General features: G+C 34.3%; 59 protein-coding genes and 1 riboswitch (2 of these 60 cut by a window edge). Of the genes, 14 read left to right on the top strand and 45 right to left on the bottom strand.

All coding sequences use genetic code 11. The features are described from left to right. Positions 1-280, bottom strand: the 5' end (the start) of a protein-coding gene (locus HM986_RS14140; protein WP_179335741.1) for a 1-aminocyclopropane-1-carboxylate deaminase/D-cysteine desulfhydrase. It extends 626 nt beyond the left edge of the window; only the first 280 of its 906 coding nucleotides appear in the window; the start codon lies at positions 278-280; the stop codon falls past the left edge of the window. A 57-nt stretch (positions 281-337) separates the two neighbouring features. Further along, complete coding sequence (locus HM986_RS14135; protein ID WP_179335740.1) at positions 338-667, bottom strand: hypothetical protein; 330 nt, start codon at positions 665-667, stop codon at positions 338-340. Between the two features lie 171 nt (positions 668-838). Between HM986_RS14135 and HM986_RS14130 the strand changes: the two genes are divergently transcribed. The 5 genes from HM986_RS14130 (at position 839) to HM986_RS14110 (ending at position 5902) form a co-directional block, all read left to right on the top strand. Then, a complete protein-coding gene (locus HM986_RS14130) occupies positions 839-1000 on the top strand; it encodes a DUF5522 domain-containing protein (RefSeq protein WP_161624671.1) in 162 nt (53 codons plus the stop codon). Next, on the top strand, positions 1000-2994 hold the full coding sequence (locus HM986_RS14125) for a urocanate hydratase (RefSeq protein ID WP_179335739.1): 1995 nt from the start codon (positions 1000-1002) through the stop codon (positions 2992-2994). Before HM986_RS14130 ends, HM986_RS14125 begins: the two co-directional genes overlap by 1 nt. 23 nt (positions 2995-3017) lie before the next feature. Further along, positions 3018-3569 (top strand): DUF4136 domain-containing protein, encoded by a 552-nt coding sequence (locus tag HM986_RS14120; protein WP_179335738.1) that lies wholly within the window; start codon positions 3018-3020, stop codon positions 3567-3569. A gap of 118 nt (positions 3570-3687) precedes the next feature. Next, entirely contained in the window at positions 3688-5589 is a 1902-nt protein-coding gene (locus HM986_RS14115; protein WP_179335737.1) for a SulP family inorganic anion transporter, read from the top strand. 121 nt (positions 5590-5710) lie between these two features. Beyond that, on the top strand, positions 5711-5902 hold the full coding sequence (locus tag HM986_RS14110) for a cold-shock protein (protein WP_020895249.1): 192 nt from the start codon (positions 5711-5713) through the stop codon (positions 5900-5902). Between the two features lie 202 nt (positions 5903-6104). Here the strand turns inward: HM986_RS14110 and moeB are convergent, their stop codons facing one another. The 11 genes from moeB to HM986_RS14055 form a co-directional block, all read right to left on the bottom strand. After that, on the bottom strand, positions 6105-7154 hold the full coding sequence (gene moeB, locus HM986_RS14105) for a molybdopterin-synthase adenylyltransferase MoeB (RefSeq protein ID WP_179335736.1): 1050 nt from the start codon (positions 7152-7154) through the stop codon (positions 6105-6107). Beyond that, entirely contained in the window at positions 7154-8275 is a 1122-nt protein-coding gene (gene thiH / locus HM986_RS14100; RefSeq protein WP_179335735.1) for a 2-iminoacetate synthase ThiH, read from the bottom strand. Before thiH ends, moeB begins: the two co-directional genes overlap by 1 nt. A 3-nt stretch (positions 8276-8278) precedes the next feature. Next, the gene (locus HM986_RS14095; RefSeq protein WP_179335734.1) at positions 8279-9049 is read right to left on the bottom strand and encodes a thiazole synthase; all 771 of its coding nucleotides are present in this window, start codon (positions 9047-9049) and stop codon (positions 8279-8281) included. Positions 9050-9086: 37 nt separating this feature from the next. After that, positions 9087-9710, bottom strand: a complete 624-nt coding sequence (gene thiE / locus HM986_RS14090) for a thiamine phosphate synthase (RefSeq protein ID WP_179335733.1) — start codon at positions 9708-9710, stop codon at positions 9087-9089. Further along, on the bottom strand, positions 9700-10467 hold the full coding sequence (locus HM986_RS14085) for a hydroxymethylpyrimidine/phosphomethylpyrimidine kinase (protein ID WP_179335732.1): 768 nt from the start codon (positions 10465-10467) through the stop codon (positions 9700-9702). The genes thiE and HM986_RS14085 overlap by 11 nt, the downstream gene beginning before the upstream one ends. Before the next feature lie 40 nt (positions 10468-10507). Then, positions 10508-11110: a thiamine phosphate synthase gene (locus HM986_RS14080; RefSeq protein WP_179335731.1), complete on the bottom strand. Its 603-nt coding sequence runs from the start codon at positions 11108-11110 to the stop codon at positions 10508-10510. A 273-nt stretch (positions 11111-11383) separates the two neighbouring features. Beyond that, a complete protein-coding gene (gene thiC, locus HM986_RS14075; protein WP_179335730.1) occupies positions 11384-13243 on the bottom strand; it encodes a phosphomethylpyrimidine synthase ThiC in 1860 nt (619 codons plus the stop codon). 30 nt (positions 13244-13273) lie between these two features. Further along, positions 13274-13477 carry a sulfur carrier protein ThiS gene (gene thiS / locus HM986_RS14070; protein ID WP_179316208.1) on the bottom strand — a complete coding sequence of 68 codons (204 nt, stop codon included), beginning with the start codon at positions 13475-13477 and terminating at the stop codon, positions 13274-13276. Between the two features lie 46 nt (positions 13478-13523). Then, positions 13524-13618: riboswitch (TPP riboswitch) on the bottom strand. A 209-nt stretch (positions 13619-13827) separates the two neighbouring features. Further along, positions 13828-15915 carry an alpha-ketoacid dehydrogenase subunit alpha/beta gene (locus tag HM986_RS14065; protein WP_179335729.1) on the bottom strand — a complete coding sequence of 696 codons (2088 nt, stop codon included), beginning with the start codon at positions 15913-15915 and terminating at the stop codon, positions 13828-13830. 252 nt (positions 15916-16167) lie between these two features. After that, positions 16168-17235, bottom strand: coding sequence for a branched-chain amino acid aminotransferase (locus tag HM986_RS14060; protein WP_179335728.1), 1068 nt, complete (start codon positions 17233-17235; stop codon positions 16168-16170). Between the two features lie 87 nt (positions 17236-17322). Next, entirely contained in the window at positions 17323-18600 is a 1278-nt protein-coding gene (locus HM986_RS14055; RefSeq protein WP_246288516.1) for a dihydrolipoamide acetyltransferase family protein, read from the bottom strand. Between the two features lie 201 nt (positions 18601-18801). On the opposite strand from HM986_RS14055, the gene HM986_RS14050 reads away from it, so the two are divergent. Beyond that, the gene (locus HM986_RS14050; RefSeq protein WP_092470430.1) at positions 18802-19278 is read left to right on the top strand and encodes an Lrp/AsnC family transcriptional regulator; all 477 of its coding nucleotides are present in this window, start codon (positions 18802-18804) and stop codon (positions 19276-19278) included. 110 nt (positions 19279-19388) lie between these two features. Here HM986_RS14050 and HM986_RS14045 read toward each other — a convergent pair whose 3' ends face one another. After that, on the bottom strand, positions 19389-19985 hold the full coding sequence (locus tag HM986_RS14045; RefSeq protein WP_179335727.1) for an acyltransferase: 597 nt from the start codon (positions 19983-19985) through the stop codon (positions 19389-19391). Positions 19986-20090: 105 nt separating this feature from the next. On the opposite strand from HM986_RS14045, the gene HM986_RS14040 reads away from it, so the two are divergent. Then, entirely contained in the window at positions 20091-20381 is a 291-nt protein-coding gene (locus HM986_RS14040) for a hypothetical protein (RefSeq protein WP_179335726.1), read from the top strand. An 8-nt stretch (positions 20382-20389) separates the two neighbouring features. Here HM986_RS14040 and HM986_RS14035 read toward each other — a convergent pair whose 3' ends face one another. The 15 genes from HM986_RS14035 to HM986_RS13965 form a co-directional block, all read right to left on the bottom strand. Beyond that, entirely contained in the window at positions 20390-21142 is a 753-nt protein-coding gene (locus HM986_RS14035) for an enoyl-CoA hydratase/isomerase family protein (protein WP_179335725.1), read from the bottom strand. A 44-nt stretch (positions 21143-21186) separates the two neighbouring features. Beyond that, positions 21187-21498 (bottom strand): GIY-YIG nuclease family protein, encoded by a 312-nt coding sequence (locus HM986_RS14030; protein WP_179335724.1) that lies wholly within the window; start codon positions 21496-21498, stop codon positions 21187-21189. 87 nt (positions 21499-21585) lie between these two features. Then, positions 21586-24087: a phenylacetic acid degradation bifunctional protein PaaZ gene (gene paaZ / locus HM986_RS14025; protein ID WP_179335723.1), complete on the bottom strand. Its 2502-nt coding sequence runs from the start codon at positions 24085-24087 to the stop codon at positions 21586-21588. Between the two features lie 242 nt (positions 24088-24329). After that, the gene (pcaF, locus tag HM986_RS14020) at positions 24330-25538 is read right to left on the bottom strand and encodes a 3-oxoadipyl-CoA thiolase (RefSeq protein ID WP_179335722.1); all 1209 of its coding nucleotides are present in this window, start codon (positions 25536-25538) and stop codon (positions 24330-24332) included. A 142-nt stretch (positions 25539-25680) separates the two neighbouring features. Continuing rightward, positions 25681-26541 (bottom strand): KPN_02809 family neutral zinc metallopeptidase, encoded by an 861-nt coding sequence (ypfJ, locus tag HM986_RS14015; protein ID WP_179335721.1) that lies wholly within the window; start codon positions 26539-26541, stop codon positions 25681-25683. Between the two features lie 20 nt (positions 26542-26561). Next, positions 26562-26966, bottom strand: coding sequence for a hotdog fold thioesterase (locus tag HM986_RS14010; protein ID WP_179335720.1), 405 nt, complete (start codon positions 26964-26966; stop codon positions 26562-26564). A 143-nt stretch (positions 26967-27109) separates the two neighbouring features. Then, complete coding sequence (locus HM986_RS14005) at positions 27110-28285, bottom strand: 3-hydroxyacyl-CoA dehydrogenase NAD-binding domain-containing protein (protein WP_179335719.1); 1176 nt, start codon at positions 28283-28285, stop codon at positions 27110-27112. A 93-nt stretch (positions 28286-28378) separates the two neighbouring features. Next, positions 28379-29314, bottom strand: a complete 936-nt coding sequence (locus tag HM986_RS14000; RefSeq protein ID WP_179335718.1) for a pyridoxal-phosphate dependent enzyme — start codon at positions 29312-29314, stop codon at positions 28379-28381. Positions 29315-29367: 53 nt separating this feature from the next. Then, positions 29368-30150: an enoyl-CoA hydratase-related protein gene (locus HM986_RS13995; protein ID WP_179335717.1), complete on the bottom strand. Its 783-nt coding sequence runs from the start codon at positions 30148-30150 to the stop codon at positions 29368-29370. Positions 30151-30257: 107 nt separating this feature from the next. After that, positions 30258-30755, bottom strand: a complete 498-nt coding sequence (paaD, locus tag HM986_RS13990; protein WP_179313342.1) for a 1,2-phenylacetyl-CoA epoxidase subunit PaaD — start codon at positions 30753-30755, stop codon at positions 30258-30260. Positions 30756-30908: 153 nt separating this feature from the next. Next, complete coding sequence (gene paaC, locus HM986_RS13985; RefSeq protein WP_179335716.1) at positions 30909-31661, bottom strand: 1,2-phenylacetyl-CoA epoxidase subunit PaaC; 753 nt, start codon at positions 31659-31661, stop codon at positions 30909-30911. A gap of 171 nt (positions 31662-31832) precedes the next feature. Continuing rightward, the gene (paaB, locus tag HM986_RS13980) at positions 31833-32123 is read right to left on the bottom strand and encodes a 1,2-phenylacetyl-CoA epoxidase subunit PaaB (protein ID WP_173586540.1); all 291 of its coding nucleotides are present in this window, start codon (positions 32121-32123) and stop codon (positions 31833-31835) included. 96 nt (positions 32124-32219) lie between these two features. After that, on the bottom strand, positions 32220-33176 hold the full coding sequence (paaA, locus tag HM986_RS13975) for a 1,2-phenylacetyl-CoA epoxidase subunit PaaA (RefSeq protein ID WP_179335715.1): 957 nt from the start codon (positions 33174-33176) through the stop codon (positions 32220-32222). 108 nt (positions 33177-33284) lie between these two features. After that, a complete protein-coding gene (locus HM986_RS13970; RefSeq protein WP_179335714.1) occupies positions 33285-34358 on the bottom strand; it encodes an FAD-binding oxidoreductase in 1074 nt (357 codons plus the stop codon). Between the two features lie 69 nt (positions 34359-34427). After that, positions 34428-34997 carry a TetR/AcrR family transcriptional regulator gene (locus tag HM986_RS13965; RefSeq protein WP_179335713.1) on the bottom strand — a complete coding sequence of 190 codons (570 nt, stop codon included), beginning with the start codon at positions 34995-34997 and terminating at the stop codon, positions 34428-34430. Positions 34998-35110: 113 nt separating this feature from the next. Here HM986_RS13965 and HM986_RS13960 point away from each other — a divergent pair, with 113 nt between their 5' ends. Next, complete coding sequence (locus HM986_RS13960; RefSeq protein ID WP_179335712.1) at positions 35111-35419, top strand: rhodanese-like domain-containing protein; 309 nt, start codon at positions 35111-35113, stop codon at positions 35417-35419. 3 nt (positions 35420-35422) lie between these two features. Here HM986_RS13960 and HM986_RS13955 read toward each other — a convergent pair whose 3' ends face one another. After that, positions 35423-36046: a DUF4230 domain-containing protein gene (locus HM986_RS13955; protein ID WP_179335711.1), complete on the bottom strand. Its 624-nt coding sequence runs from the start codon at positions 36044-36046 to the stop codon at positions 35423-35425. Between the two features lie 229 nt (positions 36047-36275). Between HM986_RS13955 and HM986_RS13950 the strand changes: the two genes are divergently transcribed. Continuing rightward, complete coding sequence (locus HM986_RS13950; RefSeq protein WP_179335710.1) at positions 36276-37046, top strand: hypothetical protein; 771 nt, start codon at positions 36276-36278, stop codon at positions 37044-37046. A gap of 279 nt (positions 37047-37325) precedes the next feature. Further along, positions 37326-38183: a hypothetical protein gene (locus HM986_RS13945; RefSeq protein ID WP_179335709.1), complete on the top strand. Its 858-nt coding sequence runs from the start codon at positions 37326-37328 to the stop codon at positions 38181-38183. A 6-nt stretch (positions 38184-38189) separates the two neighbouring features. Here HM986_RS13945 and gldC read toward each other — a convergent pair whose 3' ends face one another. Together gldC and gldB are read right to left on the bottom strand one after the other, a co-directional pair. Continuing rightward, the gene (gene gldC / locus HM986_RS13940) at positions 38190-38525 is read right to left on the bottom strand and encodes a gliding motility protein GldC (protein WP_179335708.1); all 336 of its coding nucleotides are present in this window, start codon (positions 38523-38525) and stop codon (positions 38190-38192) included. Further along, complete coding sequence (gene gldB, locus HM986_RS13935) at positions 38525-39493, bottom strand: gliding motility lipoprotein GldB (protein WP_179335707.1); 969 nt, start codon at positions 39491-39493, stop codon at positions 38525-38527. The genes gldC and gldB overlap by 1 nt, the downstream gene beginning before the upstream one ends. Before the next feature lie 84 nt (positions 39494-39577). On the opposite strand from gldB, the gene nadE reads away from it, so the two are divergent. Next, a complete protein-coding gene (gene nadE / locus HM986_RS13930) occupies positions 39578-40366 on the top strand; it encodes an NAD(+) synthase (RefSeq protein WP_179335706.1) in 789 nt (262 codons plus the stop codon). A 137-nt stretch (positions 40367-40503) separates the two neighbouring features. Continuing rightward, on the top strand, positions 40504-41133 hold the full coding sequence (locus tag HM986_RS13925; RefSeq protein WP_179335705.1) for a response regulator: 630 nt from the start codon (positions 40504-40506) through the stop codon (positions 41131-41133). A gap of 14 nt (positions 41134-41147) precedes the next feature. Here HM986_RS13925 and dnaG read toward each other — a convergent pair whose 3' ends face one another. The 5 genes from dnaG to HM986_RS13900 all read right to left on the bottom strand — a co-directional run bounded on the left by dnaG (position 41148) and on the right by HM986_RS13900 (position 47098). Then, positions 41148-43139: a DNA primase gene (dnaG, locus tag HM986_RS13920; RefSeq protein WP_179335704.1), complete on the bottom strand. Its 1992-nt coding sequence runs from the start codon at positions 43137-43139 to the stop codon at positions 41148-41150. A 296-nt stretch (positions 43140-43435) separates the two neighbouring features. Then, the gene (locus tag HM986_RS13915; RefSeq protein ID WP_179335703.1) at positions 43436-44533 is read right to left on the bottom strand and encodes a hypothetical protein; all 1098 of its coding nucleotides are present in this window, start codon (positions 44531-44533) and stop codon (positions 43436-43438) included. 117 nt (positions 44534-44650) lie between these two features. Further along, positions 44651-45436, bottom strand: a complete 786-nt coding sequence (locus tag HM986_RS13910; RefSeq protein WP_179335702.1) for a hypothetical protein — start codon at positions 45434-45436, stop codon at positions 44651-44653. Continuing rightward, the gene (locus tag HM986_RS13905) at positions 45423-45986 is read right to left on the bottom strand and encodes an RNA polymerase sigma factor (protein WP_179335701.1); all 564 of its coding nucleotides are present in this window, start codon (positions 45984-45986) and stop codon (positions 45423-45425) included. The genes HM986_RS13910 and HM986_RS13905 overlap by 14 nt, the downstream gene beginning before the upstream one ends. 134 nt (positions 45987-46120) lie before the next feature. Further along, complete coding sequence (locus HM986_RS13900; protein ID WP_179335700.1) at positions 46121-47098, bottom strand: polyprenyl synthetase family protein; 978 nt, start codon at positions 47096-47098, stop codon at positions 46121-46123. A gap of 135 nt (positions 47099-47233) precedes the next feature. Here HM986_RS13900 and HM986_RS13895 point away from each other — a divergent pair, with 135 nt between their 5' ends. Further along, on the top strand, positions 47234-48454 hold the full coding sequence (locus HM986_RS13895; RefSeq protein WP_179335699.1) for a T9SS type A sorting domain-containing protein: 1221 nt from the start codon (positions 47234-47236) through the stop codon (positions 48452-48454). A 66-nt stretch (positions 48455-48520) separates the two neighbouring features. Here HM986_RS13895 and rlmN read toward each other — a convergent pair whose 3' ends face one another. The 7 genes from rlmN to rsgA all read right to left on the bottom strand — a co-directional run bounded on the left by rlmN (position 48521) and on the right by rsgA (position 56614). Beyond that, a complete protein-coding gene (gene rlmN, locus HM986_RS13890) occupies positions 48521-49561 on the bottom strand; it encodes a 23S rRNA (adenine(2503)-C(2))-methyltransferase RlmN (protein WP_179335698.1) in 1041 nt (346 codons plus the stop codon). 93 nt (positions 49562-49654) lie between these two features. After that, the gene (gene queA / locus HM986_RS13885; RefSeq protein ID WP_179335697.1) at positions 49655-50704 is read right to left on the bottom strand and encodes a tRNA preQ1(34) S-adenosylmethionine ribosyltransferase-isomerase QueA; all 1050 of its coding nucleotides are present in this window, start codon (positions 50702-50704) and stop codon (positions 49655-49657) included. A gap of 69 nt (positions 50705-50773) precedes the next feature. Then, entirely contained in the window at positions 50774-52000 is a 1227-nt protein-coding gene (locus tag HM986_RS13880; protein ID WP_179335696.1) for a 3-phosphoshikimate 1-carboxyvinyltransferase, read from the bottom strand. 33 nt (positions 52001-52033) lie between these two features. Beyond that, positions 52034-52360 (bottom strand): nucleotide pyrophosphohydrolase, encoded by a 327-nt coding sequence (locus HM986_RS13875; RefSeq protein ID WP_179335695.1) that lies wholly within the window; start codon positions 52358-52360, stop codon positions 52034-52036. 648 nt (positions 52361-53008) lie between these two features. Next, positions 53009-54922, bottom strand: coding sequence for a DUF3857 domain-containing protein (locus HM986_RS13870; RefSeq protein ID WP_179335694.1), 1914 nt, complete (start codon positions 54920-54922; stop codon positions 53009-53011). Positions 54923-55165: 243 nt separating this feature from the next. Then, a complete protein-coding gene (gene dtd, locus HM986_RS13865; RefSeq protein WP_179335693.1) occupies positions 55166-55618 on the bottom strand; it encodes a D-aminoacyl-tRNA deacylase in 453 nt (150 codons plus the stop codon). Positions 55619-55663: 45 nt separating this feature from the next. Beyond that, positions 55664-56614 carry a ribosome small subunit-dependent GTPase A gene (gene rsgA / locus HM986_RS13860; protein ID WP_179335692.1) on the bottom strand — a complete coding sequence of 317 codons (951 nt, stop codon included), beginning with the start codon at positions 56612-56614 and terminating at the stop codon, positions 55664-55666. Positions 56615-56694: 80 nt separating this feature from the next. Here rsgA and HM986_RS13855 point away from each other — a divergent pair, with 80 nt between their 5' ends. Beyond that, the gene (locus HM986_RS13855) at positions 56695-57168 is read left to right on the top strand and encodes a hypothetical protein (protein WP_179335691.1); all 474 of its coding nucleotides are present in this window, start codon (positions 56695-56697) and stop codon (positions 57166-57168) included. A 56-nt stretch (positions 57169-57224) separates the two neighbouring features. Here the strand turns inward: HM986_RS13855 and HM986_RS13850 are convergent, their stop codons facing one another. Further along, positions 57225-57671, bottom strand: partial view of a bifunctional 3-deoxy-7-phosphoheptulonate synthase/chorismate mutase type II gene (locus tag HM986_RS13850; protein ID WP_179335690.1) — the end only. The gene runs 636 nt beyond the window's last position; only the last 447 of its 1083 coding nucleotides appear in the window; the start codon falls outside the window, past its right edge; its stop codon occupies positions 57225-57227.

Here is a 57671-nt window from a genome sequence, read left to right as displayed (position 1 = left end):
CCTTCTTTTCTTTTAGCTCTTCACCTCTAATTACTCCTATCGTATTAAAACCATATTCTTTTCCGGCATAAGCCACAGCTGCAATATGATTTGAAAATGCACCTCCAAAGGTTAATAAGGTTTTTATATTGTTAGTTTTAGCTTGTTCAATATTGAATTTTAACTTACGATACTTATTTCCAGAAATAAAAGGATGAATTAAATCTTCACGTTTAATTGTAATTTCTATCGACGTATTGGGAATAGATAAATGCTGATTATGAGTACGACTATTTAACAACTGCTTTGTTTTTATACCAACAAAGTTAACTGATAGCGAATAAAAAATCGCAAAAATTTAATTTCTAATAAATTTAAACACATTAAAGAAAGATCTTGATTTTAAATAACTAAGATCTTTTTCATGACTATAAGCTTCACGCTCAAAAGAGATATTTCTATAAGCTAAATCCCATTTTCTATATTGAATAAATCGACATAAAAATTCAATTGTATACATCATATAAAATGGAAGAATAAATAATTCAACCTGTTGTCTTAGATGAATCTTTTCATGATTTACAAGTACAGTATTACGTTTTAAATTTTCAGTTTTTAAAAACACAAAAGGAAAAATGGTAATTCCCGCATAACCGTTTGGCACTATATATTTCGAAATCAATATCATGCTTTATTCGTTTCAAAAATCAAACCAAATTACGTTATCTTTGTTATACCAAATGAATTTTTAAATTATTGAAGGTAAATTTGGAATATATTTTCTTTAAATTAAATTGAAAATATAAAGGAAACAGCAACGAACTTAACCTAGCATTTTGATGTTTATTTGGTATTAACTATGAAAAAATACGTCCCAATTGAAGACGGTGATTATTATCTAACACCAGAAGGTTACCGCTGTTTTACTGAGCAATACCATTTAAAACGTGGCTATTGTTGTGAAAGCGGCTGCAGACATTGTCCTTATGGATTCAACAAAAACACATTAAAAAAGAAGTAATGCATACTACAAATCTCTCATTCAAAGATCAAATATTAGAAGGCATTCCAAATATATTACCAGAACCAAAACCTTACGATGCTTCGATAAATCATGCACCAAAACGTAAAGCTATTCTTTCTGCAGAAGAAGAAAAATTAGCGCTTAGAAATGCTTTGCGTTATTTTGATAAAAAAGATCATAAAACCTTATTACCTGAGTTTAAAAACGAGTTAGATACTTATGGCAGAATCTACATGTACCGTTTACGACCAGATTATAAAATGTATGCCAGACCAATTTCTGAATATCCAGCAAAATCAACTCAGACAGCGGCTATAATGCTAATGATTCAGAACAATTTAGATTACGCTGTAGCACAACATCCGCATGAATTAATTACTTACGGTGGTAATGGCGGTGTGTTTTCAAATTGGGCACAATACCGATTAACCATGAAGTATTTGGCCGAGATGAATGATGAACAAACCTTAACTATGTATTCTGGTCATCCTATGGGATTGTTCCCATCGCATAAAGAAGCACCAAGAGTTGTGGTGACTAACGGCATGATGATTCCTAATTACTCTAAGCCTGATGACTGGGAAAAATTCAATGCTCTAGGCGTAACACAATATGGACAAATGACAGCTGGAAGCTACATGTATATTGGACCACAAGGGATTGTACATGGCACAACGATTACAGTACTCAACGGCTTTAGAAAAATTAAAAAAGAACCAAAAGGTAATTTATTTGTAACTTCAGGTTTAGGAGGTATGTCTGGCGCGCAACCAAAAGCAGGAAATATTGCTGGCTGTATCACAGTTTGTGCAGAAGTAAATCCAAAAATCACACAAGTGCGATTAGACCAAGGCTGGATTGATGAAAAAATAACAGATTTAGATCAATTGGTTAATCGTGTAGAAAAAGCTAAAGCTGAAAAAGAAACTATTTCAATCGCATATCTCGGTAACATTGTAGACGTATGGGAAAAATTTGATGAAGCTAATGTTCATGTTGATTTAGGAAGTGATCAAACATCACTTCATAATCCTTGGGCTGGAGGTTATTATCCTGTAGATATTTCTTTTGATGATGCTAACGACATGATGGCGAATCAACCCGAATTATTTAAAGAGAAAGTTCAAGAAACCTTACGACGTCATACAAACGCTATAAATAAGCACACCTCAAAAGGCACTTATTTCTTCGATTATGGAAATGCCTTTTTATTGGAAGCCTCTCGTGCTGGTGCCGATATTATGGCAGAAAATGGTATCGATTTTAGATACCCAAGTTACGTACAAGATATTATGGGACCAATGTGTTTCGATTACGGCTTTGGCCCATTTCGTTGGGTTTGTGCTTCAGGTAAACCGGAAGATTTGATAAAAACGGATGCTATTGCCTGTAAAGTTTTAGAAGATATTAAAAAGAATTCACCAAAAGAAATTCAGCAACAAATGGCTGATAATATTCAATGGATTAAAGGTGCACAAGAAAACAAACTTGTTGTAGGCTCTCAGGCCCGAATCTTATATGCAGATGCAGAAGGCCGAATGAAAATTGCCGAAGCCTTTAACCAAGCTATAAAAAATGGTGAAATTGAAACTGTTATTTTAGGAAGAGATCATCATGATGTTTCAGGAACCGATTCCCCATATAGAGAGACGAGCAATATTTACGACGGCTCGCGTTTTACGGCAGATATGTCCATACAAAATGTAATTGGTGATAGTTTTAGAGGAGCCACATGGGTAAGCATTCACAACGGTGGAGGCGTCGGATGGGGCGAAGTTATAAACGGCGGATTTGGTATGGTTCTTGATGGTACTAAGGAAGCATCCAAAAAATTAAAACAAATGCTATTTTGGGACGTTAATAACGGTATATCAAGACGAAGCTGGGCAAGAAATGAAGGTGCCGTTTTTGCGATAAAACGCGCGATGGAAATCGAACCAAATTTAAAAGTAACGTTACCTAATTTCGTTGATGACAATATATTAGACTAAGTATAATTAAAAAAAAAGCCATTATGAAAAAGCTATTAAAATTTACTCCAATGTTTCTTCTATTGATAGGACTAACATCTTGCAGCTCGGTAAGGGTTGCTGCCGATTATGATAGAGAAGCAAATTTTGACAATTATAAAACCTTTGCCTTTTTTAAACCAGGTATTGACAAAGCAGAAATCAATGATATTGATAAACGTAGAATTCTAAGAGCCATTGAAGCAGAACTAATGGCTAAAGGCTATACAAAATCAGAAAACCCCAACATGTTAGTGAGTATATTCACTAAATCGAACCAACGTGTTGATGTTTACAACAATGCTTGGGGCAATGGAGCTTGGGGCTGGGGCGGTTATGGTGGCTGGGGCTGGAGATCTGGCTGGAACAACAACCAAGTTACAACGACTACTGAAGGAATGCTATTTATAGATCTTATTGATGCTAACAAAAAAGAATTAATTTGGCAAGGTTCGGGCACAGGAAATCTTAACGCTAGCAACCCAGATAAGAAAGACGCACGTATTAAAGAATTTGTATCAGAAATGTTGACACAGTTTCCACCTGATAAAAAATAAAATCATCACACAAACCAAAAGCACTAGTGAATACTAGTGCTTTTTTCTTTTAGATTAGTTCATTCTTATACCTTTAATCTAAATAATCTATCTTTGCCGACTTTTAAAAGCAAATACTATGAAACTTGGGCAAAATACCCTAAAGAACTTTACTCAAAACCCTAAGAACGACATTCTTGCAGGTATCACCGTATCTCTAGCAATGATTCCGGAAGTCGTTGCCTTTGCATTCGTTGCACAAATTAGTCCGATCGTTGCACTATTTGGTGCATTTATAATTGGAATTATTTCTGCATTATTTGGCGGAAGACCTGGTTTAATCTCAGGTGCTGCCGGAGCTGTCGCTGTAATTTTTGTTCATATGATTCAAGAAGGACATGCTAAAGGGTTACTATTTGATACTCCTGTTGAAAACATGGGGTATTTTTATTTACTGGCAGCCGTTGTTTTGATGGGACTAATTCAAATATTAGCAGGAGTCTTTAAGCTTGGTAAATTTGTGCGTTTAATTCCTCACCCTGTAATGCTAGGATTTGTAAACGGATTAGCAATTGTAATTTTCTTAGCACAACTTGGTATGTTTAAAGAAAACACCAAGGATGTTTTTGGACAAAACATGCGCAAAACACAATCTAAAGAGTTGATTTACAACATCAATGATAACGCTGTAAAAGATTTAATTTCTGACACTAAAATATTCTCAATAAATGGAGAATCCATAACAAATATAACTACTGGTGAAGAAGTTTTTGTCATAGCCAATAATCAAGTTTTTGACGTCGACACTAAGCAAGTTGTTTTCAATATAAAAGATAATGGCTTATATTCTGTAAAAGATAATGGCGTTGTTAAGTCCACTATGGAAGGACAAAAACTATACATCATGATTGCTTTAGTTTTGCTAACTATGTTTATAATTTGGGGATTACCAAAATTAACAAAAAAAATGCCTGCTGCCTTAACAGCCATTCTAATAGTGACTTTAATTTCCATTTTTGGAGGCCTTCATTCTATTAATGTAGGCGATTTCATTAGAGATGGTGGCGGTGCCGGTTTAAATGGATTTGATGAATTGTCTAGCAAACTAAATCTTGGTGAACTTTGGAGTCATTTACCATTTAACTTAGACACGCTAAAATTTATTGCACCATATGCCTTTTTAGCCGCATCAGTAGGATTGATAGAAACATTAATGACAATGAACTTGGTAGACGAATTAACAGATTCTAGGGGAGATGGCAACAGAGAATGTATCGCGCAAGGTTCTGGAAACATGCTGAGTGGAATCTTTGGTGGAACTGGTGGTTGTGGAATGATAGGACAAACTGTAATTAATGTTAATGCCGGAGGTAGAGGACGCTTATCTGGAGTAATGATGGCAATTACTTTACTTACTTTCATTTTATTTGCAGATAAATATATTGAGCAAGTGCCAATTGCAGCCTTAGTAGGAGTTATGTTTATGATGGTCATTGAAACATTTGCATGGTCTAGTTTCCGAATCATGAAAAAGATACCAGTATCAGATGCCGTAGTACTTGTTATTGTATCTGTAGTAACGGTTTTCTTCGATTTAGCTATAGCTGTATTCGTTGGTGTAATTATTTCAGCCTTATCTTTTGCATGGGAAAATGCTAAGAAAATTAGAGCACGTAAGCGTATTCAAGCCGATGGTACAAAAACATATGAAATTTGGGGGCCATTATTCTTCGGAAGCATTACCGCTTTTAATGAAAAATTCGATATTAAAAATGATCCAGATAATATAGAGATTGATTTTGTTGAAGCGCGTATATCAGACCATTCAGCAATTGAAGCTATTTTTATTATTGTTGAAAAATATCAAGCTGAAGGAAAAACAATTAGACTTAAACATTTAAGTGAAGATTGTAAGATTTTACTGTACAAAGCGAGTCCTAAATTTAAAGATGTTATCGTTGAAGCCATTGATGACCCCCGCTATCATTTAGCAGCGGATCCTGAAAAATTTACCAGACCCCTGTCAGAGTATAATATTTAGATTACTTAGCATATAAACATTGACAAGATAGACAGTTAGTACAACAAAAAATAACTGCATTAAATTAATTGAATTTCAATTAATTACATTATATTTGCATCTTAATTTAATATATTATAATATGAGTACTGGTACAGTAAAATTTTTTAATGACTCTAAAGGTTTTGGATTCATAACAGAAGAAGGAAACAACAAAGAGCATTTTGTACACATTTCTGGTTTAGTCGATGAGATTAGAGAAGGAGACAATGTAGAATTCGATTTAGCAGAAGGAAAAAAAGGATTAAACGCAGTAAATGTAAAAGTTATATAATTATATACCTTTCAATCTTTTTAAGAATAAGGCCTATCTTTTAGATAGGCTTTTTTATGCCTGAAAATTAAATAATTTCTCTATTTTTATTTTTTCTCTAAAAAAGAATCGATCCCTTCATTAAATTACTCCTAAGTACTAAAAACTTTTACTGATACTCTTCTTGACAATACCCTTGTAAAACTACGCCCAAAACTCACAGCTATACCCCTTCTTTTAAATTGTAAAAAACAGCCTTATCTAATTTCGCTTTTAAATAAGAAATGGCGCTATGACTTCTTTTTCCTGACTTACAATAAACTACAATAGGTAAAGTAATATCTATTTCTTTAAATCGTTTTGATAACTGTCCTAAAGGAATATGTTGTCCACCTATATGATACGCTTCTCTTTCTGATGCTTCTCTAACATCTAACAAATTATAATTCTCTTTGTTTCTATTCAATTCATCTAATGTGATCTCTTTAGTTGAAACAATGCCGCAGAAAAAATTATAATCTTTTTCTAAAGCATTAATTGTTGACGTTTCATCTCTTTCAAAACCCATTATCTGTTGATTCAAACTTAAAGCATCAAATAATAACAGCTTATTCGTCAACAGTTCTCCAAAACCACAAATAAGCTTAATGGCTTCATTTGCCTGTAAACTCCCAATAATGCCAGGCAAAACACCCAGGACACCTATTTCTGAACAACTGGGAGACGCTTCAGGTTTTGGAGGTGTTGGATACAAACATCTATAAGTTGCACTTCCTAAATAATTAAAGACACTAACTTGGCCGTCGAATTTAAAAATAGCGCCGTAAACTAAAGGTTTGTTCATAATTACTGCTGCATCGTTTGTTAAATACCGCGTTGAAAAATTATCACTTCCGTCTATTATTATATCATAATTAGAGAATAACCCCATTGCATTTTCACGAGTTAGTTTTTCGTTATAAGTATTAAAAAGCACAAACGGATTCAATTGAGATAACCGCTTAGCAGCTGTTTCTGCTTTAGAAAAACCAACATCATTAATAGTATATAAAATCTGACGTTGTAAATTACTTTGATCGACTATGTCATGGTCTATTATACCAATAGTTCCAATACCTGCCGCTGTTAAATATTGTAAAACAGGACAACCTAAACCACCAGCACCAATGACTAAAACCTTTGCTTGCTTCAGTTTTAATTGTCCTGCTTCCCCTATTTCATCTAAAATAAGATGACGACTGTATTGCTTTCGTTCTTCTATGGTAAGACTCATTACTTTTGTATTTCTTCAAAATGTTCCCAATCTTTCCAAACCACTTCTAACCCTTGACCTTTTAACATTTTTACGATTTCTTCTGTACTCCTTTCATCAGAAATTTCAAACTGTTCTAAAGATTGTGGCTCTACAGTATAACCACCCGGATTTGTTTTAGATTCTGCACTAATTGAAGTAGCACCTAATTGAACAATATTATTTCTAAATATTTCATTTTCCCTTGTAGACATAGACAATTCTATATCTTCATCTAACAAACGAAAAGCACAAATTAATTGCACCAGATCACTATCGGTCATTTCTACTTTTGGCTCTAAACCTCCAGAATGCGGCCTTAATCTTGGAAATGAAATAGAGTACTTTGTCTTCCAATACGCTTTTTGTAAATATTTTAAATGCAAGGCTGTAAAAAAACTATCTGCACGCCAATCTTCTAAACCAAACAGAGCACCTAATCCAATTTTATGAACACCTGCTTTCCCTAATCTATCTGGTGTATCTAAACGGTAATTAAAATTAGATTTCTTTCCTTTTGGATGGTGTTTCTTATACTCTTCTCTGTGATATGTTTCTTGATATACCAATACGGCGTACAATCCGTTTTCAATTAACAACTCGTATTCCTCTTGATCTAAAGGCTGTACTTCTATGGTAATATTCGAGAATTGAGAACGTATTATTTTAATCGCGTTTTTAATATAATTGACGCCTACCGTTTTATTGGCTTCTCCAGTAACTAACAAGATATGATCATATCCTTTTTTTTTCAAAAATGCCACCTCTTTTAAAATCTCAGCATCTGTTAATGTGCGTCTTGGTATTTTGTTTGTCATACTAAACCCGCAATACGTGCAGATGTTCTGGCACTCATTACTTAAGTACATTGGCGCATACATTTGTATGGTATTACCAAATCGTTTTTTAGTGAGCATGCTACTTTTCTGTGCCATTCGTTCTAAAAATGGCTTTGCTGCAGGAGAAATTAAGGCTTTAAAATCTTCTAAATCCAGCTTTTCTTTTGCTAAAGCATTTTCTACCTCAACTTCTGTTTTACTGAAGATGCTTTTCAGTGTGTTATCCCAATTATAAGTATCGAAAAGTTCTATGAAATTTGCCATATTTTAGTTTAAAAAACTTGTTAGCGGACTACTCGCTTCCGCTTTATTTTTAATTGGTGCGAGTTTGGCTTCAAACGCCATTCTACCAGCTTCCACGGCCAATTTGAATGCTTTTGCCATAGCTACCGGATTTTTAGATACTGCAATTGCCGTATTTACTAAGACAGCATCCGCACCTAATTCCATGGCATAAGCTGCATGCGATGGTGCGCCAATACCAGCATCTACAATAACAGGCACATTAGATTGCTCGATAATAATGTCTAAAAAATCTTGCGTTTTTAATCCTTTGTTACTTCCTATCGGTGCTCCCAATGGCATAACACATTGCACGCCCACATCTTCTAATCGCTTACACAACACAGGATCCGCATGAATGTAAGGCATCACTACAAATCCCAATTTTACTAATGCTTCAGCCGCTTTTAAAGTTTCTATAGGGTCTGGTAATAAATACCTAGGATCTGGATGAATTTCTAATTTAATCCAGTTAGTCCCTAAAGCCTCTCTTGATAATTCTGCTGCGAAAATGGCTTCTTTAGCGGTTCTAACCCCAGATGTGTTTGGCAATAAATTAATATGAGCATGCTTTAAATGCCTTAAAATATCATCTTCATTATTTTGAACATCGACTCTTTTTAAAGCAACCGTTATGAGTTCACTTTTGGAAGCTAATAAAGCGTCTTTCATTACTTCTGAAGCGCTAAACTTTCCTGTTCCTGTGAATAATCTAGAGGTAAATTCTTTATCTGCTATTTTTAATATTTTATTCATTTTTACTTTTTTTGAATCTATGTTAGATTAAGACTGCTTATGCTTTTACCTCTGACGAATTTAAGATTTCATAAAACTTAGAAATACTTGTAAAATCTTTAGTTATTGTTCCAGAAACGGCTATTCCGTAAACACCTGTTTTTATTATTGTCAGAACGTCTTCCATACCAATACCACCAATAGCAATTATAGGCGTGTCTTTTTCTAGCTTATCTATTAACTGCTTGTAACCTTCGACACCCAAAACTGGACTTAAATTCTTTTTAGTTTCTGTAAACTGAAAAGGTCCTAAACCAATATAATCCACTTGCTTTTCTATTAAACCTTTGCAATCTTCTAAAGTGTTTGCAGTACCACCAATTACAAATTGTTTTCCCAAATAAACTCTAGCTATTAATGGACATGTATCTGTTTTTCCTAAATGAACACCGTCTGCTTTTACGGCTTTAGCTATTTTATAATGATCATTTATTATTAGTTTCACTTTAAATTGAGTGGTGACTTCTCTAGCTTTTTCTGCAGTTTCTAAAATGATATCTAGTGCCATTTCTTTTAAACGCAGCTGTACTAATTCTGCTCCGTTTTCACATGCCTTCTGTATATTTTCTATATGATCTTGCGGTGTTTTGCCCTGAGAAATATAATGTAGTTTACTTAGCATTTTCTGTGTATTTATGTGTTCCTAGCAGGGTGCTGTTTGAATTTAAAAACTGTTCGGTATACCATTTTACATTTTTACAAGCATCTTCTATGTTCATTCCTTTTTCTAAATTAGAAGCCAATGCTGACGATAAAACACAACCGCTTCCATGTTTTTGGAAAACGGTATCAGCAATCGGTGGAATATTTAGTTTTACTATTTTACTGTAATAGACTTCATCCCATCCTTTTTTATCCGTTCTATGACCTCCTTTTAAGTAGATATTTGTTTTTTCTGAAATAAAATCGATGGTGTCTTCTATAGATTTCTCTGGAAATAAGGCTTCAATCTCTTCGTAATTTGGTGTGATAAAATCACAACTTCTCAAGACTTCTTCTAAAATTTTTAAATCTTGTTTATTATGAAAACTAAAACCTGCACTCGCTTTTAAAACAGGATCTAGTACTATTTTTATAGTTGGATTTAGCTTTTTTAATGTTTGAATAACTTCTAATAAAACGTCCCAAGACTGGATGATTCCTATTTTTACTACAGCAATGGCAAACCGTTGAAACAAAAGGTCAATCTGATTTAAAATGGTTTCTTTTTCAATCCAAATACAGTCTTTAAAATCTATATCGTTTTGAACAGTAACTGCCGTACACACGGCTAAACCGTACAATCCATGCGCTTCAAATGTTTTAATATCCGACGTAATTCCGGCACCACTTGATGGATCTAAACCCGCTATTGTTAAGATGTATTTTTTTTGATTCAATTTTTATGTATTTAGCATCAATAGGTTATTCAAAAAACACTTATTTACTGGTGTGTTTATTATATGTTTCTTTTATTTTTATAAAACCCTCTAACGGATTTTCAGCATTCCAAACACCACCTAAAACACCTATTCCTTTAAATCCTAACGTTATAGTTTCTTCTATCGTTTCTACATTAATACCACCCATACCAATGATTGTTTTATCAATATGCTTAACATCAAAACCTTTTCCCTTATATCCTTTTTTTGATATTGAAGAAAAAACAGGACTTAATAAATGATAATCGAACTCAAAATAACACGCTTTTAATACTTCTGGCTCATGAAATGAAGAGCTTATGGTTTTACCAAACATATTTAGGTTTTTGAAATATTGACCAGGATTATCTATATGGTCCATTCTTTTTTGTTCTTGAAAATGAATACCTTTTAAATTGAAATCGTTTATCAGCTCATGAAAATAATGCACTACAATTCTGTTGTGATATTCTTTATCAATTTTGTTTAAATACGCAACGTGTTCATCGTAGTTTTTCTCTGGTTTTCTCAAATGATACACCAATAAACCTTCTCTAAATAATTGGTTTAGTATTTCTATTTCGTTTGGAATATCGTTTTCTGGTGCGATAAGAACTATCATAGGTTTTTAGTTTTTAATATTAAAAGATAAAATTACTTCGTCGTACCTCCTCGTAATGACGGTTACTTGGATTTTGAGTTAGGGATTACTCAGTTATTCTATTTTATTAAATAGGAACTCGTGAGTGTTATACAATTATAGTGGCATCCTTTTGCCGTCAGTTCGAGTAAATTTATGCAGTGTATGAATAAATTTGTATCGAGAACCAGTAAAAGATATAACGGAAAGCCCGACCACGCTTTTTTTTCAAAGCGTGGGAACTTCCTTATAATTTTACAAATAGACTTCGGATCCTTTTTCTTTAAACTCTTTAGATTTTTCTTCCATTCCTTTTGCAAGAACCTCGTTATCTACAATATCGTTAACTGCAGCAAAATCGCGTACCTCTTGAGAAATTTTCATAGAGCAGAATTTTGGTCCGCACATAGAACAAAAATGAGCGATTTTAGCACCTGCGGCAGGCAAAGTTTCATCATGATATTCGCGTGCACGCTCTGGGTCTAAGCCTAAATTAAATTGATCTTCCCAACGGAACTCAAAACGCGCCATACTCAACGCATTGTCTCTGTGTTGCGAGCCTGGGTGACCTTTGGCCAAATCGGCAGCATGCGCAGCCAATTTATACGTCACCACACCGACGCGTACATCTTCTTTATTTGGTAATCCTAAGTGCTCTTTTGGAGTTACGTAGCACAACATGGCGCAACCGTACCAACCTATCATTGCGGCTCCAATACCTGAAGTAATATGATCGTAACCTGGTGCAATATCTGTAGTTAAAGGACCTAAAGTGTAAAAAGGAGCTTCGTCGCAAAGTTCTATTTGCTTCTCCATATTTTCTTTAATCATGTGCATTGGCACGTGTCCTGGTCCTTCTATGAAACACTGGACTTCGTGTTTACGTGCAATTTGCGTTAGCTCTCCTAGCGTTTCTAATTCTGCAAATTGTGCTTCGTCATTAGCATCTGCAACAGAACCTGGACGCAGACCATCTCCTAGAGAAAAGGCTACATCGTACTGTTTTAAGATTTCGCAAATATCTTCGAAATGCGTATATAAAAAACTTTCTTTATGATGTGCTAAACACCACTTTGCCATAATTGATCCGCCACGAGATACAATACCAGTAACACGTTTTGCCGTCATTGGCACGTAACGTAATAACACACCTGCGTGAATGGTAAAATAATCGACTCCTTGTTCGGCTTGTTCTATTAATGTATCGCGAAAAATCTCCCATGTTAAATCTTCGGCAACACCGTTTACTTTTTCTAATGCTTGGTAAATGGGCACGGTACCCACTGGGACTGGTGAGTTACGAATAATCCACTCGCGAGTTTCGTGAATATTTTCTCCGGTAGATAAATCCATAATATTATCTGCTCCCCAACGGCAAGCCCACACTGCTTTTTCTACTTCTTCTTCTATGGATGAGGTAACGGCAGAATTTCCAATATTTGCATTTATTTTTACTAAGAAGTTTCGACCTAAAATCATAGGTTCTGCTTCAGGGTGATTAATATTTGACGGAATTATTGCGCGACCTCTTGCAACTTCCGACCTTACAAATTCTGGTGTAATTTTATCTGGAATAGAAGCACCAAAGTGTTCTCCTTTATGTTGCTTTCTAATCTCTGTCATTTCATCTATTCGTTGGTTTTCTCGAATAGCGATATACTCCATTTCTGGTGTAATTAGTCCTTTTTTAGCGTAATGTAATTGTGTTACATTTTGACCTTTTTTAGCTCTTAGCGGATTCTTTAATAACTTAAAACGCATGTGATCTAAACTAGCATCGTTTAAACGCTCGTTACAATATTCTGAAGAGAATGATTCTAATTCCTCTACATCACCACGTTCTTTAATCCAAGGTTCTCGAATTCTTTCAATACCGGTATGTACATCTATTGATTTGTCTGGATCTGTGTAAGGTCCGGAAGTATCATAAATAGTTACGGGCTCGTTGGGTGTTTTCTTTTTTGTCATTGAGTCTACCGTATCACTCAATGTAATTTCACGCATAGCAACTTTAATTTGCGGGTGAATTTTTCCGTTGACATAGATTTTCTTAGAATTCGGAAACGGGTGTCTTGTAATACCGTTTTGCTTTGGAGCTGTGTCTTTGTTCTTCATTTGATAATTGGTTTCCTTTTAAAATAAAAATCATCCTCCTTGAGTAGATTTTATAATTAAAATATCATCATTATTTTGAAGTAATCTTGAAGACCAATCTGTTTTCTTTACCACAGTATTATTTATAGCAATAGCAATGCCGTTTGTTTGAATTTTTAAATTTTCGACAAACTCTTGTAGTGTTATGTTTTCTAAAATGTGGTGATCTTCTTGGTTTACTTTTATAGTAATCATATTTATAAAATATTACTGTAAACCAAAATGGTAGTATTTCGATGTTTTATCGAACATAACTTTTTCCTACGTTGGTATTAACCAAATCAGGTTCTAAGGATGTTTCTCAAACTAATTTAATAGCTACTCCTAAAGTTTACACCTCAAATATAGAAGATTATTTACGACTTTCATACGCTTTCCAATTTATTTTTGAAATCTCTTTTTTTGAAAAAACATATTTTAACTAAAATCTATTTCTATAAAAATGAAGCAAATTGAATTCATAAAAAAAAGGGATTCATAATTGTTTTCCAATTACGAATCCCTTTTATTACACACATAAGTATATGTGTAAGACTATTATAAATTTAATAGTTTAGTATCTTTTCTATCTTAGCTTTCACTTTATCTGTTGAAGGAATCATGGTTTGTTCTAAAGTCGAATTTAAAGGAATTGCAGGCATATTCTCACTACCAATTGTCATGACTGGCGCATCTAAATATTTAAAGCATTCTTCTTGAATTTTACCAGATAAGGCTCTTGCAAAACTATTGTTTGAAGGTTCTTCTGTTACCACTAAACACTTTCCTGTTTTCTTAACCGATTCCATAATCGTGTCTTCGTCTAAAGGAAACAGTGTACGTAAATCAATCACTTCAATTTGGTCATGCATCCCTAATTCTGCACTAGCATTCATTGCCCAATGTACTCCCATGCCGTAAGTCACAATAGTTAATGTTTCTAAATTTTGTTGTTTCCAAATTTCTTGTAAAACCCATGCTTTACCAAAAGGCAATACATAATCTTCACTTGGCTCCACAGACGTTGCACCTTGCGTTCCTGGCACTTTAGACCAATACAACCCTTTGTGTTCTAAAATTACAACTGGATTAGGATCGTAATAAGCCGCTTTCATCAATCCTTTTAAATCTGCTCCATTACTTGGATAGGCAATTTTTATACCTCTAATATTTGTTATTACAGATTCAACCGATGAGGAATGGTAAGGTCCACCACTTCCATAAGCACCAATGGGTACTCTAAGAATCATAGACACTGGCCATTTACCGTTAGATAAATAACAACTTCTACTAACTTCTGTAAATAATTGATTTAAGCCAGGCCAAATATAATCTGCAAACTGAACTTCTACGATTGGTTTTAATCCAACAGCAGACATGCCAACTGTAGAACCTACTATAAATGCTTCTTGTATTGGTGTATTAAACACTCTGTCGTCTCCAAATTTTTGTGCTAATGTTGCTGCTTCTCTAAAAACACCACCAAGTCTTCCTCCAACATCTTGACCGTAAAGTAAACACTCTTTATGTTTTTTCATTAATTCTTCTACAGCGAAAAGTGCACAATCTACCATCACTACTTTTTCGGCATCTTCTGGTGAACGTATTCCTTTTTCCTCGGTAATTGGTGTTGGTACAAAATCGTTTGTGAATAAATCTTCCGGTTTTGGGTCTTCAGCTTTTAAAGCTTTTTCGAAATCTGATTCTACTTTCGCTTTCGCTGAATTTTCAATGTCTAAAACGTCTTGTTCTGAAAATCCAGCATCTAGTAATTGTTGTTTAATAACCGGATAAGGATCACGAGAACGTGCTTCTTCTAAATCATCGCGATACCATTCCATTCTTACACCAGAAGTATGGTGATTTAACAATGGTACTTTTGCGTGTACTAAAAATGGTCTGCGTTCTGTACGAATAGTTTCTATTACTTTTTCTAAGGCTTCGTAGCTTTCTGTAAAGTTGGCACCATCTATTGAAATAGCGTCCAAACCTTTAAATCCTGCTGCATATTCAAAAGCATTTTGTGCTCTTGTTTCTGCTGCATTAGCACTAATATCCCAACCATTATCTTGTACTAAATATAAGATTGGCATTTGCTTTAATGCTGCCATTTGAAAAGCTTCTGCTATTTCTCCTTCGGTTACTGAGGCGTCTCCTAAACTACAAACTGTTATTGGTTTTAGAGCGTTCTCGACTGCGCTCGAACTGACAGGGTCAGATTCTAAACTATAATCGTCTAAACCTTGTAATTCTTTATACTGCATTCCCATGGCAACGCCTGTTGCTGGAATGGTTTGCATACCTGTTGCTGAGGATTGATGCGGTATTTTTGGCTTATCGTCGTCCTTTAAACTTGGATGTGAATAGTAGGTTCTTCCTCCAGAAAATGGGTCCTCTTTTTTTGCTAATAATTGCAACATTAAATCGTAAGGCTCTAAACCAAACGATAATAACATAGCATCGTCTCTATAGTACGGAAATGCATAATCTTGCGGTAATAATTGTAAACCTAATGCAATTTGAATGGCTTCGTGTCCACGAGATGTTGCGTGTACGTATTTTGAAACTTGTTTAAAATTAGCTTCGTATAATTCTGCCATTGCTTTTGCTGTGCAGAGTTTTGAAAATCCTTTTTTTAGTGTTTCTTTTTTCATAATTGTCATTCCTGCGTAGACAGGAATCTATTTTAAATTCTCTAATATTTTGGATTCCTGCCTTCGCAGGAATGACAAACCTTAAATTTAACTATTACTCAGATTTTCACTGAGATTCTTCACTTTGCTCTGAATGACAAATCGGTAATCTCTGCGTTAGCGATTGAACGGTTTGTTTGAGCTCCTTTTTGCTTTTTCTGCAAAAAGAGCGAGTAGTGAAAGCGCGACCCTTGTGGTAACGCCCAAATTACTCTAAGCTAATTGGTTTTCAATTTTAATCATCCAATTAAATTTGTCTTCAATTTTACCGGTTTTGATAGCGTTTAGAGTATTGTTAACTTCTAAACCAACTGGACTTTTATCTGATACATGAATTATTGTTTCGCCCATTGCAATTTCTTGAATATAAGCAATACCAACGGCTGTTCCTGTTCCGAAAGCTTCTTCTAATGTACCGTCAATTGAAGCATCTCGGATTTCTTGAATGGTTATAGCGCGTTCTGTAACCTCGTAACCTTTATCTCTTAAAATATCCATAACGCTCATTCTGGTTATGCCATCTAGAATGGAACCATCGCGTTTTGGTGTGATGAATTTTCCGTTGACTTTAAAGAAAATATTCATGGTGCCAACTTCTTGGATATAGTTATGTTCTACAGCATCTAACCACAATACTTGGTCATATCCTTTGGCTTTTGCTAATTCTGTTGGACGAATGGCTGCTGCGTAATTTCCTGCTGCTTTCGCTTCTCCTGTTCCGCCTGAGGCTGCACGTATATATTTATTTTCTGCCCACAATTTTATACGTTTAGTGAAAAATGGACCAGCTGGTGATGCCATGATTATAAACTTGTAATGTGTTGCTGCTCGCATACCTATAAAAGCTTCGTCTGCATACATGAATGGCCTTAAATAGAGTGCGCTTCCGTCCATTGGTGGAATCCAATTTTGTTCTATTGCAACTAGTTGTTTTAAGCCATCTACAAATAAATCTTCTGGAAAATTAGGCATTCCCATTCTATCTGCACTAAAATTTAACCGTTCTGCATTTTTTGATGGTCTGAAAAGCATAGGATTTCCATTGGCATCTACAGTGGCTTTCATACCTTCGAAAATGGCTTGTCCGTAGTGCAAAGCCATGGCTGCTGGATGTGTAGGAATCATTCCCATGGGTTCAATTCTTGGATTTTCCCATGCACCATTGTTATAATCACAAATAAACATGTGGTCTGTGAATGTTGTACCTAATGGTATGTTGTTGAAGTCTATGTTTGAGACTTTAGATTCGGTTACTTTTTGTATGGATATGTTATGGCTCATAATTTGCTTCCATTCCTGCGTAGGCAGGAATCTATTTAATTTATTATTTCATAGTGGATTCCTGCCTTCGCAGGAATGACAAATGATTTATATTTCTCTATTAGTATCAAATTGTTCGAAATAATCTGCTACTCTTCTTACAAAACTTCCTCCTAAGAATCCGTCTACTACGCGATGATCGAAAGAGAGCGATAAGTACATCATGCTACGAATAGCTATTTCATCTCCTTTCTCAGTAGTGATAACTTCTGGTCGTTTTTTGATTATTCCTAATGCTAAAATGGCAACTTCTGGTTGATTAATAATTGGTGTTCCCATAACGCTCCCAAAAGTTCCTACGTTAGAAATTGTGAAGGTGCTGCCTTTTATATCGTCTCCTGCTAGTTTGTTTTCTCTAGCTTTTCCTGCTAATTCGTTTACGTTACTAGCAATCTCTTTTAAATTTTTAGTATCTGCATTTTTTACTACAGGTACTATTAAGTTTCCACTTGGTAATGCTGTTGCCATACCAATATTAATATCTTCTTTTACAATAATGTTATTACCATCGACAGAAGCATTAATATTCGGGAAATCTTTTACTGCTTTCGCTACAGCTTCTACAAATAATGGTGTGAAGGTTAAACGCTCTCCATGCTTTTCTTGAAAGGCAACTTTGTTTGCGTTTCTCCAATTTACCATATTCGTCATATCCGCTTCTACATAAGCAGTAACGTGAGGCGATGTATGTTTTGAGTACACCATATGGTCAGCAATCATTTGGCGCATTCTGTCCATTTCGATCACTTTTCCTTTGCCTTTATCGAAGTTTAATTGTGGAATTCTATAGGCTGTTGGATCTTTTTCGGCTACTGGTTGTGCGAATTTATATGGTCGTCCTTCATCTATATATTGAAACACATCGCTTTTACGAAGTCTGCCTTCATTTCCTGTTGCAGGAATTCGTGCTAATTCTTCAAAACTGATGTGATGTTCTTTTGCTATTTTGATGATTAATGGCGAAAAGAAGGTGTTTGCGTTTGATGTTGAAAATGAAGTAGAACTCGAGTTGGAAGCCTGCTGTACTGGCTTTGGTCTTTTAGACTTTACCTTATTCTCAGCAGCGCTCGAACTTGCAGCTTTAAATTCATTTTGTACTTTCGATTTCTTCACTTCTGAAACTTCTAAAATCGCAAGAACTTCTCCTACTGGAACGACATCTTTAGCTTGAAACATGGTTTTAATTAAAGTTCCTGCTGCTGGTGCTGGCACTTCGTTATCTACTTTATCTGTTGCTACTTCTAGTATAATATCTCCTTCTTCGAAAGAGTCTCCTTCAGAAATCAACCAATTGATGATGGTGCCTTCGGTTATACTTTCGCCCATTTTAGGCATCTTTAATTCGAAATTCTTCAAGCTATCGTAGTTTAGGATTCTAAGAATTAAAGATAATGTATATTGAATTATACAATTGTTAAAATCTTTTAATTTACCATTGAAAAGGATATTATTCTTAAAATTAACACCATTACAGATTATTAGACTTTTAATCATTAAATTTACCGCTTTAAAGCAACTAATTTTCTCATGCCACATACACTCGATAAAATAGACACACAACTACTTGCGATTCTTCAAAAGAATAGCAATCGAACAACAAAAAGTATTGCTGAGGAACTCGGCATGAGCACTTCACCAATATTTGAACGCATTAAAAAACTTGAAAAAGAAGGTTATATTGAAAAATATGTTGCTGTTTTAAACAACAAGAAAATTGGCTTAAAACTGACTGTTTTTATAGGAATCACGTTGCAAGGGCATACGCGAAGTTATTTAGAAAAGTTTGTAAAGGAAATCAACAACTTTCCGGAAGTTGTAGAATGCCATCGCGTCAGTGGAAATTTTGACTATTTACTAAAGTTGGTTGTTGAGGATATTGAGGCTTATGAAACTTTCATTATTTCAAAATTGACGCTACTTCCTTATCTAGGAAATGTTCAAAGTTTGATTGCTTTATCGACGAGTAAAGAGACCAATGAGATTGATTTGAGTCGGGTTTTGTAGTCCTGTAAAATTTTGAAAATATGACAGGTCTTTAATATTCAAATTGAAAAACACTGGGCTTCTCGATACAATTCTGATAAAAAATTGGAATCACTCGAAGAGACGTCATTTTATTTTTTGAACGTTTCCCGAAGTGTTTTATAAATATCATCTTGAATTTTCATGTTTTCTGGCACTTCTCTTAATGGTTCAACTTCTCTTAAACTCTCATGGCAATCTGCTGGTAATTGTTGGTATAATTGTGTGCCTTTTGTTTTCCACGCAATCATTTCATCTGTTATTCCTCTAATCACTTTCGCAGGATTACCTACTACTAAACTTCTGTATGGTATTTTAGTTTCGGCCTTAACAAATGACATGGCTCCTATGATACATTCATCTCCAATTTCTGCATCATCCATGATTACTGTATTCATTCCTATTAGGCAATTTCTACCCAAATTTGCACCATGAATTATCGCTCCATGTCCCACATGTGCACTTTCTTTTAGTGTGATGGACTTACCTGGAAACATATGCACTGTACAGTTTTCTTGTACGTTTACACCATCTTCTAAAATAATCTGTCCCCAATCTCCACGAATGGCTGCTCCTGGACCGATGTAACAGTTTTTACCAATAATAACGTTTCCTGTAACCGCTGCTAATGGGTGTACGAAACTAGATTCGTGAACAACTGGTGTATAACCTTTAAAACTGTAAACCATAATTTTATTAATAATAATTAAACTGTTAAATATTCATAAAAATGATAAATAAATGTAAGGTTTACTCAAGAAAACTACACTACATTGAAATAAAACTATTAATATATGAATTACTCAACTCCATCTTGCATTATACAAAAAGAAGACATCCCTCAACTAAAATTTTCAAAAAATGAAATTCTTACTAATCCTAAAAAAATAAAATTAAGATCTCATTATTTAGAACGTGCTACTCAATTAGGTAATTTATTAAAAACTAAAGTGAAAATTTATTTCACAGATCGTACTAATAAATTATTAACTGTAGACACTACTATTTGGGCAGTTACCTCTGATTTTGTTATTTTAAAACGAGGAATAACTATACCTAAAAGCAGCATTATTTACATAGAGTAAATTCAATTTTATTTAAACCCTTTTAATTTTTCTTTTGTAAAGTCAGAAAGCACCAATCTACCACTAGTTTGAGCGCGTTCTGCTAAAAGTGAATCCCAATCGTCTGTGCCTTGCCAGAATACTTTTTTCATTTCTAGCATGGCTTCTGTATTATAGGTACATAAATGCTCTGCCGTTGTTTTTACAGCCTCATCTAATACTTCTGTGCTTTCATACACTTGCGTGAATAAACCTTTTTGTTTTGCCCATTCTGCAGGATAAAATGTGTTTGCATCAATTGCGATTTGCGACATAGCGCTTAATCCCATTTTACGTTCTATTGCAGGTCCGACAACAAATGGTCCAATACCAATATTCAATTCGCTTAACTTAATAGCTGCGAATTTGGAAGCCATACAATAATCGGTTGCAGCTGCTAGTCCAACACCACCACCAACGGTTTTTCCTTGAATGCGACCGATAATAAATTTCGGACATTTACGCATGGCATTAATCACGTTTGCGAAACCCGAAAAGAACACTTTCCCTGTTGCTGCATCGTTGATATTTATAAGTTCTTCGAAGCTTGCTCCTGCGCAAAAAGTTCTATCTCCTCCACTTTTAAGAACCACAACTTTAATAGCGTCGTTAGTTCCAGCACCTGTTATGGTTTGCGCTAGTTTTGCTAAAACATCTCCTGGTAAAGAGTTGTGTGCAGGATGAAAAAACTCGATGTATCCTACTTCGTTTTTAATTTCTAATTTTACGTATGGTTCACTCATATTCTTAGTATGTCAATGCGCACTTGTTGCGCATTCGTATTATTTTAGTTCTTAATATATTTGGACAGATCCCAGCCTAAACTCAAGTCGATCCATTCCGGATTCATTACTATTATTATATTGGACTTCCATTCTTTTTTCCATTTCTTAATGGTCTTTTCTCTTCTAATAGCAATCCTTATATCTGAGTGCTCTTCAAAATAAACTAATTTTTTAATATTATAATGTCCAACGTGTGTTCCAAAAGTTGTTGTTTTGTGCTCACTCATTCGTCTCTCAATATTATTTGTAACTCCAACATAAAAAATGTGATTTCTTTCATGTGTTAGAATGTATGTATAATATTTTTTAGACATTACGTTTCATTTAAGCGAATGCATTAAAGTATTTCGTCAACATTAATGCGACTGCGCAACACGTGCGCAGTGACTTTCTATTAATAATTATAGTAATCCAAATTGCTCGAAATGATGATTTAAATGTTTTCTTTCTAATAAATACGATTCATATTTATTTAATTCTCCGAAGACTAAATTATTTAATTTAGCCTCCGGATTTTCTTTAAAATACGCTAAATAGGTTTCTCTTTGTCCTTTAAACTTTTCTATTGCTGTAGTCAAATCAGGATGCTTTAATGTATCTAAAGTGTCTTTTTCTAACTGAGGAAATTGAGAGTTCTTTGGGAATTTATCATAATTCCATAAACTATTATGCACTTTCTCTAAAATCTTTTCAGGTGTTGCGATTTCAAAATCTTGAATTTCTCCTGAAGCAATTTTATAAGTGTATTCTAAATGCTCAATCATATGCTGAGGTGTCATAATTCCCCATTTAGGTTTTGCATCTTCCTTTAATGCATAAAGACATTCGTTGATTTTATCTTCAGTCATTTCAGTTAAAACTTCTTGTTTTTTCTGAACCATAGTTAAGACTGTTGCGAATGCTACTTTCTCATTGGTATTAGCATCAAAAATTTCTGCATACCATTTTACAATTCCGCTAGGATGTTCTGCGGAAGCGACGTCTCTATCTACTTTTTGCTTACACGTTAGGCGTACGTAAATAGTATCGTTGTGATATAACGGACGTAAGAATCTGCATTCTTCTAATCCGTAATTCGCAGAAACTGGTCCTTTATTCGGATATACAAACAATCCTGCTGCTGCTGAAATAATGAAATAACCATGGGCCGTTCTTTGTTCAAAAATACTTCCGTCTAAAGAAGTAATATCGGTATGTGCATAGAAATGATCCCAAGTAACATTTGCAAAATTGATAATATCGGTATCGGTAAATGTACGTCTGTGGGTTTTCATAGACATTCCAGGTTGGATGTCTTCCCAATGGTATTTAAATGGATGCATTTCTGCTTCCTTATACTTTGCGTTTTGTTGGTATATACCAGTAATTTCGGTTATTGTTGTTGGTGAACCTTGGATTGCTGTGCGTTGCAAATAATGTTTTATTCCACGCATTCCTCCCATTTCTTCTCCACCTCCAGCACGACCTGGACCTCCATGCACTAAATATGGTAATGGCGAACCATGACCAGTACTTTCTTTAGCCATATCGCGATTAACCACCATTATACGACCATGATGAGATGCTGCATTTATAACATACTCTTTCGCAATCTTATCATCGTTTGTTGCAATAGAAGAAACTAGCGAACCTTTACCCATTTGCGCTAAAGTAATCGCTTCATCTAAATTCTTATAAGGCATAATGGTACTTACTGGACCAAAGGCTTCGCGTTCGTGAATGACTGTATTTTCAAAAGGGTGATCAGAACGTAATAAAATCGGGCTAATAAAAGCGCCTTTTTTAGCATCTGCTCCAATCGTGTTTATTTCATCTAAACTTCCATAAACGATTTGTGCTTCTTTAGACAAATCATTTACAGAATCTCTAACCGCTTGTACTTGTTGATGACTTACTAAAGATCCCATTCTAACTTCTTTAAGTCTTGGATCTCCAATAGTGACTTTATCTAAAGCTTTAGATAATGCAGTTTGCACATCTTCCACTAAATTTTGTGGAACAATGATTCTACGTATTGCAGTACATTTTTGTCCTGCTTTAACCGTCATTTCTTTTCTTACTTCTTTAATAAATAAATCGAATTCTGGTGTTCCTGGAACGGCATCTTCTCCTAAGATTGATGCGTTTAAAGAATCGGCTTCCATTGTAAATGGCACAGATTCTTGTATCAATCGTGGATGTGCTTTTAATAAGCGACCTACTTTTGCAGAACCCGTAAATGTTACAACATCTTGAGACTCTACAGTGTCTAGAATATTTTTAACCGTTCCGTTTATGATTTGTAATGCGCCTTCTGGTAAAATACCTGAGGCTATTATTTCTCTTGCTACAGCTTCAGCTAAATAAGAAGATGAAGGTGCTGGTAAAACTACTGCTGGCACTCCAGCCATCCAGTTTACTGCGCACTTTTCTAACATTCCCCAAACAGGGAAATTGAATGCATTAATATGCACTGCAATTCCTTTTTTGGGCACCATAATATGATGTGCCATAAAGCGTCCGCCACGAGATAAATCGATAGCATCTCCTTCTACGTGATATGGCTGATTTGGAAAAAGTTTTCTTAGAGAAGCATTGGCGAATAGGTTTCCGAAACCACCTTCGATGTCGATCCAACTATCTACTTTGGTTGCTCCTGTTCTGTAACTTAATTCGTAAAATGCATTTTTTCTTTTGGTAAGATATAAAGCTAAACTTTTAAGCATGTTTCCACGTTCTTGGAATGTCATTTTTCGAAGAACCTCTCCTCCTTTTGTTCTACCGTAGTTAAGAATTTCAGGAACGTCTAAACCTTCGATAGCAATGCTTGTAAAAGCTTCGCCAGTTACTGCATCTAGAATTGGTATTCCTTCTTCTTTACCTGTTGTCCATTGTCCTTGAACGTAGTGCTCTATTTTATTCATATCAAATGCCTGCGAAGGCAGGTATCTATTAAATTACTATTTTTTTAGCGTTACCTAAAGGTCGGGCTTTCCGTTATATCTTTTTTACTTGTTCTCGATACAAAATTGCCAAAAAGCAATTTCACTCGAACTGACGCAAAAAAGGATGCCACTTCAATCCCTAACGCACTTACTTGCTATGTTTTTTTATCTTAGTCAAAGATTATTTCCCTCTTGCTATGAGATTCCTGCCTGCGCAGGAATTAGACTCTTTCAATAATCGCTGCATAACCTTGACCAACGCCAATACACATGGTAATTAACGCGTATTTTTTATTCTGTTCTTGCAATTCTAAAGCCGCAGAATAAGCAACTCTTGTACCAGTAACACCAAGCGGATGACCAATGGCAATAGCACCACCATTTGGATTAATTCTTGGGTCGTTATCTTCTAATCCCCAAGCGCGAATGCATGCCAAAGCTTGTGCCGCAAAGGCTTCGTTAAGCTCGATGATATCCATATCGTCCATGGTTAAACCTGCTTTTTCTAATGCTTTATTAGACGCTTGCACAGGACCAATACCCATGATTCTTGGCTCGACGCCAACCACTGCAGAACTTACAATTCTAGCTATTGGTTTGAGATTGTACTTTTTTACTGCATCTTCACTCGCAATAATGGTTGCCGCTGCACCATCATTTAATCCAGAAGAATTTCCTGCAGTTACGCTTCCGTCTTTCTTTTTAAAAGCTGCCCTTAGTTTCCCTAAAACTTCTAAGGAAGAGCTTGGTTTTATAAACTCATCTTTTGAAAATTGGATAGGATCTTTTTTACGTTGCGGAATTTCGACAGTAACAATTTCTTTTGCTAGTCGTCCGTTTTCTTGTGCTTTGGTTGCCTTTTGCTGACTCCAAAGTGCGAATTTATCTTGGTCTTCGCGAGATATATTATATTTTTCTACTAAGTTTTCTGCCGTCATTCCCATGCCATCTGTGCCATACATTTCGTGCATTTTCGGGTTTACAAATCGCCATCCGAAAGTAGAATCGTATAGTTTAGAATCGCCTCCAAATGCGGATGATGGTTTTGCCATAACGTAAGGTCCACGTGTCATGTTTTCAACTCCACCAGAAATAAACACGTCTCCATCACCTGTTTTTATGGCACGATTAGCGTGAATGATTGCGGATAGACCAGAACTACATAATCGGTTTACAGTTTCTCCAGGAACAGTATATGGTAATCCTGCAAGAAGTGAAGACATTCTCGCTACATTACGATTGTCTTCTCCTGCTTGGTTGGCGCAACCCATAATAACATCGTCGTAAGCTTCCTTTGGAATACTTGGGTTTCGTTTTACGATTTCTTGAATCACTAATGCTCCTAAATCGTCTGTTCTAACAGCAGATAAAGTTCCTTTGTAATTTCCTATTGGTGTTCTAATGCCGTCTATTATGTATGCTTCTTTCATTTTTGAAATTGATATTGAAATTGATTTTGAAATTGAATCTACTATTTCAAATTAATATTTTTACTCTTATTGTAGATTCCTGCCTATACAGGAATGACAAATTGTTATAAACAATAGATTGTCTTGTTTTAGCTGGAATTGGTTAATCTAAAAGTGCAGAAAACGTATCTCCATTTCTAATATCTCCTGTGTTGTAGCCTTTCATAAACCACTCCATACGTTGTTTAGACGTACCATGTGTAAAACTATCTGAATTTACACTTCCAGTACTTCTTTTTTGTATGGCATCGTCACCAACAGCATTGGCAGCGCTCATGGCTTCCTCAATATCTCCTGCTTGTAAATATTTTTTATTGTGATGTGCCCAAACTCCTGCGTAAAAATCGGCTTGTAATTCTTGTGCAACAGACAATTTATTTGCTCCTACTTGATTTGTTTGACTTTGTAATTGTCTTACTTTGTTTGAAGTTCCTAAAAGTGTTTGGATATGATGACCAACCTCGTGTGCTGTGACGTAAGCTATTGCAAAATCGCCACCTTTTGCTCCAAAACGTGTTTTTAGTTCGTCAAAAAAAGCTAAATCCATATATAATTTTTGATCGCCAGGACAGTAAAAAGGTCCAGAAGCTGAAGTTGCACTACCGCAAGCTGTAGAAACCGCATCTGTGAATAATACCATTTTTGGTTCTTTATAATCCCCTAGATTGTAGTCTCTAAATATTTGGTTCCACACATCTTCGGTGTCGGCCAAAACAGTTGCCATAAAATCGCCCATTTCAAGCTCTTCGCTGGTTAAATCTCTTTGTTCTACTTGCTGAGTGGTTTGACTATTAGCTACCTGCTCTATGATTGGTGCTATTTGCTGACCAGTTTCACCTCCAAAAAGTTGCAATAAAATTACAACTACGGCAATAACTCCACCACCAGCTGCAACTTTACCTTTAGTTCCCATGCCGCGTTGGTCTTCAAGATTCCCGCTTTGTCGTCTACCTTTCCATTTCATAATTTTATATTTTTACTATTTTATTCCCAATCCTTTTGAGTTCTATAAACGACACCTTTAAAAAGTGCTACTAATTCTTCTCCTAGTTTTACTTCAATAATATTAAATCCTAATCTGTTTTTCACAGATTCTATTACAGATTCTGCTACAATATAATCACCTTCGTTTAAGGCTTCAATATGATTAATGCTTGTTTCGATAGAAACGGCATATTTACCATGGGTATTTGCTGCAAATCCGAAAGCCGTATCGGCTAATGAATAACTGATACCACCATGTGCTTTATTCATGCTGTTTAGCATTTCCTTTCTAATGGTCATTGCTACTTTGCAACGGCCTATTTCGCATTCTAGAATTTCTATTCCTAGCCAAGTGCTGTAGGCATCTTGGGAAAGCATTTTATGTGGAATTTGCTCTGGTTTCATGTTTACTTTCCACGAAAGTGGGAATCTTATTTAATTATTATCTTTTATTGTGGATTCCGCATCAAGTGCGGAATGACAAATCGTTGTAATTATATTATTCATACAAAATTGCAGAAAAAGCAATTTCACTCGAACTGACGTTTCTAATTAAAAAACGTTTGGTTTTCTCTATTCATTTTACGTAATAACGGACTACAGCGGTATCTATCTTCGTGGTATTCGTTGTACAATTCGTCTAATTTAGACACACACCAATCGATTCCTTTTTCGTCTGCCCAGGCTAATAATCCTTTTGGATAATTAACTCCTTTTGTCATGGCAATATCTATATCTTCAGCGGATGCGATGTTTAAAAATAAAGCATCTGCTGCTTCGTTGATGAGCATGACTAGGACGCGGTTGAAAATAGTTTCAGAAAGAGACGTCTCGACTGCGCTCGACGAGACAGATGTTCGTTCTGTTTTTCTTCCATTTGCATCATAATCATAAAATCCTTTTCCTGATTTTCGACCTAAATAACCGGCTTCTGTAAAACGCTTTTGCGTAAATGAAGGTTTATATCTTGGGTCGAAATAGAACGCGGTAAAAACAGTTTCGGTTACGGTGTAATTGACATCATTACCTATAAAATCCATCAACTCGAATGGTCCCATTCGGAAACCTCCTAAAGATTTTAAACTGTGGTCTATAGTTGCAAAATCGGCTAATCCTTCTTCATAAATTCTTAATCCTTCGCCATAAAAAGGTCTTGCTACACGGTTTACAATAAAACCTGGTGTGTCTTTAGCAACTGCTACTACTTTTTTCCAGTCTTTTATAGTTTGTATGACTTTTTCAAGTACTTCTTTTGACGTCTGAATAGCAGGAATAACCTCTACCAATTTCATTAAAGGTGCTGGATTGAAAAAGTGAATCCCTACACAACGTTCTGGTTTATTCAGAGATGCAGCGATTGATGCTATTGATAAACTTGATGTGTTGGATGCAATAATACAATCATCTGAAACATAGCTTTCCAATTCTGAAAACACTTTTTTCTTGATGTCTAGGTTTTCAATAATAGCTTCAATCGTTAAGTTGGCATCAGCTAAATCTTTAAGACTATCTACATAAGAAATATTAGATTGGATTCTGTTTTTTTCATCCGAATCAATTCGTCCTTTTTCAATAAGACGCAATAGTATTTTCTCTAAACTTGCTTTAGCTTTATCTAAAGCAGCTTGATTGGTGTCGTATAATTTTACTTGACAACCAGAAGTTGCTGCTACTTGTGCGATGCCGCTTCCCATGGTTCCTGAACCTATAATTCCTATGTTCATGTTTTTACTTTTATTGTGGATTCCTGCCTACGCAGGAATGACAAATTATTTTTTTTATTGATACCCTTCGACTGCGCTCAGGGTGACAGTTATCTAAAATGGCAGATTTTTCACATCTACATTACCACCAGAAATAATAATTCCGATGTTTTTAGTTGCAAATTCTTCTTTGTTATTTAATACAGCTGCAAAAGCTACTGCACTTGATGGTTCTACAATAATCTTCATGCGTTCCCAAATCAATTGCATAGCATGGATAATTTCCTCTTCCTCTACACAAATTATTTTCTCTACATGCTTTTGAATAATTGGAAAATTGCGGTCACCTAAATTTGTTCGAAGTCCATCTGCAATAGTTGCAAACGTAGTATTCGTTTCTATTTTACCCGAAATTAATGATCGATATGCATCATCAACAGCTTTAGGCTCGGCACCAATTACTTTGCATTTTTCAGAGAAATAATGTGCTGCCAAAGCAGTTCCTGCAATAAGACCTCCTCCTCCAACAGGTGCTAGAATAATATCTAAATCTGGTTGCTCTTCTAATAATTCAATCGCTGCTGTACTATTACCATAAATCACCTCATCTTGATTAGATGGGTGTAAAAATGATGCTCCCTTTTCCTCCTTAACTTTATTAGCTGCTGCTTCTCTTGCTTGAGGTGTCGATTCACATTCTATAATTTCTCCATCATACGTTTTAACACCATCTTTTTTTACTTGAGGTGCATTTTCTGGCATTACAATATAAGCCTTAACTCCTAATTTTTTAGCTGCTAATGAAACGGCTTGGGCAAAATTACCTGAAGAATGTGTTACCACACCACGTTCTCTTTCTGCATCAGTAAGTGAAAGGATAGCGTTTGCAGCTCCTCGCATCTTAAAGGCTCCCATTTTTTGAAAGTTCTCACATTTGAAAAACAGGTTAAAGCCTGCTTCTTTATTTAGCAATTCTGAGGTTAGCACTGGTGTTTGGTGAATAAAAGGTTTTATTCGGTTGTGCGCTTCTATGAGTGTTTGTTTATTCATATTGTTCTCGATACAAAATTGCAAAAAAGCAATTTCACTCGAACTGACATTAATTAATTTCCTTTAAAATTTGGTTTTCTCTTTTCAATAAATGCTGCGACTCCTTCTTTATAATCTTCACTTTGTGCGGCTTCAATTTGTAACTTAGACTCCAACGCTAATTGAGATTCTAAATCATTGGTCATCGATTTATTGAATAATTCTTTAATCATACCCAATGCTTTTGTAGGCATGTTTGCCAGTTTCAAAGCTAACTTATTGACATCTTCTTCAAAACTTTCTAATGGAATCATTTTATAAATCATTCCCATTTTCTCTGCTTCTTCTGCTGAAATTTTATCGCCTAACATGGCTAATGCTAATGCTTTTTGAAAACCGATTAGTCTTGGCAAAAAGAATGTTCCTGCACTATCAGGAACCAGACCAATTAAACTAAAGGCTTGAATGAAACTTACTTTTTCGTGAGCAACCACAATATCACAAGCTAAAGCAATATTTGCTCCTGCTCCTGCTGCAACACCATTTACTGCTGCTATAACTGGTTTTTTAATCGCACGAATTCTTGTAATTATAGGATTGTAATGCTCTTCTAATATTTTTTTGAATCCAGGGTTTAAATCTGGATCTGTAACTTCTTTTAAATCTTGTCCTGCACAAAATGCTTTTCCATTCCCTGTAAGAACAATTGCTCTAACCTCATCATTTGTTTCACAAGCATCTAAAGTATCGTGAAGCAAAAAAGCCATTTCACGGTTAAAACTGTTGAACACTTCTGGTCTGTTTAGCGTGATGTACGCTATTTTATTTTCTATTTTTAAAAGAATGCTTTTATTCATATGTTTTTCTTTTATTGTGGATTCCTGCCTTCGCAGGAATGACAAAACTTTTATATATTCTCAATACAAAATTGCTAAAAAACAATTTCACTCGAATTGAAGTTCCTTTACTTTAGACATTTAAAATAATCAAATGGTTCTTGGCAATCGTCACATTGAAACTGTGCTTTACATGCTGTGGAACCAAACTGACTTACTAATCTTGTGTTTTGTGAACCACAATTGGTGCACTTCACTATCCTTTTATCATTAAGCAATACATCTTTATCTGCTTCTGCGTTTAAAGGTGCTGCTATGCCATAATCTTCTAATGCTTTTCTTCCTCTTGGTGTAATCCAATCGGTGGTCCAAGCTGGTGCAAGAATTAATTCTATTTCTGAATCGTATCCTGCCACTTTTAATGCGGCTTTAATATCGTCTCCAATAACATCCATCGCTGGACAACCACTATACGTTGGTGTAATTTCTACTTTTACAATATTATTTTCTATGACTGCAGTACGTACCACTCCCATATCCATGATAGATAATACTGGGATTTCAGGATCTGAAACTTGTTCCAGAATTGGAATTAAGATTTGGTCTATGTTTTGTTCTGTTGTCATATTCATTTCCCGTGAAAACGGGAATTTTGCTTTATTACTTCTCGATACCATTCCGATAAAAAAATCGGAATCACTCGAAGTGACATTTTGTTTTAATTTTTGAGATTAGCTTCGCTGAACCAAAATATTTATCTGCCTTCTGAGGAATTTGTGTTACCATTCCATATTAGGATACGCACGTTGCATATATTGAAGCTCTGCTAATAAATACCCTAAATGTTCGGTGTGAACGCCTTCTTTTCCACCTTTTTGAAACCATTTTGATTCCGGGATTTCGAGTGTTGCTTCTTCTAAAATTTCATTTACCTTTTTATAATAGGTCTCTTTAAGTTTTGTTACATCAACACCAATTCCTTCTGCAACCATTGCTTTATCTGCTTCGGTTTGATGAAATAACTCATCAGTATAGGTCCACAAACCATCAATAGCATCTTGCATTTTTGTTTTACTTTCCTCTGTACCATCTCCTAAACGTTTTATCCAGTCTCCTGAAAAACGTTCATGATAACTCACTTCTTTAATTGATTTTGTTGCAATAGCAGATAAAGTTAAATCTTTACTTTTTTCTAATTCCTGTAAAAACAATAAATGATATACATCGAATAAGAACTGACGCGCCATAGTGTAGGCGAAATTTGTATTTGGTTGTTCTACCAACAATACATTTACATATTCACGCTCTTTACGAAGCATGGCGATATCATCTTCTGTTCTATCATCACCAGCAATTTTTGCTGCATACTGAAAATAGCTTCTTACTTGCCCAAATAAATCTAATGAGATATTGGTGCAGGCAATGTCTGTTTCTAGGCTTGGTCCATGTCCTGTGAGCTCTCCTAGTCTTTGGCCTAGGATTAGGCTGTTGTCTGCGATTCCTAGTATGTAGTTGTATAAGTTTTGTTTCATTTTAAGTGCCCATGAAAATGGGTATCTATTTAATTACTTCTCGATATAATTCCAATAAAAAATCGGAATCACTCGAAGTGACGTGCTTATTAATAATAAGATTCTTCCTTTGTTCTGAATGAAATTTAGATTCTCTTAATGAGATTCCTGCCTTCGCAGGAATGACAATTATTACATATGTTTTACCTCGTCCGGTAAATCATAAAATGTTGGGTGACGATAGACTTTATCTTGAGCAGGCTCAAACATTTCACCATTGTGTTCTGGATTTGATGCTGTGATATTTTTAGATTCTACGACCCAAATACTCACTCCTTCATTTCGTCTTGTGTACACATCTCTTGCATTTTCTAATGCCATTTCTGCATCTGCTGCATGAAGACTTCCAAAATGACGATGTTCTAATCCGTTTTTACTTCTTACAAAGATTTCCCAAAGTGGCCAGTTTTTTTTATCAGACATAATTATATGTTTTGTTTCATCTTATTCTCGATATAATTTTCTTTGATTTCGACTGCTCATAAACTGACAGAAAATCACTCGAATTGACGATGAAATTTAAATTGCTTGTTTTTGTTTTCTTGCTTGCTTCTTTTCAGCATGTGCCATTGCAGCATCTCTAACCCATTCTCCTTCTTCCCATGCACCAACTCTAGCTTTCATACGTTCTTTATTCATTGGTCCATGACCTTTGACTACCTGCCAGAACTCGTCCCAATCAATAGCTCCAAAATCGTAGCTTTGACGTTCGTCGTTCCATTTTAAATCTGGATCAGGAATTGTAAGTCCGATTAATTCGGCTTGTGGTACGGTTTGATCTATAAATTGCTGACGTAAATCGTCATTAGATTTTCGTTTTAACTTCCATTTCATGGATTGTTCTGTATGAATAGATTCGGCATCTGTAGGACCTAACATCATTAAACTTGGCCACCACCAACGGTTTAAAGCATCTTGCGCTAATTCTTTTTGTTCTGGTGTTCCGTTTGCCAACTTCATCATGATTTCAAAACCTTGACGTTGATGAAAACTTTCCTCCTTACATACACGAACCATTGCTCTTGCGTATGGTCCATAAGAAGTGTTACATAATGGCACTTGATTGATAATTGCCGCACCATCGACTAACCAACCTACAGCTCCCATATCTGCCCAAGTTACTGTTGGGTAATTAAAGATGGAAGAGTATTTTGCTTTACCTGAATGCAATTGCTCATATAACTCATCGCGAGAAATCCCTAAGGTTTCACATGCAGAATAGAGATATAAACCATGACCAGCTTCATCTTGAACTTTTGCTAAAAGTGCTACTTTACGTCGCAAAGAAGGTGCTCTTGTAATCCAATTTCCTTCGGGAAGCATCCCTACAATTTCGGAATGTGCGTGTTGCGACATTTGCCTAATATGCGTTTTACGGTATTTTTCTGGCATCCAATCTTTTGGTTCGATTTTCTCGTCTCTTGCGATACGTGCTTCGAATTGTGCTTCTAGATTTTTTATTTGTTCTTCACTCATGATTTTAAGCTTTTAGCTATTGGCTGTTGGACTTTAGCTTGTTGAACTCTAACTTTTCTTTTTCAAAATATTATGGATTCCTGCCTACGCAGGAATGACAAGTCTTATTTACACATCGAAATCTACAATTACCTTTTCTGTTGTTGGTACTGCTTGGCAGCTTAAGACTAGATTTTGTGAGACTTCTTTATCACTTAATGCGTAATTTATTTTCATTTCGACTGCGCCTTCTTTCACTTCACATTTACAGGTGCTACAAACACCTCCTTTACAGGCGAATGGTAAATCGGCTCCTGCTCCTAAGGCTGCGTCGAGGATATTATCGTATTCTTTAGTCATGGTGAAGGTGAATTCTTTTCCGCCATCTACTATGATTATTTCTGTGCCTTCTACGTTTTGCTGCGCTAAGCGTTCTGCGCGCTTAATGTCTTCATCTGAAAGTCCTTTTACAAATAATTCAAAATGTATTAATTCTTTTGGTAATCCTTTATTTATTAAATACGCGCTTACATAATTGACCATTTTTTCTGGTCCGCAAAGAAATACTTCACTTGTATCTGGAATATCAATAAATGTATTGGTAAGAATCTTCATCTTTTCATCATCGAATCTTCCGTTTAATAACTCAATATCTCTACGTTCTTTGGTTAAGAAATAATAAATTTCGAATCTACCAAAATAAGTGTTTCTTAATTGCTCTAGTTCCTCTTTAAAGATAATGGATTTTGCGGTTTTATTGACATAAAATAATTTACATGTCGAATTTGGTTCCGCTTTTAAATGTGCTTTAACCATTGAGAGGACTGGTGTAATGCCACTTCCTGCTGCGAAAAATAAGTAGTTTTTGGGCTTTGACGCGTTGACCTCTACTCCGAATGTTCCGCTTGGTGACATCACTTCTAATTGGTCTCCCGTTTTTAATTCGTCATTTATATAGGTTGAAAACTTACCGCCTGGAATGAGCCTTACAGCAACTTTCCATTGACTATCTAATGGACTTGAGCAAAGGGAATACGAACGACGCACATCTTCTCCGTTAATGTCTGCTTTTAGAGTTAAATGTTGACCTTGACGAAATTTGAATGTACTATGTAATTCTGAAGGAACTTCAAAGGTTATAACAGAAGTATCTTCGGTTTCCTTATATATATCTTGAATTTTAAGCTTATAAAACTGTGCCATATGTATTTTTAAAAACACTTAACTAACACTTGTTAGTTTGTTTGACAAAGTTAGTAAATAAATTTAAATCTATTTTATGACTCCTTTTATAAGAATTTCATTGAGGTTACTAGATAGTTCTTGAAGATTTACATCTTCCTTTTTCGGTATCCATAAATAAAGGGAACGTAAGGTTGTTAAGATTGAAAACATCATAACATCTGGTTTTATATCTGAAATCTCACCAGCCTTTATACCTTCAATTAGAATATTTCTGAAATCATTTTCGTAATCGCTACGCAACTTTTTGTAGTAATTTAGTCGAGCTTCCAAATGCATCCAATCGTGATTTAAAGCAGCCATACCATAAATATTGGTACTAGACACTTCTACATGTAATGCTATAATTTCCTTTAACTTTTCGATGCAAGTAGCATTGCTTTCTTGTACAGAAGACATTCCTTCTGTAAACTGTTCTGCAATAGAAATTATAATACTTTCTAATATATCTTGCTTGGAATTGATGTGATTGTAAAGACTTGCTGCTTTTATATCCATAGCAGTTGCCAAATCTCGCATGGTGACCGCACTATAACCTTTTTCTTTAAAGAGTTTAGCAGCTACTCTAATAATTTCTTGTTGACGTGTCTCTGGTTTCATTGTATTCTAAAGCACTAAAATAGTTAGAATTTTAAGCGCAACGTAATTTTAATGTAACTTTGGTTACGAATACATTCATTAACTTTTCGGAAGTTTGCTTAAAAATAAAAACTATGGGACTATTTAATGCTTTATTTGGTAAATCGACTAACAACGTTGCAGAATACCTTGAAAAAGGTGCTGTTATTTTAGATGTTAGAACACCAAGCGAATACCAAAGCGGACATATAAAAAATGCAATACACATTCCTGTTCAGGAATTGAGCACTAGATTTAATGAGATTAAAAAATTAAATAAACCTGTTATAGCTTATTGTGCTAGCGGCATGCGTTCTGGTAGTGCCGCAAGCCTTCTAAAATCTAAAGATATTGATGCCATAAATGGCGGTGGCATGAATAGCTTACAACGAAAGTTGGGTTAATTTTTAGTCTAATATACGCTTTAGGTTATTAAGTTCACTTAATTCTGAAATTGGACTTTGGTTATATTCTAATGTCCAACCTAAAGAATTAGTTAACATAAAAAACTTAGATAATTCGCTAATCAATCTATTTTGCGCATTCGACTTTAAATCAGATGCCTCAATTTTTTTCATTAGCGACTTGTTTACCGTCTCTTTTATACTATTATAGTCTTTGGCTTCGAATGGATTAAGATAATCTGCCTGCATATCATAATATTCAAAATCTGGACTAATTTTTATTTCTTCTTTTGGAATGCTTAAGATTTTAAGTGTTTTTGTAGCTTCATCAATTTTATACTCAATTTTACTTAAATCGTAACCAATTGTTACATCTGCATTGACGATAACTACGGCTTTCTTTTCGGCTGAAATTAAATCCCCAAAAACACCTTTTGAGTTTTTATAGGTGAACACTTCACTAAAATGCCCTTCGGTAACAACGAGTTTACCAACGTTTTTAATTTGTTCTTGAATTAAAGCTGTACTCTCTTTAAGCACAATTTTGTCTTCTTGTTTATCATCACAATATCTAAAAGCGAATACAACAACTAAGGTTAAGATAACTCCAAATAATATTTTCCTCATAAGCTAATTTAGTAAAATTCAGAAACAAAAAATCTTAAGACCTTAAGTATTTAAATCTTGTTTTTTTGCTTTACAACCTAGATGAGCGTTCATCATCTATAAAAAACGCAAAACACCCTTTAATATTATCAAATTCACATTCAGATCGTATATTAGATAAGAAATAGATAAATATCATTATATAAATTTAAAATATTTGCCTGTTCTCTAACCTAAAAATATAATTGCTATGATTAAAAACACAAGCATATTATTAGTCATACTTATGACCTCAATTAGTTTTGGTCAAAATACAATTTTACTTAAAAACACGAACCCAAAAGCAAAAGAGTTAAAACACAGTCTGAATTCTACAAAAGACAGCTTAATGCTAGGCTGTGATTCTAAAATTCTCAACGTTGAAATTTTTAATGAAGATTACGAGCAAATAATTGAAGTCGACGCTAACACTACTCAAATCTCTTTAAAAGACATTCCGAATGGAAATTTTATAATAGAGACTAGGCTATTTGAAAAGATTATAGCTTTTGACTTAATAAAGCACGAGGACTATAATGACGTTTCTCGCTCGAGTATGCACCAAAACTTAGAGCAAATTACAGAAGGGAAAGGAATGATGCTAGATGAAGAATTACAAGTCATTAAGAGTTCTCCAAAAAAAAGCATAGAATTTATTTTAACCGGAGGTAAAGCAAAAAATCAGGACTCTAAAAATCAAAAATATTTTTGGACTGAAACAGAAATCATTAATAAAATTGGTTCATGTAAAACTATGAGATTAGCTGATCAGAAATCCGTAGACAAAATGATTTATCGACACAAACTTGAAATTAAGAGTGATTCAGGCAAATTAAACAAACTCACCGTATGGGAAGTGTATAACAAAGGGGAATTTATGGAAAATCAAGTTTCGAACCCCAAATTTGTCTATTCATCTTCAACAAATTCATACAATCACACTCCGTATTATTCTACAACAAACCATATTCAGCATTTGTAGAATTAATTAATTGATACACTCATTGATTGCTCAATTTTTGAGTTCATCTATTTTCAATATTAAGTAAATAGACTTCATTAATAAATTAAAACACAACACTTTCCACGATGTTATCTGTGTTATATCGACGACTACAACATATCATCAAAGAAATATACCATGTATCTACATTTTAATTTTATACACTAAAAAGTGACTAACTTTGCGTATAATATGACGGCATTGTAATTTGTTATGCTTAGTATTAAAATTGTTTCCCAAAACAAAAACCTACTAATTATGAAACGACTATACTTTATTGTGTTGTTACTTTTATCATCTTTAGCTTATGGACAAAAATCTGTACTGCTTCAAAATGTAAACAATAGAGCTAAGGAGCTACAACACCAACTTAACAAAACAGAAGACAGCATTATCTTTAAATCTGAACGTACTATTTACGAAATTATGATTTTTAATGACGACTTTGAACGTATTATAAAGGTAAAAGATAATAATGCGAAAATTCTAATTTCAGATATACCAGTAGGTCGTTATGCCGTTGAAGCCGTACTTATAGACAAGCTTATTGTTATTACACTGTTGCGAAATGAAAGTTTTAATTTACAGGAACCAACTCCTTTATTAACTGCCATTGCAAGCCCTTACAATGAAGAAATAAATCCTCCACAAATAGTTTCTGCTATTAAAAATGAATCCTATGGTTCTGAGAACAATACGGGAAGGACCGATTTAAGTCTATACGGCAAAACAGCACCTTCTATTGTAAAAGAGAAAAAGTCGCTTACACTAAATAAAGGTTTCACATCAAAAACAGTAATACAACATCAAGTAGAAGTAGAGAACACTACGAACTCTACCTATTGGGTCATTCACAAGATAAATAACGGTTCTAGTTCTGAAAAGATATTAAAAATAGTAGATCAGAAAACTGTCGATCGTATGATCCGCAAGAATGAGATTGATATGAAAACCTTTTCAGGTCGATTAAATGAGCTTAGCGTTTGGAAAATCCACGATACAACTCGCTTTGTGCAACACAAAAGAAGAAATAAAGCAAACTACATGAATGTAGAATCTGATAGTTTTAATCTAATTCCATACTACGAAACAAATCATAATTTAGATAACAATTAAGGTATTCTACTTTTTAAGATTAAGCTTTTCAGCAAAATAATCACAAAAATCTTTCATATCACCGGCCATTTTTTCGTCTTGCGTTGCTCTTAAAAAAGAGTCACTCATGGTAACCAACGTTTGATGAAAGAAAAGTTTCATTTCATCAACTGGCATATCCTTAGTCCATAAGTCTATCTTTAAAGTTTCTTGTGCATTACTGTCCCAAACCGATAACATAATCGCTTTAGCTTCTTCATTATCTACACCACCATCTTGAGCTGACCAATTCAATTTTTCTGGCACTCTGTTTTCGTCAAGTTCTACGTTTAGTACTATTTTAGATTTTATAACTTTAGACATTACTTCTTAGGTTTAAATTTTGATTTTATAAATATTTCTTCTGGTTCAGTCTGCATAATTTTCAAGGCGTCAGCACCTGTAGTTTCGGCATAAGCTTTTACGATTTGCCATCCTAAATATTGACCTAAGCGACCTGGAGACTCGTTATCGAGTTCTAAGTAAAACTTTGAAAATGGGGCATCCGCAATAAATCGATTTGGTAATTTAGGATCTGTGCTGTACAATAATTCCTTTTCAATAAAATAGCTCCATATCTGACTTTCGTTAGCTTCAGCCCATTGAATCTGACTTTCAGAATAGCCAATCTTTTCAGCATCTGTTTTAAAAGGAATGATAACGTCTTTAAAGTAAAGTAACTTCCCAAAATATATCATCTCATCTCTTAAGGTTCTTCTATCGTTTTGAAAAATGTATTTTTTAGCATACCCATCAGCCATATCTACAACAATTTGTTCCTTGGTGAAATTTTCAGCCAAATACGCAGGTATATTACCATCTACATAAAATCGATGTAATTTTCCTAAATAGTTATCTAAAGCAATTAATGCTATGCTGTCCGTTACGATAACATTGTCCCTATATTGTACATCATTCGTTAAAGTAATGACGCGTGGCACGGAGAATACGTTATCATAATATTTAATATGTTGAAACATTGAAACCAGCTCCTCTTTAACAACTTCAATATCTTCAAAGGTCTGGCTAACTTCTTGTGAAATTTCATTTTGCAACGTGTCGGTGATCCTATTTATCCAAACTGAATCGGGCGTATGTTTAGAAAACATAAATGGATAATCCTTTTTTAGCTGCGTTAAATCCTTGGGTTGTGCTTTAGCAAATGCTATATCAAAACGCTCTACAGTAAAATCAACTTCAATTTTAGCGATTTCTTGTTCAACTTTAGATTCCTTATCACAAGAAAACATTGTAAACACGGTAAATAAAATAAAGTAAATTCTTATATGCATCTAATAAAATATTTTTAATCCTAACTCGATTGCGTTATTTTTGTTGTGCAAAGGTACACTTCTTTGTTTTAAAAATTAAAAATTATGCAAACTGAAAAAGTAGTAGATCACATTGTAAATTGGTTAAAAGACTATGCTACAAATGCCAAAGTAAATGGTTTTGTTGTTGGAATTTCTGGGGGAATTGACTCTGCGGTAACTTCTACACTTTGTGCCAAAACAGGCTTGGATGTTTTATGCATTGAAATGCCAATTCACCAAGCGCCTAGTCATGTTACAAGAGCCCAAGAACACATCTCATTTTTAAAACGTAAGTTTTCTAATGTAAAAGATACGGTTGTAAACCTAACTCCTGTCTTTGAAGAGTTTAAAACCGAAGTGAGTTTAGACAGCAATCAGGCTACTGTTGATATGGCTTTAGCCAACACTAGAGCCCGGTTACGAATGACAACTTTATATTATCACGCCGGACTATTAGGCCTTTTAGTTGCGGGCACAGGTAATAAAGTTGAAGATTTTGGTGTCGGTTTTTACACAAAATATGGAGATGGTGGAGTTGATTTAAGTCCGATTGCAGATTTAATGAAATCAGAAGTATACAATATTGGAAATTACTTAAACGTCTCAAAATCCATTATAGAAGCTGCTCCTAGCGATGGTCTCTTTGGCGATGCTCGTAGCGATGAAGATCAAATCGGCGCCTCTTACCCAGAATTAGAATGGGCGATGCAAGTGACAGCAGAAGGTAAAACAGCCCTCGACTTTGAAGGCAGAAAACGTGAGATTATCACCATTTACATGCGCTACAATTCTTCCAACAAACACAAAATGAACCCAATACCTGTTTGCGAAATCCCTAATAATTTAAAATAAATATTGCATTTCATTAAATAAAATTACTAAATTATTTAATTTTTAACTATTTTTACTCAATTAGCATCCGCAATGTTTTTAAAACTAAAAGCATATTAAATAATTACCCCTAACCAAAAAACTAAAATACTATTATCATGATACATATTCTGATTGTAGATAGTCATCCTATTGTAAGAACAGGATTAGAACTATTTTTAAACAGTAAAGAAGATTTTAAAGTCATCGGTAGTTTAGGAAGTGGGATTGAGATATTTGAATTTGTAAGACGCCATAAAGTCGACGTTATTATATCTGAAATCGATTTACCAGAACTTAACGGCATTACTGCACTAAGAGCTATAAAAAAAGAAAATAAATCCGTTCAGGTTTTAATGTTTAGTCATCAACCCGAAGAAATATATGCCATAAGCACAATTAAAGCAGGTGCTTCTGGCTATTTAAATAAAGGAGTTGATATTGACCAAATAGAAGCGGCAATTAGAAAAATTAGCGCCGGCGAAACATCTCTAAGCGAGAAAATGGATAAACATTTTCATTATGAAGACACACGAAAAAGCAGAAGTCGCATGTTTAAAAAGCTATCAACTAGAGAGGTTGAAGTTTTAAAATTACTTTCTATTGGTCGTAAAAACAAAGAAATCGCGCAAGAGTTAGATATTAACGAAAAAACAGTCAGTACATACAAAGCCAGATTGTTTAAAAAATTAAATGTTACAAATATTGTAGATTTAATTCACCAAGCGAAGCATCACAATTTAACCTAATCAGTGTTTTTTTATTAGCCCAAAACTTTACCTAACTTACGAGACAACAACATTTTAAGACCAACATAGTCTTTTACATCTTCCATTATAGTGCGTAGATCGACATTTTCTTTTAAGGTTTCATTTTTATACTCGGCTACTTTTTGATCAATTAAATGACAACGCAAACTTAAAATAGTTTGACTCACTAATTGTGAAACAGAATCTTTTTTTTCCTTAGGAATAATTAGATTGCGCTCCCAATCGTGAAGATTATAACGTTCATCTTCCATTAAAATACTTGTGACCGTACTTGCAGAATCTTGATCTAATTGGTTAATGAAGTTTTTGGTTGAAAATCCTTCCTCCTGATTTAATTTATCAATAATAGAGTAATAAAGCGCCTTAAATTGCGGATTAGAAAACTGCATTTCGTCCTCTTGAAGGTCTAAATACACTTTTTCAAATACGCGTGCCTCATGTTTTGTTGGCTCTAATAGCAGCTCTCCAGAAGTTTCATCCTCTTGTAAAATTAAGTCCTCAAACTGCTCTGTTCTATCACCATATAGCATTAAGATTTCAATAATTTTTTTCTCTAACTCATATTGAATATCAACCTTTGGCTTACGACTAGGCTCTTCATTCCTAAAAACTTCAAATGGAGGTTCATTTGGATCAGAAGAACTAGATGGAGCATAAGACTTGGGTTTATTATTATCCTTAGCCTGTTTATTATTAATTTGTGCTAAAGTTGTAAAAAGTACATTCTCGCTAATATCCATTATACGCGCACATTCTTGAATGTAAATTTCGCGTTTTATCTGATCTGGAATTTTAGCAATGCTGTTTACAATTTCGCGAATGGTCTCCGCTTTTTTAATCGGATCATTATTAGCTTCCTTTACTAAAAGCGACGCTTTAAACTGAATAAAATCTTTAGCATTTTCTTCAAGATAAGCCGTAAGCTCTTCTAAAGTGTTGGATTTAGAAAAACTATCAGGATCTTCACCATCAGGAAACGTGCATATCTTAACATTTACGCCTTGCTCTAATATTAAATCGATACCACGAATGGATGCTCTAATTCCTGCTGCGTCACCATCAAAAAGAACGGTAATATTATTTGTTAAACGATTAATTAACCGTATTTGATCTGGAGATAAGGCTGTGCCAGAAGAAGACACCACATTGGTAATACCTGATTGATGAAACTGAATGACATCTGTATAACCTTCTACTAAGTAACAATTATCTTCTTTTGCTATCGTTTGTTTGGCATGGTATAGACCATACAAGATCTTACTTTTATGATAGATTTCGCTCTCTGGTGAATTTAAATATTTCGCCGCTTTTTTATCGTTGGTTAAAATACGTCCACCAAAGCCAAGAACACGCCCACTCATACTATGAATTGGGAACATCACTCTGCCTTTGAATCGATCGAAGCGTTTTTCTCCTTTAACAATAGTTAAACCCGTTTGCTCTAAAAAATTGAGTTTATAACCTTTACCCAAGGCGTCATCTGTAAATCCTTGCCACTCATCTAACGAATAACCGAGATCAAATTTTTTGATGGTTTCCTCAGTAAAACCACGTTCTTTAAAATAACTTAAACCAATCGCTTTCCCTGGATTTGTTTTATGAAGTACATTTTGAAAATAGCTACTTGCATATTCGCTTACTAAATATAAACTTTCACGGTTATCCGCTTGTGCTTTTTCTTCGTCGGTGCGTTCGGTTTCTTCTATTTCAATATTGTACTTTTTTGCTAAATATTTTATAGCCTCAGGATACGTAAAATGCTCGTGCTCCATTAAAAATGTTACGGCATTTCCGCCTTTTCCACTTGAAAAATCTTTCCAAATTTGTTTCACCGGAGACACTACGAAACTCGGAGAGCGTTCTTCACTAAAAGGACTTAAACCTTTGTAATTGGTACCTGCTTTTTTTAATTGTACAAAATCACCAATGACCTCTTCTACGCGAGCGGTTTCAAATACTTGTGCAATGGAGTTTTGTGAGATCAATTTTAGTGTTTTAGCAAGTTTGCAAATTTAAGATAAAACAATTTGTATTAAAAGCTATTCATAAAAACTAATTCAATTTTTACTATATCACAGGTTAATGCCAGATTAATTCTTTACGAATCTTCAAAACGTTTAAAACTAGGACATCTCATTTCGACATTATTATTAATAATTGGATTTAACAATGTCAATAACCTTTAGGAAATCTACACAAACAAAAAGCCCTAATCTAAAATACGATTAAGGCCTTTTAACACTCAAAAATTGATTGACTGATTGATTGATTGATGATTTATTTAATCCATATCAAAACGTATCCCTACTGAAATATTATTTTGATCTACAACTTGATTTTTAAATATTGGATTAAGATCGTATTTTACATATAAAGCAATTTCTCCCAAAGCCACATAACCACTTAAGCCATACACAAATTCGTTAACCTCATAACCACCACGTTGCTTATTTTTTATTCTATCACCATCGTCCTTGTACTTTAGTTTTTGCATGCTACCAATATTTAAACCTGCATAACCACCTAAACCTACTTTTAATTTTTTGTGCGTTGAATATCTAAAGTAATCGTCTTTCTCAATTTTTTTAGAAGGTCCAAATTCTATGTGCATTGGAAATACTAAATTAGTTGTTCTAAACTTTGACTTATTTAAATCTGAAGGAAATTCTTGAAGCGAAATTTCGCCATCAGTATTCACTAAATAATTATTATCCTTCATTTCAAATTTATTCCACTGAAAAGAGAAGCCATATTTTAATCTCCAGAAATTAGAGTTTTCAAAAACTCTAGTTTTCCAAGCATAGCCTAATTCATAAAAATCAGAGTTAGCTATTTTATATGGTGAATCACTAAGACTCTGTCCTTCGATTAAAGCATTATTAAATCCTAAAGCAAAGACAACATTTGTAGTTGTACGTCTATCATATTTTCTAGGTTTATCATTAGATTTTTCTCCAAAATAAACAAAGCTTTCCTTGTCTCCCTCTTCAGATCCTATTCTAAGGACATAACCGTATTCTTCACCATCTTCAGCACTATAAGTATCATCGTTTCTTTTTAATAATTCAATTTTATTATCTATAATAGCTAAACGATTTTCAATATTTAGAGCTCTATTTTTTGCAGCTTCCTTCTTTAAGTTTTCTGCTTCTGCTGCTGTTATTTCACCATCATCTAAGCGCTGATTAATCGCTGCTATTTCTGATTTTAAAAAATCTCTTTCTTCATTTTCAATGTTAATTTTGAGATTTTTAAGTGATTCAATTTTTAAGTGATTCGCTGACGTTTTAGTACTATCAACCTTTGTTTCTTGTGCTTGTACTGTTGTAAATGCTAGTGCTATCACTAAGCATAATACCAATCTTGTAATGTTGTTCATAACTGTTCGTTTTTTGATTTATTGATTATTGATGTTTACTTCGGCTACGCTACCAACCAAATAATTTGATTCTTGTTCTAGGATCTCTTAATGAGATCTCTTTTTTTTTAAAGGGACTTAGTTATTACGATTTGCAACCGCAGTTTTAACCGTTCCGTAACTCTCCTTTAAAGCCTCAAAGACCTTACGTCTAAAGGATTGTCCCATTTCATCTTCAACGCTCATTAATAAATTATTTGCATCTACTGTTCTTGATGATTCATTCTGAATGTTTTGCTGAAACAATTCTTTACTCGCCATTTTTAATAAAGAATCTATTTCTCGATCTGTAACTGATGTTTTCTCAGCCTTTAAAGTAACGATAGCCTCTGCTACTGCAATTTTTAACTTTGCTTCTTCTAAAAGACGTTGCGCTTCGTTATTAAGCTCTTCTTCTTGACTTTGATTTGCATACCCCTCTTGGTGTTTATCTATGTTTGCTAATTGAATTTGAGACTCAGACTTTTTAATTACCGCTTTTTTATAGTCTATTTTATTTGGCTTATTAACCGTTGGCAAATCCTCTTTTTTATCTTCTACGCTTTTATCCTCAACTACAACTTTAATGGATTCTTTTTGATTTGGTTTTAAGGTTTCATTATTTAATTGTTGCTCTACAACTTCTTCTTCAACGATTTGAGGTAACACCATTTCCGATTCTGGAGTACTAAAAAACGGTATTGATACCGCAATCATAATCAATAAACATGCGGCTATACTTAACCACCAAAACATTGGTTTTTTAGATTTGTTATCTTCTGCATCTAAACGCTCAGATAGCTTAGACCAACCTTCTGATGATGGCGACAAGGTTCGCTTCTCGAGCTTATCTTTTATATTATCTTCAAATTTAATTGGTGCCATAACTGTTGTTATTTAATTCTTTTAATTTCTTTTGAAGCATCTGTCGTGCTTTAAACAATTGTGATTTTGAAGTGCCTTCTGATATTTTTAATAACTCAGCAATTTCATTGTGCTTGTACCCTTCAATAGCATACATTACAAACACCATTCGGTATCCTTCTGGTAAACTATCTATGAGTTGTTGTATTTCAGCAACTTCAATGTTTGTATTAATATTGTTTGATGAGCCTTGATCCAAATAATCATCTTCAACTGCAAATTCAATCTTATTATTCTGCCTTAAATATGATATGGATTCTCTTACCATTATTCGTCTTATCCAACCTTCAAAACTGCCTTCATGTTTATATGTTTTCAAATATTTAAATACTTTAAAAAAACCATTCAACATTACTTCTTCGGCTTGATGTACATCTTTTATATAGTATCTACAGACACTCAACATTTTTGGTGCGTGTAACTCGTACATTATATGTTGTGCCTCACGATTTCTATTCGCAGCGCGCTCTATAAGTTTTGTTTCGTTTTTATGAAGTTGTATAACTTTCATGGTTGGGTTTAAATTCTGATGACGTTCAGATGCCTTTCTATTTATAAAGACGCAAATTTACAGCCAAGGGTTGCTTGAGAAGCGAAAAATAATTAAAATAATTTTTAATTACCTGAATTTAAACTACTTGGGATTTATTTTTTTCGATCAATTACATAATCGACCATAAGATTAAGAGATGCTTTGTATGGTGATTCTGGATACTTTGCCAATATACTTAAGGCCTCTTCTTGAAAAGCTTTCATTTTAGAAACCGCATAATCTAGGCCGCCATTTTCTTTAACAAAAGTAATGACCTCGTTAACTCGTTTTTTATCTTTATTGTGATTTTTAACCGAATTAATCAACCATGACTTTTCTTTCTTAGTACACTTATTAAGTACATAAATAAGTGGAAGTGTCATTTTTTGTTCCTTAATATCTATACCTGTTGGTTTGCCAATGGCCTCTTTACCATAATCGAACAAATCATCTTTTATTTGAAATGCCATACCAATTAACTCCCCAAATTTACGCATCGCTTCTACTTCTGGTGAATTTGGTTTAACAGATGCAGCACCCAAACTGCAACAGGCTGCAATTAAAGTTGCTGTTTTTTGTCGGATGATTTCGTAATAAATATCTTCTGTAATATCTAGCTGTCTGGCTTTTTCAATTTGAAGTAATTCTCCTTCGCTCATTTCACGTACAGCAACAGAGATAATTTTCAGTAAATCAAAATCATTATTATCTATAGAAAGTAACAAACCTTTTGAGAGTAGAAAATCCCCTATAAGAACCGCAATTTTATTTTTCCAAAGGGCGTTAATTGAAAAGAATCCACGTCTTCGGTTACTGTCATCCACCACATCATCATGAACCAAAGTTGCTGTATGAATGAGCTCAATAACCGAAGCACCTCTGTAAGTACGCTCGCATACTTCGCCATTATTCATCATTTTAGCCACCAAAAACACAAACATTGGTCGCATTTGCTTTCCTTTTCGGTTAACAATATAATGTGTAATACGATTAAGTAACGCTACCTTACTCGCCATAGAGAGTTGAAACTTTTGTTCAAAAAGATCCATTTCGTAGGCGATTGGTTGTTTTATTTGTTCGGTTATTTTCATTTCTAATCTAAATCATTGCGAAATTACAAATTCTATTATTATTTATTCATAAAATGGGAATTATAGAATTTTAACTTTTACTCCTCAAAATAATTTGTAACTTTATACCTACTAATCGTTAAAAAAAACAAACACATGAAAAAAATTACTTTATTAGCATTAGCTTTAGCAGCTTTTCAATTTAATTACGCTCAAGACACTTGTGCGACAGCAGCAGTAGTAACAGCAGGAACTCATACAGTTGCAGCTGTAGATGGAACTGATATACCAGACCCAATTTGTGCTGACAATGGAGCAGGAGCCACTGCTGGAGAATGGTATTCTTTTACTGCTACTATAGATGGTATAGCAACTGTAACTACCGATTTACCAGCAAATGCTGGTGGTGACACACGATTACATGTTTACTCTGGTGCATGTGGTTCTCTTACTTGTGTAGGCGGAAATGACGACGTAGCTGCAAACTTTTTATCTGAAGCGGAGTGGTTAGTAGCAACAGGTACTACTTATTATATTGCATTTGATGATCGTTGGAGTAATGCCGGCTTTGATTTTGAAATAACAGAAACCGCGGTTACATGTGATTACAGTGCACCTTATGCTGAAACTTTTGATGACAACAATCAATTTTTAGTATGCTACACAATTGAAGATGTTGATGGTGACACACTCTCTTGGATTACACAACAAGATTTAGATTTAGACGGAGACTTGATACCAGAAACTTTTGCAACTAATGCTAGTGGTACAGAAGATTCTACAAATAAAGACGACTGGTTTTTTAGTCCTGCTTTAGAATTAACTGCAGGTACTGAGTATCAATATTCTTCATCTTATAATGTTTTACAAGGTACAGCAAATGCAAGTTTAGAGGCCTTTATAGTTGATGGTCCATCATCAACAGCAAATGTGGTTGCGACATTATTCACTAATGCAGGTTTTACAACTCAAGGGGAATTTGAAACATTAGAAACAATGGCTTATCAAGAAAGTAGTACGTTTACACCTTCAGCAACTGATGATTATTATATTGCATATCGTTCATTTGGACCACGTGGAGGTGGCTTCCTTCTCCTTTTTGATTCAAGTTTAGATACAACTTTGAGTGTTGGTGAAGTTGCACAAAATGATTTTAACCATTTTTACAATAAAGATTTAAAAGTTCTAAACTTAGAATCGTCTAATATGGCTATGACTAATATTGAAATCTACTCTCTATTAGGTCAATCTGTCATTTCAAGATCATTATCTAACACATCTGAGTCTATTAGCGTTTCTTCTTTAACAGATGGCGTTTATATAGCTAAAGTAACTATTAATGGAAATTCTAAAACGATCAAATTCGTTAAGAGTTAATACCTATTATATAAATTTAAAAAAGCGGCAATTGCCGCTTTTTTTTATGTCTTAATATAAAGTAATCTAACTTTTATTAGCCAACTGTCCACAAGCGGCATCAATATCCTTACCTCTACTTCTCCTTACCGTTACAGTGATATTATTAGCTTCGAGAACACTAACATACATGTCAATAGCTTTTGAGCTGGCTTGTTGAAATTCGCCATCATCAATAGGATTGTATTCTATAAGGTTGACTTTACTGGGAGCAAATTTGCAAAACTCAACTAAGGCCTCTGCATCTTTTCGTTGATCATTTATACCATCCCAAACTACATACTCATACGTAATTCTGTTTTTTGTGGCTGCGTACCAATATTGAAGAGACTCTCTCAAATCGCTTAACGGAAATGTTGCGTTAAATGGCATTATAGACGTACGTATTTCATCTATTGCAGAATGCAGTGAAACAGCTAACTTAAATTTCACATTATCGTCTGCCATCTTCTTAATCATTTTTGGCACTCCAGAGGTTGATACCACAATACGTTTTGGAGACATTCCTAAACCTTCAGGTGATGTGATTTTATCAATAGCTTTAAGAACGTTATTATAGTTCATTAAAGGTTCTCCCATTCCCATAAAAACAATATTACTCAACGGTCTGTTGTGGTATAATCTACTTTCGTTATCTATAGCGACCACCTGATCGTAAATTTCATCTGGATTAAGATTTCGCATACGTTTTAATCGTGACGTTGCACAGAATCTACAATCTAGACTACAACCTACCTGAGAAGACACACAAGCTGTGGTTCTGCTTGCCGTAGGTATAAGCACAGATTCTACAATTAAATCATCGTGAAGCCTTACAGCGTTCTTAATGGTACCATCAGAGCTGCGTTGCATCTGATCTACCTTTATGTGGTTAATTACAAAATTAGCCTCTAACATTTGTCGTGTTTCTAAAGATACGTTAGTCATATCTTCAAAACTATAGGCCGCCTTTTGCCACAACCATTCATATACCTGATTACCTCTAAAGGCCTTATCTCCCTGTTTTACAAAGAAATCCCTAAGTTGATCTTTAGTTAAGGCTCTTATATCTTTCTTTTTTACTTCCATCGTATGCAAAAGTACTTAAATGAATTTGGTTTTCTCTTAAAATAAAAAAGCCTCAATGAAGAGACTTTTTTTTATAGTTTATGATTGCTGTGCTTAGATGATTAACATAGCATCACCATAAGAGTAAAATTTATACTTTTCTTTTACCGCTTCCTCGTATGCTTTCTTCATAAAATCATGACCTGCAAAAGCTGATGTCATCATTAACAGCGTTGATTTTGGTGTATGAAAATTTGTAATCATACAGTTAGCGATACTGAAATCATATGGAGGAAAGATAAATTTGTTGGTCCAACCTTCAAATTCATTTAATCTTCCATTTGATGATACTGAACTTTCAATCGTACGCATTGAAGTTGTACCTACAGCACACACGCGTTTTTTCTTTTCTATACCTTCATTAACGATATCTGCAGCACTTTTCTTAATTACAATCTCTTCACTGTCCATTTTATGCTTAGATAAATCTTCGACCTCAACAGGGTTAAATGTACCTAGACCTACATGTAAAGTAACTTCTGCAGTTTTAACACCTTTTATCTCTAAACGTTTTAATAAGTGTTTAGAAAAGTGAAGACCTGCTGTTGGCGCTGCTACAGCTCCTTCGTTCTTTGCATAAATTGTTTGGTAACGCTCTTCATCTTCTGGCTCTACCTCTCTGTTAATATATTTTGGCAAAGGCGTTTCACCAAGTTGCGTTAATTTTGTTCTGAAGTCTGTGTAAGACCCATCATAAAGAAAACGTAATGTTCTACCTCTAGAGGTGGTATTATCTATAACTTCAGCAACTAAAGTCTCATCGTCACCAAAATATAATTTATTACCAATTCTTATTTTACGTGCAGGATCTACCAACACATCCCAAAGACGTTGATCTTGGTTTAATTCGCGTAGTAAAAATACTTCGATACGTGCGCCTGTTTTTTCTTTATTACCAAATAAACGTGCCGGAAACACCTTGGTGTCATTCATTATCATCACATCACCCTCATCAAAATAATCGATAATATCTTTGAATTGTTTGTGCTCGATAGTTTGTTTTGCTCTATCAAGAACCATCAATCTAGACTCATCTCTGTGTTCTGCAGGATGTTCAGCTAATAATTCATCTGGAAGGTCAAAACTAAAGTGTGATAATTTCATGTATCTGTTTTATTTTTTCGAATTGCAAATATACAATCTCAACATAGGCCTTGTCAAGTAAATAAGGGTTTATTTTAAATTGAAACCAATCGTTTTAAAATCTTCCCAAAACTGTGGATATGATTTACTCACCACATCAGCGTTTTCAATAACAATTGGTACTTTTAAACCTAAGGGAGCAAAAGCCATGGCCATTCTGTGGTCATTGTATGTTCCTATTTTTATACCACTATTAATTTTATCTGATGGTTTTAAATGCAAAGAAAGGTCGGTAATGATTACTTCTGCACCTAACTTTTCTAATTCCGTTTTAAGCGCTACCAAACGATCTGTTTCTTTTATTTTAAGGGTATGCAAACCTATCATATAACACTCTAGTCCTAAACCAAATGCTGTTACCGCTATGGTTTGTGCTATATCTGGCGCGTTTTTTAAATCTAATTCAATTTTAGAATTAGCATCAATATTTAATACTTTTCGAAGTGTAATAGACTCATTTAAAAACGTGGTAGTAACGCCAAATTTCTCATAAATATCAGCCAATACCGAATCTCCTTGCAAGCTTTCACTTTTGTAAGATCCGATAGTAATTTCTGTACCGACATCACTTAAAGCAATTAGACCATAAAAGTAAGATGCTGATGACCAATCAGATTCAACCGTAAGCGTTTGAGGTTCTATATCAATTGTATTGGGTTTTACAGTAATGATATTCTCAACAAAACTGGTTTCGACGCCAACACTATTTAATAAGCTCAACGTCATATTGATATAAGGGATTGAGGTTATTTTCCCTTCTAAAGTCAACTCTAATCCATTTTCTAATTTAGACGCGATTAACAATAAAGCCGAAATATACTGACTACTAACATTAGCCGCCAATGTCACTTTATGTTTTGTCAGTACCTTACCTATTATTTTTAACGGTGGAAAACCATTATTTTCTAAATATGAAATCTCTGCACCTAATGCCGCTAATGCATCAACGAGTATTTTAATCGGTCGTTCTTTCATTCGGGGTGACCCCGTAATTATCGTTTCTCTATCTTTCTGAATTGAAAAATAGGCAGTTAAAAATCGCATGGCTGTACCTGCATGATGAATATCAATGAGTTCCTCATCTGAAACCAATGCTTTTCGCATCAGCACTGAATCATCAGAATTAGAAACATTATTGATATTAATCTGCGGATATAACGCCTGAAGTAATAACAGGCGATTAGATTCACTCTTAGATCCCGTAATTTGAATCTCTTGGTGATTATGTAGTTTTGATTTTTGGATATTAACGTCCATAGTAAAGCTTTAAAATAAAGATGAATGACAAAACTACTTTAATTTCTCATTATTGTGATGCCTGTTATGATCTCGTTTTGTTTTTTTATCCATTTTCTTATCAAAAGCAGCCTGTAAATCTATACCGGTTTGGTTTGCCAAGCACAATACCACAAACATTACATCAGACAACTCCTCGCCTAGATCTTTATCTTTATCACTTTCTTTTTCGCTTTGTTCACCATAACGTCTTGCTATGATACGTGCCACTTCCCCCACTTCCTCGGTGAGCTGTGCCATATTTGTCAGCTCATTAAAGTAACGTACACCGTGTTCATTAATCCAATCGTCAACTTCTATTTGTGCGTTTTTGATATCCATATTTATACTTTAGTTAATTTGATTTACTTATTTCTGTTCTGTTTTGTTGTAAAAAGCTCTAAATACTTTGTAATCTACTGGTAAATTAAAGGATTAGCATTATCTAATTACGTCTTTAATTTCAAATATTTTCTATTTTACTGAACAAGATACATAAATGTTACGTTAGTATCTTTAAACTCTAATGCTTCAGACTTTTGTAACGATTCTACATCATAGCCTTTGGGTCGGATACTATAAACCATATATTTATCTCTATCAGGAATTATCAAATCGATTGGATATTTACTTTCTTCCAACTTAAATGGGTTTTCTTTAGTCGCTAAAAATAACAGAGAAAAAAGAGGAATACGTCGTATCAATAATTTTAATATTATTTAATGTCGTTGTGAGCTCTAGTCTCATTGTACATCTGTAATTCTTAATGACAAAAAAAAGAAACTTATATCTTCATTGTGATAGAAAAATGGTTGCAGAAGAAGCTGAAACTTTTATAAGATGTCTTTCTTTTAGTTCGGCAATTTAAATGTCATCAAAGTCATAATTATGAGCACTTAAAAAGTTAGAAATTAATACTATTACCAATGCAAATAGTAGCTTTTTAATTATTGAATTGGTGACTAGGTTGAATTATTACATTAGAAATCATTAAGCCTTAATCAATACCACTTTACTTTTATCGTGTTTTACAATCTGTTTTCTAAACTCTCTAAAGGCTTTATAGTCTTCCTTTGGATAGTTTCCTTTCAGTAAAATATAAGTTCTAGTGTATTTCAACTTATTGGCTTCTAATTTTTCTAATTTAAAACTGTAGGTACCAAACTTGGTTTTAATTTCTTTAGCCTCTGTCATGGCTTCGACCTTTACACCCTCGGGTAACTGAATAATAAATTCATCAGTGTCTTTAAAAGAACGGTCTACTTTAAATTCTAATTTCCGATCCGTATATCTCGAAGGAATGGAAGTCACCGTATTAAACATATTGGGTTGAAAAATAAGTCGATCACCACTCTTTGACGCATAATTTGTTGCTGATAACTTAACCGCTTCACTTAGAACAATAATTTCTTTATCATTTATAATATTGATATTTTCAATAAAGATATTATTGATATTATCCCAATAGTCCTTGTAATAGATGTGCTGATCTTGTTCAGTTTTATTTTGAATACCATCATGTAGACTATACTGATAACCTGTAGTTTTAACAGTTACATTTGCCGTAAAACCACCTGTGGCATCCATAATAACATTAGCGGTTGTTTTTTGAAGGCTCTCTTCTGCTTCATAAATTTTAGTTCGTACTATTTCTCCACCTTCTGGCTTTACTAGTAATACAGATCTATCATCTGTAAAACCAGCAGAAAACCCAAAAGGATTAGTTTGATTTGTGCACTCTAAGAAAATATTCTCACCGTTATTAGGAACACAAAGAATAGCGTGATTCCCTTGAGCTGATGAAAACTCATCATCAATATCTAAAATATTACGACTTCCAAAAACTAACGTATAATAAGAAGGCACACCTACGGCTTCCAATAATGCTTTTGTATAGTTCGTTAAACCTTTACAATCCCCATAACCAAGCTTACTTACGTCGTCTGCTAACATCGGTTTCCAACCGCCTATTCCTATCTGTACACTGATATAACGTGTTCTATCTTGCATGTATTTATAAACCAATTTGGCACGCTCAATTTTATCATCTACTCCTTTAGTTAGGGCTTTTACGTCGTCTATAGCAGATTGCGGTAATATATCGGTACCAGTTAAAAGCTCACCATAAACCCATTTTCCAAAATCTTGCCAATTAGTGTTTACACCTTCCACACCATTCATATTAAACTTCGTAAGTGCTGGTTTTACATTAGGGGTAAATGTAACGAGCGAAGGGCTATACGATTCGTAGTTAATCCCTGGTAAATTCTCGATTCTAAAATGATTCTTTGAGACTTCAACTACGTTATTATTCTCAATATTTTCCTTTTTAAGTTTTAAAGGTATTCCTGAATTATTTTCAATTTTATACTCGGCAAATTGAATGGCTAAAAAATAACCGTTTATTGGCCTCCATTGGGGAATAAAAGCTGTAGTATTATGTTTCACTTCTGATATAAACTCAATAGTATAAGGGTAACTAGTAGGTGTGTAATCATAATACTTAACACGACTATCAGAATATAATGTTCCTCCACTTACAGCGCTATTATCTGTAAAGTCATTCTTCTTTATCTTCTTTATTTCTTCACCAAAACTATCGTAAATTCTAGCTTCTATCGTTTTAACACTTGAGTTTTCACTATAAAATTCTAAAGAGTTGGCATGCTTATCTCCGTATTTGTTATAAACTGTAACGATACGCTTTGTATGTACCACCATATTATCTATAGCATTTATCTCTATTTTTTGATTATCATACCTAACAACCGCATTAACTTTTGTTGTAAGTTCTTGTGGAGCAAGCATTGCAATATAGGTGTCTTCAGATTGAGAAAAACTAAAAATTGAAACAAAAAACAAGTAAGAAGAAAGGTGAATCTTAGCGGATAGAGATTTGAGCATTAGGCAGTTTTGATAGGTTTAGATTTACTAATATATAAAGGAAAAGCAATACCCCAAACTATTTCTAATCTAAATTTACTACGTTCCTAATTTATTCGTTGCCCCCCTAGCTTAACTACTTAATTGCTATTATTCAATTCGAAATTGAATACTGATGACTTTCAAACCATATAACGTGATTTCCACTTAACGAAGTGACAAAGAAAAATTTAAAACTATAAATGTTACGATACCCCCTGGGTGTTATTCTTTATTTTTTGAGTCTATAATTATGGTAACCGGACCGTCGTTGACCAAATGCACTTTCATATCGGCACCAAACTCACCAGTTTGTATAAATTTACCTAATGTAGTTTTCAGCGTCTTAATAAACGCTTCATACAAAGGAATGGCAATATCTGGTTTTGCTGCTCTAATATAACTTGGGCGATTTCCTTTTTTTGTACTAGCGTGAAGTGTGAATTGACTCACTAAAATAACCTCTCCTTCGGAAGCTTTTAAGGAGATATTCATCATACCATCTTCATCTGGAAAAATACGAAGATTAGTGATTTTATTACAAAGCCAGTCAATGTCTTCTTGAGTATCCTCATTTTCGATTCCCAACAAAATTAAAAGTCCTTTTTGAATTGCTGCGACTTCAGAATTATCTATAGTAACTGAAGCTTCAGAAACTCTTTGTATTACTATTCTCATAAATTGATAACTTTATTCAACCTAGCCAAGACAAACAAGAAATGATTACGCCTCATCCCAATTATCCGTTCTGTAATGCTCATCTTCTCCTTCTAAAATCTGCACATAACTTTTGTATCTTGAATAAGAAACCTCATTAGCTTCTAGAGCATCCTTTACAGCACATTTTGGCTCGTTGAGATGAATACAATTATTAAACTTACAATCTTGTTTTAAAGCAAAAAACTCAGGAAAATAATCCCCAACTTCTTCTTTTTCCATATCAACAACTCCAAAGCCTTTAATTCCTGGGGTATCGATAATAACTGCATCGAAACTTAGATCAAACATTTCTGCAAATGTTGTGGTATGTTGCCCTTGACTATGTTGCGTTGAGATCGCTTTTGTTTTTAAGTCTAAGGAAGGTTCAATAGCATTTACTAAAGTAGATTTACCAACACCTGAATGACCAGCAAACATGCTTACTTTACCTTCCATTAAGGCTTTAACCTGATCGATGTTTTTTCCTGTGGTTGCAGAAATACCAATGCACTCGTAACCTATTGCTCTGTATACACTAGCAAGATACTTTACCTCTAGAAAAGTCTCTTCATCATAGGTATCTACTTTATTAAATAGTAACACTGTTTTAATAGAATACGCTTCTGCTGTCACTAAAAACCGATCGATAAATGTTGTAAATGTTGGTGGATTATCTATGGTCACTAATAAAAACACTTGATCAATGTTTGAAGCAATGATGTGCGTTTGCTTAGAAAGGTTAACCGACTTACGAACGATGTAGTTTTTACGTTCCTCAATTTTGTGAATTACACCTGTTTCGGTATTATTCTTTGCTTCTAGTTCAAATTCAACTTTATCTCCAACAGCAATAGGGTTGGTACTTTTAATACCATCCAATCTAAAACGGCCTTTAATTCTACATTCATAGAATTTACCATTTAGGGTTTTTACAGTGTACCAACTGCCTGTAGATTTATATACTGTTCCTGTCATGTTCCTTATAGTGTAACAAAGAAACGATTTTAAACTAAAAAAATACTTAATTTCGAGTGTTAAAACATAAAACATTCATCATGAAAAAAAATTTACTTATTATCGGATTAATCATTACAGGGATTATTTCCTTCTCTTTTGTTCAGAATGAAAAAACAGTTCCTGAAGTAGAATACAAAGTAATTACCAGTATAGAATCTATTGTCTCTAGTGGTTTGGGACGTTCGCGCTTAATCTCATCTAACGTGGATAGAGATTACGAAGATTTCACATCTGGACAAACTGAAGAAGACAGTGGTAGAAACAAATCTAAACGTGGAGATATACGTGTAAAGGATTTTGAGGAAACTAAATTATTAAACTTTTATAACATTGGTGGCATTCGTTTTCAAAATATCGTTGCTAATGACGCTGTCGTTAGTTCTAAACTCACGAGCATGGCACAAGAAGGTTGGGAACTTATGTTTATAAATAGCGCTGTAGAAAGTGACAGCGGTAAAGGAGATGGGCAAGGTATTTTTGTAACACGTTATACGTTTAAACGTGTCAATTAATTACATATAAAAAAAGGCTCGCCATTCGCGAGCCTTTTTTTTTGTTACAGTTCAATTTACTTGTTGATAATCTTTTCTTGATGGTTAATAGATTCTTGATGAATCGCTTTAAACATTTTTAAAATAAATTCTTCGCTAAGTCCTCTCTCATCTCCTTCTAAGACCATTTTACCTAAGATTTCGTTCCAACGTTTATTTTGCAAAACAGCAACATTCTTTTCTTTTTTAAGTAACCCAATACCATCAGCAACTTTCATACGCTTGCCTAACAAATCAATTATCTGATTATCTACAACGTCTATTTGTGCTCTTAAATTATTAAGATCTTTATTATACTCTGCTTCAGGATCTGATTCTTTTCTAATCCTTAAGTCTTTCATAATCTGAATAAGACTACTTGGGGTTACCTGCTGTGCAGCATCACTCCATGCATTTTCAGGATCGAAATGTGTTTCGATCATTAAACCGTCAAAATTAAGATCTAAAGCCGTTTGAGAAACCTC

The sequence above is a fragment of the Winogradskyella costae genome, from assembly GCF_013403865.1.
Lineage (GTDB): Bacteria > Bacteroidota > Bacteroidia > Flavobacteriales > Flavobacteriaceae > Winogradskyella > Winogradskyella costae.
Note: the sequence above shows the minus strand (reverse complement) of the source record. Positions and strands in the feature narration are given on the sequence as shown.

Excerpts from the sequence above, each read along its gene's own strand:
- gldC (WP_179335708.1), bottom strand. The coding sequence starts at position 38,525 with ATGTCTAAAGTTATAAAATCTAAAATAGTACTAAACGTAGAACTTGAC.
- HM986_RS13925 (WP_179335705.1), top strand. The coding sequence starts at position 40,504 with ATGATACATATTCTGATTGTAGATAGTCATCCTATTGTAAGAACAGGA.
- HM986_RS14000 (WP_179335718.1), bottom strand. The coding sequence starts at position 29,314 with ATGAATAAACAAACACTCATAGAAGCGCACAACCGAATAAAACCTTTT.
- paaZ (WP_179335723.1), bottom strand. The coding sequence starts at position 24,087 with ATGAATAAAATAGAGCACTACGTTCAAGGACAATGGACAACAGGTAAA.
- rlmN (WP_179335698.1), bottom strand. The coding sequence starts at position 49,561 with ATGGAAGTAAAAAAGAAAGATATAAGAGCCTTAACTAAAGATCAACTT.
- thiC (WP_179335730.1), bottom strand. The coding sequence starts at position 13,243 with ATGAAGAACAAAGACACAGCTCCAAAGCAAAACGGTATTACAAGACAC.
- HM986_RS14010 (WP_179335720.1), bottom strand. The coding sequence starts at position 26,966 with ATGAAACCAGAGCAAATTCCACATAAAATGCTTTCCCAAGATGCCTAC.
- gldB (WP_179335707.1), bottom strand. The coding sequence starts at position 39,493 with ATGCATATAAGAATTTACTTTATTTTATTTACCGTGTTTACAATGTTT.
- HM986_RS14035 (WP_179335725.1), bottom strand. The coding sequence starts at position 21,142 with ATGAGTGAACCATACGTAAAATTAGAAATTAAAAACGAAGTAGGATAC.
- HM986_RS14110 (WP_020895249.1), top strand. The coding sequence starts at position 5,711 with ATGAGTACTGGTACAGTAAAATTTTTTAATGACTCTAAAGGTTTTGGA.
- HM986_RS13995 (WP_179335717.1), bottom strand. The coding sequence starts at position 30,150 with ATGAATAAAAGCATTCTTTTAAAAATAGAAAATAAAATAGCGTACATC.
- rsgA (WP_179335692.1), bottom strand. The coding sequence starts at position 56,614 with ATGACAGGAACAGTATATAAATCTACAGGCAGTTGGTACACTGTAAAA.
- paaA (WP_179335715.1), bottom strand. The coding sequence starts at position 33,176 with ATGAGTGAAGAACAAATAAAAAATCTAGAAGCACAATTCGAAGCACGT.
- HM986_RS14005 (WP_179335719.1), bottom strand. The coding sequence starts at position 28,285 with ATGAACATAGGAATTATAGGTTCAGGAACCATGGGAAGCGGCATCGCA.
- ypfJ (WP_179335721.1), bottom strand. The coding sequence starts at position 26,541 with ATGAAATGGAAAGGTAGACGACAAAGCGGGAATCTTGAAGACCAACGC.
- thiH (WP_179335735.1), bottom strand. The coding sequence starts at position 8,275 with ATGGCAAATTTCATAGAACTTTTCGATACTTATAATTGGGATAACACA.
- HM986_RS13880 (WP_179335696.1), bottom strand. The coding sequence starts at position 52,000 with ATGGACGTTAATATCCAAAAATCAAAACTACATAATCACCAAGAGATT.
- HM986_RS13855 (WP_179335691.1), top strand. The coding sequence starts at position 56,695 with ATGAAAAAAAATTTACTTATTATCGGATTAATCATTACAGGGATTATT.
- HM986_RS13915 (WP_179335703.1), bottom strand. The coding sequence starts at position 44,533 with ATGAACAACATTACAAGATTGGTATTATGCTTAGTGATAGCACTAGCA.
- HM986_RS13900 (WP_179335700.1), bottom strand. The coding sequence starts at position 47,098 with ATGAAAATAACCGAACAAATAAAACAACCAATCGCCTACGAAATGGAT.
- HM986_RS13950 (WP_179335710.1), top strand. The coding sequence starts at position 36,276 with ATGATTAAAAACACAAGCATATTATTAGTCATACTTATGACCTCAATT.
- dtd (WP_179335693.1), bottom strand. The coding sequence starts at position 55,618 with ATGAGAATAGTAATACAAAGAGTTTCTGAAGCTTCAGTTACTATAGAT.
- nadE (WP_179335706.1), top strand. The coding sequence starts at position 39,578 with ATGCAAACTGAAAAAGTAGTAGATCACATTGTAAATTGGTTAAAAGAC.
- HM986_RS13875 (WP_179335695.1), bottom strand. The coding sequence starts at position 52,360 with ATGGATATCAAAAACGCACAAATAGAAGTTGACGATTGGATTAATGAA.
- HM986_RS14030 (WP_179335724.1), bottom strand. The coding sequence starts at position 21,498 with ATGTCTAAAAAATATTATACATACATTCTAACACATGAAAGAAATCAC.
- HM986_RS13905 (WP_179335701.1), bottom strand. The coding sequence starts at position 45,986 with ATGAAAGTTATACAACTTCATAAAAACGAAACAAAACTTATAGAGCGC.
- HM986_RS14055 (WP_246288516.1), bottom strand. The coding sequence starts at position 18,600 with ATGGGCGAAAGTATAACCGAAGGCACCATCATCAATTGGTTGATTTCT.
- HM986_RS14135 (WP_179335740.1), bottom strand. The coding sequence starts at position 667 with ATGATATTGATTTCGAAATATATAGTGCCAAACGGTTATGCGGGAATT.
- HM986_RS13965 (WP_179335713.1), bottom strand. The coding sequence starts at position 34,997 with ATGAAACCAGAGACACGTCAACAAGAAATTATTAGAGTAGCTGCTAAA.
- HM986_RS14130 (WP_161624671.1), top strand. The coding sequence starts at position 839 with ATGAAAAAATACGTCCCAATTGAAGACGGTGATTATTATCTAACACCA.
- HM986_RS14050 (WP_092470430.1), top strand. The coding sequence starts at position 18,802 with ATGCCACATACACTCGATAAAATAGACACACAACTACTTGCGATTCTT.
- HM986_RS13870 (WP_179335694.1), bottom strand. The coding sequence starts at position 54,922 with ATGCTCAAATCTCTATCCGCTAAGATTCACCTTTCTTCTTACTTGTTT.
- HM986_RS14065 (WP_179335729.1), bottom strand. The coding sequence starts at position 15,915 with ATGAAAAAAGAAACACTAAAAAAAGGATTTTCAAAACTCTGCACAGCA.
- thiS (WP_179316208.1), bottom strand. The coding sequence starts at position 13,477 with ATGATTACTATAAAAGTAAACCAAGAAGATCACCACATTTTAGAAAAC.
- HM986_RS14060 (WP_179335728.1), bottom strand. The coding sequence starts at position 17,235 with ATGAGCCATAACATATCCATACAAAAAGTAACCGAATCTAAAGTCTCA.
- thiE (WP_179335733.1), bottom strand. The coding sequence starts at position 9,710 with ATGCTAAGTAAACTACATTATATTTCTCAGGGCAAAACACCGCAAGAT.
- queA (WP_179335697.1), bottom strand. The coding sequence starts at position 50,704 with ATGAAATTATCACACTTTAGTTTTGACCTTCCAGATGAATTATTAGCT.
- HM986_RS13970 (WP_179335714.1), bottom strand. The coding sequence starts at position 34,358 with ATGGCACAGTTTTATAAGCTTAAAATTCAAGATATATATAAGGAAACC.
- paaC (WP_179335716.1), bottom strand. The coding sequence starts at position 31,661 with ATGAAACAAAACTTATACAACTACATACTAGGAATCGCAGACAACAGC.
- HM986_RS13945 (WP_179335709.1), top strand. The coding sequence starts at position 37,326 with ATGAAACGACTATACTTTATTGTGTTGTTACTTTTATCATCTTTAGCT.
- HM986_RS14125 (WP_179335739.1), top strand. The coding sequence starts at position 1,000 with ATGCATACTACAAATCTCTCATTCAAAGATCAAATATTAGAAGGCATT.
- HM986_RS14040 (WP_179335726.1), top strand. The coding sequence starts at position 20,091 with ATGAATTACTCAACTCCATCTTGCATTATACAAAAAGAAGACATCCCT.
- HM986_RS13955 (WP_179335711.1), bottom strand. The coding sequence starts at position 36,046 with ATGAGGAAAATATTATTTGGAGTTATCTTAACCTTAGTTGTTGTATTC.
- pcaF (WP_179335722.1), bottom strand. The coding sequence starts at position 25,538 with ATGAAAGAAGCATACATAATAGACGGCATTAGAACACCAATAGGAAAT.
- paaB (WP_173586540.1), bottom strand. The coding sequence starts at position 32,123 with ATGTCTGATAAAAAAAACTGGCCACTTTGGGAAATCTTTGTAAGAAGT.
- HM986_RS13910 (WP_179335702.1), bottom strand. The coding sequence starts at position 45,436 with ATGGCACCAATTAAATTTGAAGATAATATAAAAGATAAGCTCGAGAAG.
- HM986_RS14115 (WP_179335737.1), top strand. The coding sequence starts at position 3,688 with ATGAAACTTGGGCAAAATACCCTAAAGAACTTTACTCAAAACCCTAAG.
- HM986_RS13895 (WP_179335699.1), top strand. The coding sequence starts at position 47,234 with ATGAAAAAAATTACTTTATTAGCATTAGCTTTAGCAGCTTTTCAATTT.
- HM986_RS14120 (WP_179335738.1), top strand. The coding sequence starts at position 3,018 with ATGAAAAAGCTATTAAAATTTACTCCAATGTTTCTTCTATTGATAGGA.
- HM986_RS13960 (WP_179335712.1), top strand. The coding sequence starts at position 35,111 with ATGGGACTATTTAATGCTTTATTTGGTAAATCGACTAACAACGTTGCA.
- moeB (WP_179335736.1), bottom strand. The coding sequence starts at position 7,154 with ATGAGTCTTACCATAGAAGAACGAAAGCAATACAGTCGTCATCTTATT.
- HM986_RS14045 (WP_179335727.1), bottom strand. The coding sequence starts at position 19,985 with ATGGTTTACAGTTTTAAAGGTTATACACCAGTTGTTCACGAATCTAGT.
- HM986_RS14080 (WP_179335731.1), bottom strand. The coding sequence starts at position 11,110 with ATGATAGTTCTTATCGCACCAGAAAACGATATTCCAAACGAAATAGAA.
- paaD (WP_179313342.1), bottom strand. The coding sequence starts at position 30,755 with ATGACAACAGAACAAAACATAGACCAAATCTTAATTCCAATTCTGGAA.
- HM986_RS14095 (WP_179335734.1), bottom strand. The coding sequence starts at position 9,049 with ATGAATAAAATATTAAAAATAGCAGATAAAGAATTTACCTCTAGATTA.